We start from the raw sequence: 57671 nt of genomic DNA, 5'->3' as shown, positions 1-57671 counted from the left end.
CACATACCCGAGGGCCGTTCCAGCGCGACGGCGATCAGCATTCCGCGCGACACGCTGGTCACCCGGCCCGACTGCGTCAAGTCCGACGGCTCCACGCTGCCGTCCAAAGAGCGCGTGATGTTCAACTCCGTCTACTCGCTGGCCGGTCCCGCGTGCGTGGTGAAGACCGTTGAGAAGATGTCCGGGGTCCGGATGGACCACTACATGGAGATCGACTTCTCCGGCTTCAAGGAACTGGTCGACGCGATAGGCGGGGTGACCGTCGACGTGAAGGAGCCCATCCACGACAAGGAGTCGGGCCTCGACCTCACGGCCGGCTCCCACAAGCTCGACGGCACGCAGTCACTGGCGTTCGTCAGGACCCGGCACGGCATCGGCGACGGCAGCGACCTCGGCCGCATCGGCCTCCAGCAGCAGTTCATGATGGCGCTCCTCAGCGAGGTCAAGTCGCAGGACCTGCTGGGCAGTCCGGCCAAGTCGTTCAAGATCGCCGACTCGCTGACCCAGTCGCTGACGACCGACTCCGAGCTCGACTCCCTCACGAAACTCGCCGACTTCGCCCGCAGCATGGACGGTGTCGACCCCGCCTCGATGGAGACGATCATGCTGCCCGTCGCCTACGACAAGGTGGACCCGAACCGGGTGGTGGCCGCCGAACCCCAGGCGACCGAGCTGTGGAAGGCGATCCGCGAGGACTCCGAGATCCCGGAATCCGCGAAGAAGTCGCCCGCCACGGGCGGCTGACAGACCGCCGACACGGAAGCCACGGCCGCGCCTCGCGCGCCGTGGCTTCCTGCGTACCGCGTCCTGCGGACATCGACCCGGGTACCGGCGGATCAGCGGCCCCTCACTGTCGCCTCCTCCCCGCCCGTGAGCCGGTCGCGGGGCGGAGTGGCGGACAGCGGCAGCCTCACCGCAGGGGCTTCCAGCTCCCCAGCGCGAACCCGCCCGCCTCGGTCTTCTGCCTGCTGACGATCGGCTCGCCCGTGCTCGAGAGAGCCATGGCGATCAGCCCGCTCCCGTCGCGCTTCTGGAGGGCCAGCGGCGTCCGGCCGGCGCCCGTCTGCGTGTGGGTCCACCATCCGCCGGCCTCCTCGTCCTCGGCCGGATAGGCGGCGAAGGAGACCTGCCCCTGGTCCGCCTCCTGGGCAAGGACGGTGCAGTCGTGGCCGTCGATCGTCAGACGGGACAGTGCCAGGGGGCCGTCGCCCGCGGCCTTCATCAGCGGACGGGGAGCCATGCCCCGGCTCGGCGCCCATACCTGGATGACGCCGTCCTCGTCCGTGAAGAACAGGGACACGGTGCCGGAGGTCGTGGCGATCGCGGAGAAGGCTCCGGGCGCGGCGGCCCTCGTCTCCAGCCGCTCAGCCAGCTTGAAGGGCGCGCCCGGCTTCTCCTGGGTGAACCAGCGGATCGCCTTCCCGTTCGGGACGAAGAGCTCCACGCGTCCGTCGGCATCGGTGGCAGCCGCCAGGTGGGTCGTTCCGGTATCGCCGAGGTCCTGCCAGTTGCCCCAGCCGCCGGTGGCCCCCTGGATGCGCAGGCTCACACCCGTGCCTCCGTTGCGCGTGAACACGCAGAGCCGGCCTTCGCCGTCGACGGCGGTCGCCGGATCGCCGGTCCAGGGCCCGATCTTGTTGGAGTGCCCGAGCGAGCGCCAGCCGAGCAGCGGCCGGCCCGTCTGGAACTGCACGGCATGCACCAGTTCCACGTGCTGCTTGTCGGTGCCGGTGTCGGTCCGGCGCAGGCCGATCAGATGGACGTATCCGTCGGCGCCCTGTGCGACGCTCAGCACGGGGAGCAGCCCGGGCGCGTCGATCCGCTCCACGGCGCCCCATCCGGACGGTGTCTCGGTCCAGCGCAGTACCGCACCGTCGGCAGGTGCGTAGGCCGTGAGCAGGCCTTCCGTTCCAAGGGTCAGCCAGTTGCCCGAGAGCCGTGCGGCCGCGGCACGGTCTTGGTCTCGGAGTGGGGTCGCAGGCGCAGTTGCCATCGGAAGTCCAGTGCGTCGGAAGGGGAGTCGGGCTGTTCAGTCCTTCATTCTTTCAGCCCGTGGACCCGGGATCTCCGCGGGTCCCCCGTGCCCGCGATCCTGCTCACCTGCGACCCTGACGTCATGGACACGCTCCCCGTACTTCTGGTCGTCGACGGCGCCAACGTCGTCGGCTCCGGCCTGGGGCCCGCCCACGCCGAAGGCTGTGGGGGAGGATGGTGGCGTGACCGGCGCGGGGCCGCGGAGCGGTTGCGCGACCGGCTCGTCGCGTACGCGCCGGCCGGGATCGCCGGTCTGCCCGGGCCCGTCGAGATCGTGCTCGTCGTCGAGGGTGCCGCCCGGGGGCTCGGATCCGTGCCGGGCGTCCGGGTGGAGCCGGCCGCCGGGAGCGGTGACGACCTGATCGTGGAGACCGTGGCAGCGGCGGCCGGGCGGCTGTGTGTCGTCGTCACCGCCGACCGGGAGCTCCGGCGGCGGGTCGAGGCGCACGGCGCGCGGTGCGTGGGGCCGCGTGCCGTACGGCCGGCGGCCCCGGACCGGTCCCAGGGATGACGGACCGGTCCGGGGCCGCACGGGCCCGTGCGTTCGCTACGCCTTGAGGTCGGTACCGCTGCGGCCGAGACGGCTGTTCCGGCGGCCGTACAGGGCGTACACGACGATCCCGATCGCCATCCAGACGGCGAACCGGAACCATGTCTCACCCGGCAGGTTGAGCATCAGCCACACCGAGGCCGCAACCGACAGGATCGGGACCAGGGGCACCAGGGGGGTACGGAAGGCGCGGTGCAGATCGGGCCGGGTGCGGCGGAGGATGATCACGCCGAGTGCGACGACGACGAACGCGAAGAGCGTGCCGATGTTCACCAGGGTGGCCAGCTCGTTGATGCTGGTGAAGCCGGCGACGATGGCGATGATCACGCCGAGGAGGATGGTCGGACGGTACGGGGTGCGGAACCGCGGGTGGGTCTTGGAGAAGAACCGCGGCAGCAGGCCGTCGCGGCTCATGGCGAAGAACACACGGGTCTGCCCCAGCAGCAGGATCATGCATACCGTCGTCAGACCGACCGCCGCGCCGAAGCTGATGATGCCCGCGAAGAACGGATGGCCGGTCGCCTTGAAGGCGTCCGCCAGCGGGGCACTGATCGACAGTTCGCTGTAGTGCTGCATGCCGGTCACCACGAGGGACACGGCGACGTAGAGCACGGTGCAGATGAACAGCGACCCCAGGATGCCGCGCGGCATGTCGCGCTGCGGCAGCTTGGTCTCCTCGGCCGCCGTGGCCACGACGTCGAAGCCGATGAAGGCGAAGAAGACGATGGACGCGGCGGTGAAGATGCCCATCACGCCGAAGTTCGTGGGCTCGTAGCCGAACAGCAGCTGCACCAGGGGCGCGTCCCAGCCGCTGCCCTCGATCTGGCCCTGCTTCGGGGGGATGAAGGGGTCGTAGTTGGCGGCCTTGACGAAGAACAGGCCCGCGATGATGACGATCAGCACCACGCCGACCTTGATGGCCACGACCACGGCGGTGATGCGTGCGGAGAGCTTCATGCCGACGACGAGGATCGCCGTCAGCACCAGGATGAGAACGAAGGCCAGCAGATCGAAGGTGCCGCCCTCCACATCAGGGCCTTGCAGCCCGGCGGGCAGGTTCCACCCGACGTTGTCCATCAGCGAACGCACATAGCCCGACCAGCCGACGGCCACCACCGCCGTGCCGAGCGCGAACTCCAGCACCAGGTCCCAGCCGATGATCCAGGCCGGCAGTTCGCCGAGCGAGGCGTACGCGAAGGTGTAGGCGGAGCCGGCCACAGGGACGGTGGAGGCGAACTCGGCGTAGCACAGCGCGGCCAGGGCACAGACGATGCCGGAGGCGACGAAAGCGAGTGCGGTCGCCGGGCCGGCGTTGTTCTTGGCGACGGTGCCGGTGAGGACGAAGATGCCGGTGCCGATGATGACACCCACGCCGAAGACGGTGAGGTCCAGGGCGGAGAGGGACTTCTTGAGTGCGTGCTCCGGCTCTTCGGTGTCCTGGATCGACTGTTCGACGGGCTTGGTCCGGAAGATGCCTCGCCTGCCGCCGGACGGGTCAGTATCTGTGCTCACCCCTGCTACCTCCACACTTGTCGTCCTCGCCATGATCGGGACGGTGCGTGGTCCACAGAGAGCCGGAACGGGTGGATTTCAGCCGAATGGGCCGAAGGGACCACCCTTTCAGGGTTACCCTCCGGCCCCGGGTCGGCACGTCGTGCACACGATCCGTCCCGTTCGTCCACGGATCTGTCGCATGGTGCCGCGGCGGCTCAGTCGCGGGCGGGCTGGACCGCCTCGCTGTCGATGCGGCCGTCGAGCTTGGAGACCAGACCGGTGACCTGACGGGCGATGTCCGGTGCGGTCAGGCCGATCTCCGCCATGACCTCGTTGCGGGAGGCGTGGTCGAGGAAGCGGGGCGGGATGCCGAAGTCGCGCAGCGGCACGTCCACGCCCGCGTCGCGCAGCGCCTGGGCGATGGCGGAGCCGACGCCGCCGACCCTGCTGTTGTCCTCGACGGTGACGACGACCCGGTGCTGCTCGGCGAGCGGCGCGAGCGCCTCGTCGACGGGCTTGACCCAACGGGGGTCGACGACGGTGGTCGAGATGCCCTGGGCGTCGAGCAGGTCGGCGATCTCCAGGCACATCGGGGCGAGGGCGCCGACGGAGACCAGCAGGACGTCGGGCCGGTCGGCCTCCGCCCGGCGCAGCACGTCCATGCCGCCGGCCCTGCCCACGGCCTTGACGGCCGGCCCGACCGCGCCCTTGGAGAAGCGGACCACGGTCGGCGCGTCGTCGACCTCGACGGCCTCGCGCAGCTGGGCGCGGACCTGATCGGCGTCGCGCGGGGCGGCGATCCGCAGGCCGGGGACGACCTGAAGGATCGACATGTCCCACATGCCGTTGTGCGAGGCGCCGTCGGTGCCGGTGACGCCGGCCCGGTCCAGTACGAAGGTCACGCCGCACTTGTGCAGGGCGACGTCCATCAGGACCTGGTCGAAGGCGCGGTTGAGGAAGGTGGCGTAGACGGCGAAGACGGGGTGCAGGCCGCCGGTCGCGAGGCCCGCGGCGGAGACCGCACCGTGCTGCTCGGCGATGCCGACGTCGTAGACCCGCTCGGGGAACGCCTTGGCGAACCGGTCGAGGCCGACCGGCTGGAGCATCGCGGCCGTGATGGCGACGATGTCCTCGCGCTCCTTGCCGAGCTTGACCATCTCCTCGCCGAACACCGAGGTCCAGTCGAGGCCGGAGCTCGAGATGGGCAGCCCCGTGTCGGGGTGGATCTTGCCGACGGCGTGGAAGCGGTCCGCCTCGTCCGCCAGGGCGGGCTGGTAGCCGCGGCCCTTCTCGGTGAGGCAGTGCACGATGACGGGGCCGCCGAAGCGCTTGGCGCGGGCGAGGGCCGACTCGAGCGCTTCGATGTCGTGGCCGTCGATGGGACCGACGTACTTGAGGCCGAGGTCCTCGAACATGCCCTGCGGGGCGATGAAGTCCTTGAGGCCCTTCTTGGCGCCGTGCAGCGTGCCGTACAGCGGCTTGCCGACGACGGGGGTGCGCTCCAGGAGGTCCTTGCCACGGGCGAGGAAGCGCTCGTAGCCGTCGGTGGTGCGCAGGGTGGCCAGGTGGTTGGCGAGGCCGCCGATGGTCGGCGCGTACGAGCGCTCGTTGTCGTTGACGACGATGACCAGCGGGCGGTCCTTGGCGGCTGCGATGTTGTTCAGCGCCTCCCAGGCCATACCGCCGGTCAGCGCGCCGTCACCGATGACGGCGACGACGTGGTCGTCCTTCTTCAGGACCTCGTTGGCCTTGGCGAGGCCGTCCGCCCAGCCGAGCACGGTGGAGGCGTGCGAATTCTCGATGACGTCGTGCTCGGACTCGCCCTGGGAGGGGTAGCCGGACAGTCCGCCCTTCATCTTGAGCCTGGAGAAGTCCTGGCGGCCGGTCAGCAGCTTGTGGACATAGCTCTGGTGCCCGGTGTCCCAGAGGACCTTGTCCTTGGGGGACTCGAAGACACGGTGGAGGGCGATGGTCAGCTCGACCACGCCGAGGTTGGGTCCGAGGTGCCCACCGGTCTTGGAGACGGCGTCCACCAGGAAGGTGCGGATCTCTGCAGCCAGCTGCTCCAACTGCTCCGGGCCGAGCCGGTCCAGGTCGCGCGGTCCCCTGATACGGGAAAGCAGTGCCACCCGTGCCTCCTTGCATTCGAGCTGCATCCGAGCCGATCGACTCCGGCTGATCGACCTTGCCGATTGCCCGAGTCTAATGTTCCGTGCACGCGCTCGGTCATCGGGCGGTGCGTTCTGTGTCACGCCTATGACGTGACACAGCAGTGCCCGGCACCGCCGCGCGGCACCGGGCACTGTGCGGTCGTACTAGGCGCGACCTGCGGTCTTCTGCGTCCTCCGGGTGACGGAGTCGATCACGACCGTCGCCAGCAGGACACCACCGGTGATCATGTACTGGATCGGCGTCGCGATGCCCTCCAGAGCGAGTCCGTACTGGATCGAGACGATGACCATGACGCCCAGCAGGGCGTTCCAGGTGCGGCCCCGGCCACCGAAGAGGCTGGTGCCGCCGATGACGGCCGCGGCGATGACGTTCATCAGCAGGTCGCCGGCGCCGGCGCTCTGGTTCGCTGCCGCGATCTTGGAGGCCCAGAACAGGCCGCCGACGGCCGCGAACAGCCCGGCCAGCGCGAAGACCGAGATACGCACCGCGGTGACGTTGATACCGGCGCGACGCGAGGCCTCGACGCTGCCGCCGAGCGCGAAGATCTTGCGGCCGTAGGCGGTCCGGCGGAGCACGAAGTCCGTGATCACGAGGACGGCGAGGAACAGCACCAGCGCCAGGGGCAGGCCCTTGTACTGGTTGAACATGATGGCCGCGGCGAAAGCGATGATCGCGAGGATCACCGTGCGCATCACGATGTCGGACAGCGGCCGGGACGGGACGCCGGCCGCGGCGCGGCGGCGGTTGTCGAAGAAGGACGACAGGAAGAAGCCGGCCACGGCGACGGCGGCGAGCCCGTAGGCGGCCGCGATGTCGGAGAAGTAGTACGTGGTCAGCTGTCCGACGACACCTTCGCCGTCCAGGTTGATCGTGCCGTTCTCACCGAGCAGCTGCAGCATGAAGCCGAGCCAGAACAGCAGGCCGGCCAGCGTCACGGCGAACGCCGGGGCGCCGATCTTGGCGAAGAAGAAGCCGTGCAGGGCGCCGATGGCGGCGCCGCTGGCCAGGGCGACGACCAGCGCCAGCCATTCGTTCATCCCGTGCGTCACGCTCAGCACGGCGACGATCGCACCGGAGACACCGCTGACGGAGCCGACCGACAGGTCGATCTCACCGAGCAGCAGCACGAAGATGATGCCGACGGCCATCATGCCGGTGGCGACCATCGTGACGGCGATGTTGCTCAGGTTCTCCGCCGAGAGGAACTGCGAGTTCATGGTCTGGAAGATCACCGCGATGACGATCAGACCGATGACGACCGGGATGGACCCGAGGTCGCCGGCGTGCACCTTGCGCTTGAACTCGGAGAAGTAGCCCTTGAGCCCCTGCTCGCGCACCAGCAGACGAGGGTCGACCGCGGTCAGCGCGTCGTGCGCGGCGTCCGGGTTGACCACCTTCGTGCCGGTGGCCGTGGGGGTCTTTTCCGTGGTCACTTCGTAACCTCCGCGTTGCGCGCCGCACGGCGGGTCACGGCGTTGTCCGTGGCACCGGTGATGGCGGAGATGATCTCTTCCTGCGAGGTCGACTTGACCTCGAAGACACCGTTGTTCCTGCCCAGCCGGAGCACGGCGACCTTGTCGGCGACCGCCTTGACGTCGGCCATGTTGTGGCTGATGAGGACGACGGCGTGGCCGCGCTCCCGCAGCCGCTCCACGAGGTCGAGCACCTGTGCGGTCTGCTCGACACCGAGAGCGGCGGTGGGCTCGTCGAGGATGACGAGCTTGGGCTCGCCGAGCATCGAACGGGCGATGGCCACGGTCTGGCGCTGACCGCCGGAGAGCGAGGCGATCGGGATACGGACGCTGGGGATACGGATCGACAGCGTCTTCAGCAGTTCGAGGGCGCGTCGCTCCATCTCGACCTCGTCGAGCACGCCGCGCTTGCGCAGCTCCCGGCCGAGGTAGAGGTTGCCGACGACGTCGATGTTGTCGCACAGCGCGAGGTCCTGGTAGACGGTCGCGATGCCGAGGTTCTGGGCGTCGTGCGGCCGGTTGATCGAGACCCGCTTGCCCTCCCACTCGATGGCGCCTTCATCGATGGGGTGCACACCGGCGATCGTCTTGACCAGCGTGGACTTTCCGGCGCCGTTGTCGCCCACCAGGGCGACCACCTCGCCGGCGTGGACCTCAAGCTCTACGTCGGTGAGCGCCTGGACGGCACCGAACCGCTTGGAGACCCCGCGCAACGCCAACACGGGCGTAGCGGACACGTGAACCATCTCCTTCGCCGCCTGACCGGCGGGGATGCCGCGCCGGGGGAAATGCGGCGCGGAGGTTGAGCAGACTGGAAATGCAGCGAGTGTTCCGACCGGTGCCCCGACCGGCAGCGGGGGCTGATGGCGGGGCGGGGCACCGGAAGGTTTCTGCGGGACGCGTGCGCCCGGGCAGAGGCCGAAGCACCGGGGGGACCGGGCTCCGGCGTGCGGCCTTACTTCAGGCCGAGCTGGTCACACGCGGCCTTGAACTTCGGGGTGCAGATCTCGTTCACCGTGTAGACGCCGTCCTTGACGACGGTGTCCTTGATGTTGTCCTTGGTCAGCGACACGACCGGGACGAGGACCGACGGGATGCCCTTCTGGGAGGGGCTGTCGACCTTCTCCTTGGCGATCGCGTCGAGCGACTCGCCCTTGGCGAGCGCCACGGCCATCTCGGCGGCGGCGGAGGCCTCCGGCGCGTACGGCTTGTAGACGCTCATGAACTGCTCACCGGCGACGATGCGCTGGACACCGGCAAGCTCGGCGTCCTGACCGGTGACCGGCGGGAGCTTGGTGAAGCCGCCGGACTTGAGGGCGGTGATGATGCCGCCCGCCATGCCGTCGTTCGCGGAGTAGACGCCGATGATCTTGTCCTTGCCGAGGGACGAGATCGCGGCCTCCATGTTGGCGTTGGCGTTCTCCGGCTTCCACTCCTTGGTGTCGTACTCCTTGCCGACGTTCACCTTGCCGTCGAGCTCGGCGTGGGCACCCTTCTTGAACAGCGCGGCGTTCGGGTCGGTGACGGAGCCGTTCATCATGACGATCTGGCCGTCCTTGGCCTTGTCGCCCAGGGCCTCCAGCAGCGCCTTGCCCTGCACCCGGCCGACCTCTTCGTTGTCGAAGGAGGTGTAGGCGTCGATCGGGCCCTCGGCGAGACGGTCGAAGGCGACGACGGGGATACCGGCGTCCTTGGCCTTCTTCACGCCGCCGGCGATGGCCTTGGAGTCCACCGCGTCCACGATGAGCGCGTCGACCTTGTTGGTGATCATGGTGTCCACCTGCTGCGTCTGCAGCGTGGCGTCCTGCTTGGCGTTGGCGTAGACGACCTTCGCCTTGCCGTTCGTCAGCTCGCTGATCTTCTTCTCGATGAGCGGCTTGTCGAACTTCTCGTAGCGAGCGGTCTGGTTCTCCGGAAGGAGCAGGCCGATCGTGATGTCGTCGCCCTTCTTGGCGCGCGACTCTTCGGCGCTCTCGCCCGAGTCACCGGCCTGGCCACAGGCGGCGAGCGATACGGCCATCGCAGAGGCAGCGACAGCAACGGCGGCACGACGCAGATGTGCGTTCACGATAAGAAACCTCCCTGACGAGGCCGCGTCGCTGCGGCCGAGGTGGCTGGAAGTCAACTCGGCCCCGTGGTCAGCGTCAAGGAGTAAATCCTTAACGAGATGACAACGGTGCCATTCGTTATCTAAGTGAAGGCGGGTGCCCCGACCGGCAACGCACTGTCCAGAAGGGTCGAATCACCCATTTCGCTGAGCACGAGGGCAAGCGCGCCCAGCACTTCGGCACGCCCGCCCAAGGCCCCGGGAGCCACCGAGAGCTGCCTCGCCGCACTCGGAATGGCGTAGCGGGAGACGGACTCACGAATGGGTCCCAGTACCAACTCTCCAGCCTCCGCCAAATCCCCTCCCAGCACCACCCGGCTCGGATTTAGGAGGTTGCACAGGTTGGCGACACCACTGCCGATGTGGCGGCCCACGTCCCCCACCACACGACGGCAGCCCGGATCACCCTCCCGCGCCAGCTGAACGACGCGCTCCATGGTCAGCTCCGCCCCGTGACTCGACTGGAGCAGCGGCAGAACGTACCGGGCCGCCGTGAAGGTCTCCAGGCAACCGCGGTTGCCGCAACGGCACACCGGGCCCGACTCGTCCAGCGTGATGTGCCCGATCTCGCCGGCGGTACCGCCCGGACCCCTGTAGATCTGGCCGTCTATCACCAGGCCCGCGCCGACACCGCTCGCCACCTTGATGTACGCGAGGTCCTTCACGCCCCGGCCGCTGCCCCACACCATCTCGCCGAGCGCGCCCAGGTTCGCGTCGTTGTCGACGTACACCGGCACACCCAGCCGGGCCGAGAGCTCGTCACTCGGATTGATGCCGGTCCAGCCCGGCAGGATCGCCGTCGAACCCAGCGTGCCCGACTCCACGTCGATGGGACCCGGCACGCCGAGCCCCACGCCGATCACCTTGCCGAGACCGATCCCGGTGGCCTCCACCAACCGGTTGACCAGCGCCTCCGCCCTGTCGAAGCCCTCCGCGGACGAGGCGTCCACATCGAGCGGCTCCGCCTCTTCCGCCAGAACCTGATGAGCGAGGTTGCCGATGGCCACGCGCAGATGCGTATGGCCGAAGTCCACGCCGATCACGATGCCGGCGTCGCCGCTGAGGGAGACGCTGCGGGCCCTGCGGCCGCCGGCCGAGGTCGGCGTCACCTCTACCGTGCCGCCGTCCTTGAGCTCACGGACGATGTTGGAGACGGTGGCCGCGGAGAGGCCGGTGCTCCTCGCGATCTCCGCCTGCGTCAGCGAACCCGCCATGCGTACGGCACGCACGACACGCTCGAGGTTGGCCCGGTGCAGAGATGTCTGCGATCCCGGAGTCTCCATTGACTCATCCACTCCTGCCCCCGGTGGGCGGCGCGACGACCGCCCCCGGCCGGGGGCGTGTGTCGCGACCCCGGCGTCTCTCCAACTTATGAACCCTAAGCTCAACCTTTTGGGGCTTATCCCGTCAAGACCTTGAGCGGGGGCAACCTCTGATGAGCACGGGCGGGGCGGGACTGCGTTGGGTGAGGGCACTTCCACGCAACGTGACGGTCCGCCGCCGATGGGGCGGGCGCGGCCGGTCGCGGGCGCGGCGGTCCCGGTACGGCCGGGGCCCGACCGGTCGCGGGCGCGGCCGGTCGCCCACGCAGCGGTGTCGCTGAGGCAGGTCCGGACCCGACCAGGCGCCGCCCCGGCGGTCTCGGCGGGGGCCGGTCCGCGATGCGAGCGTGGCCCGGTCTGTGGCGGCGGTCCTGGAGCTCGCCCCGGGCCGGCCCGGGGGTGCGGCGACCGCGGTCGTGGCGTTGGCGTCGGTGGGGGTGCGAACTGCCAGGTGCAGGTGCGGGCCATCGAGGTGGAGGCGGAAGTCGCAGAACGGGCAGCGCTGCTGCTCTGCGGCCGCCGGCTCGGGGATTTACGCGGCCCGGGACGGACAGGGTCGACCGCAGGCCCTCGGGCACTGCGACCCGGGTGGCGCTGTCGCCCGGCAGGACGTTCGCCCGCCTGACACTTCGTCGGACAGGCGGCACACGAGCCGCGCCTCCAGCGGAACGCGAGGAAGTCTCGGCCGGTGTTCCAGAAGTCCTGTCTAGCTTCTTGAACGCGGAAAGGGAAGCCGTCGAGGAAGCCGGGGACCCGATCCGCGTCCCGCAATCCGGTTCGCATCTCACGACAGGGGAAACGCATGGCATCCGACCAGAACACCCACGAGTCGAACTCCCCCCAGCTGCCCGGCGCGGCTGCCTCCACGGGCGCGAAGAACGTCACCCCCGTCACGCACCTCACGCGGCGCCTGGACCACTCCGTCCCGGACGTCACCCGCCTCACGCGGCGCCTGGACCACTCCGTCCCGGACGTCACCCGCCTCACGCGGCGCCTGGACCACTCCGTCCCTGACCCGCGGTAAGACGGGCCGTGTCGGCGCCTCCACGGGCGCCGGCACGGCGGTCAACAAGGCGTGCGCACGGGGCCCGCCGAGCGCGGACCCCACGCATTGCGTTTCCACGACATCGTTCGACGGTCCCCGGAAAGGAACGCCATGGGCATCGGGCCGATTCACCTGGATCTCGTCTACGATCCGCTTCTGCCGGACGACGACAACGAGCGCGTCAACCCGTTCAAGGACGAGGACTACCGGGTGGCGTTCGGGGACGACTTCCTGGACGTCGTCAAGGAGCTGACCGACCTGTCGGTCCGTCTGCTCACCTTGATGCCCGACCCGTCGCTCAGCCCCAACGAGCGGCTGGAGCGCCTCGCCCGGGTCGTGCCGAACTCTCAGCTGATCACCGCCCACCGCCGTTCGGCCAGGTCGAAGCTGTACGAGATTCGCCGCCGCCTGGACGAGCTGGTGCCCGGCGACGAACTTACATACCGCGAGAAGCTGGAGGCACTGGTCACGCGCCTCGACGAGCTGGTCCCCGGAGCGCTCCGCCCGATCCAGAAGCTCGAGCGGCTCGGCGACTACCGCTCCACCGATGTGGGCGTCTCACCGAGGAGCTGGCAATGACGCACACGGTGATGGAGACCCGCGGCACCCGAACGGGTCACGTCTCCCTCTTCGACCCGGGGGTACGCGCCGGGGACCGGGCCGGTGTCGCCCGCACCATGGCCGGGGATCCGGCTCTCGCCGCCGACGAGGGGGCGCTCCCGCTCCTGCTGCACGACGTCCTCCTCGGTCGGCCCCCCGGCACCACCCCCGCCTTCGGCCGCACGGAACGGTTCAGGGCCGCCGGACGGGACTTCTGGTGGCTCACCCCGAGCGACGCCTCCGGAGACCTCGACGAACAGGTAGGCCTCTCCGGACATCGCATCGCGCGGCCCGACGAAGCGCTGAGGAGCGGCATCGTCTCCGCACTCGAGCACATCGCGAGCCGGCCATGGGCCCTCGAGCTCGTCACCACCTACGTCACCACTTTCGCGCTCGCCGAGACACGCGACCCGGGCGGGCGCCGGCTGCTCACCTCCTGCTCGCTGCCCGACTTCCCGCTTTGCGTCTTCTTGTCGCCGAGGGTCTTCGTGCACATTCCCCCGGTGAGCATCCACCCCGAGCCCTCGGCCCGTCTGGCGGCCGAGAACCTCTATCACGAGGCCGTCCATCAGGCGGTGAACCACCAACTGCTGGTCCACGGCATCATGACTCCGGACTACAGCTCCGACACGAGCCCGAAGATTCCCATCTACTGGCGTCGGACGGCGTCGGAGGACAGGAATCGCGCCTGGGAGATCGACCGCGTCCTGCACGCGGCCGCCGTCTACTGCCACCTGCTGCAGTGGCGCTACCACGAGCTGACCGACCCGTCCCTGACCGAGGCGGAGCGCACGACCGTCGCCGCCGCGTCCGCCGAATCCGTCGGCGCGCTGGACAGCCTGTGCCAGGCGCTGGCCGAGAACATCGTGCATTTCACCAGTGAGGGGGCGCTGTTCGTGGGCCGGCTCGTCGCGGCGGCGGAGATCCGGAGCCAGGTGATGAGCTCGCTGCTCGCGACGTACGCCGGCACGAGAGCTCTGGAGTCATGACCTCTTCCTCGCCTGCGACACATGGCCCCGGAGCGGGGAACGGAGTCTTCGCCATGCTGTGGGGCGGGCAGCTGATCTCCCTGCTCGGGTCCAGCGCGGCCTCTTTCGCGCTGTCCCTCACCATCTACTCCACGACGGGGAGCGCCTCGGCGCTCGCGATGGTGACCGCTGCCACCCTGGTCGGCGGCATCTACCTGGCGCCTCTCGCGGGAGCCGTCTCCGACCATTTTCCGCGCCGCACGGTCGTGGTGTTCTGCGACGTCGCCCTGGCGATCACCTCTCTGGCCCTCGCGTGGGTCGCGCACCTGGGCGCCGCGGGCGCGCTTCCCCTCGTCGTGGCCCTGGTGTTCGTCGCCGGGACGCTGAACTCCGCGCTGTCCGTCACCATGGCGGCGTCAGTCAGACAGCTGAGGGCGGAGACCGACCTCACCCGGGTCAACGGCGTGACCTCGTTCCTCGAGAACATCCCCACCCTCGTCGGCCCACTGGTCGGCGCCGCCGTCTACGCGCTCGCGGAGCCCGCCGTCGTCTTCGCCGTCGACGCCGGCACCTTCGTCATCAGCGCCGTCCTCGCCTGCTCGGTGCGGTGGAACGGCCGCCCGGCCGGCGGCAAGCAGCCGCTGCGGCCCTTCAAGGGCGCGGCGGCCGGCCTGCGCATCATCTGGAAGAGCCCGGACCTGCGCTTTCTGCAACTGAGCTTCGCGGGCGTCAACTTCTTCAACGCCATGGGCGCGGCGACGGCCACGGCATACGTCGTGGCCGCCTCCTCCAGCGATGCGGGCCACTGGAACCTCGCCCTGTACAGCGTCGCCGGATCGGCGGGGCTGCTGGTCGGCTCCTCGCTGGTCGCCGTCCTCGGCCACCGGTTCGACCGGCGGCGGCTGATCGGAGGCTCGGTGGTGGCCGGCGCCGTGGTCGGCCGGATCGGACTCGTCCTGACCGCTCTGCCGGCGCTCTGGGCGGTGGCGGCGGTCGTCCGCAACGCCGCCAACCAGCTCACCAACGCGCCACTCACCGCGATCTGGCAGGAACGCGTCCGCCCCGAGATCCAGGCCTCGGTCTTCGGAGCCCGGCGGCTGCTCGGCCAGGGCCCCTACCCGCTGGCAGTCTTCCTCGGGGGCTTCCTCGGCGACCAGGCGTTCGCCGGCGACGCCGGGGCGAGCGTCACCGGGCTGGGTGTGTTGCTCTTCGTGGCCGCGTGCGGGGAGGCGGCCGCCGGACTCGTCCTGCTCCTCACCTCGCCCCTGCGTCGGCTCGCGGAGCCGGCCGGCACCGCCGCGGCAATGGCGGGACGGTGAAAACGCGCTCCGACGGAAGAACCTGGCGGTTCTTCCGTCGGAGCGCGTTGAAGGTAAACAGGACGGGCCCGCCCCGGCGGCGTATCGGCACCGCGATCGGGCCCGACCGCACACGCTCTCGGGCGCGTGCGCCCATGTGGATGGCGTTACTTCAGCGCGCCCGCCGTCAGGCCCGACTGGACCTGGCGTTGGAAGATCGCGTAGACCACCAGCACCGGGAGCATCGCGATCATCATGCCGGCCATCAGCGCGCCCCAGTCGTTCTCGTAGCCCTGCTGGAGCGCGATCATCGCCAGGCCCTGGGTGAGGACGTACTTGTCCTCCTGCTGGTTGAGGACCATCGGCAGCAGGTACTGGTTCCACTGGCCCAGGAAGTTGAAGATGCCGATGCTGATCAGGCCGGGCTTGGCCATGGGGAGCATCACCTGGAAGAACGTCCGGCTGTGCGACGCGCCGTCGATCAGCGCCGCCTCGCCCACCGACGCCGGGAGCGTGCGGAAGAACGCCGTCATGAAGAAGACGGTGAACGGCAGCGAGTAGGCGATGTAGACCAGGATCAGCCCGTGGTAGGTGGCCAGCAGCGAGCTGCCGGGGAAGTCCCGCATGACGAAGAACAGCGGGATCACCAGCATGAAGACCGGGAAGGACATGCCGGCCACGAACAGGTAGTAGATGAACCGGTTCCCGGGGAACTCGAAGCGGGCCAGCACGTACGCGGCCATGGATCCGAGGACCATCGTGCCGATCACCGAACCGCCCACGATGATGGCGGTGTTGATGAAGTACTGGCCCATGTTCGCGTCCTCCCACGCGTTGGACCAGTTCTCCCAGTGGAGGACCGTCGGCAGGCCCCACGGGTCGGTGAGGATCCCGTTGCTGTCCTTGAAGGCGCTCCAGGCCACCCAGAGCAGCGGCACGCCCACCATCAGGCCCCACACGATGAGGATGCCGTGGGAGAAGACGTTGAGGATCCCGCCCTCGGAGGACTTCCGTTTCGCCGGTTCGGGGGTGCGGTCGGCCGTGGCAGGGGCGTCCTGCTTGGCCACCGTTTCGATCTCTTCGGTCGTCATCCGCCCTACCCCTAGTACTCGATCCGCTCACGCCGCGCGAAGCGCATGGTGAGCACTGCGAAGGTCATCGTGACAATGAGCATCGCGACGCCCATGGCGGAGGCATAGCCGAACTGGCTGTCGCGGAAGGCCGTCAGATACAGCCGGAGCGGCATGACGTCCGTCGCGCCGTCCGGTCCGCCCATGTTCACCGACATGATCTGGACCAGGGCGAAGGCGTCCAGCGCGATGATGCCCATGTACACCCAGCCGGTCTGGACGGTGTCCCACAGCAGCGGGAGCGTGATCCGGAAGAAGGTGTGGAAGCGGCTGGCGCCGTCCAGCAGTGCCGCTTCGTAGATGTCCCGGGGGATGGAGGCCATCGCCGCGGAGAACAGGACCACGTAGAAGCCGACGTGTCCCCAGACCATGACGGCGCTGATGCACCAGAGCGCGAGGCTCTTCTCGCCGAGCCAGGAATTCTGCAGACCGTCGAGGCCGACGGCTCCCAGGAAGGAGTTCAGCATTCCGTCGTCGGGGTCGGGGTTGTAGATGTTGAACCAGATGACCGCGATGATGGTGACGGAGATGACCTGCGGGAAGAAGAAGACGAATTTGTACATCTTCGATCCGCCGACGCCGGTGATGACTTCGTTCTTCCGGCGTTTGCCGCCGACGTTCAGCATGAAGGCGAAGAAGAGGCCGAGGCCGAGTGTGACCACCGGGACGAGCGCCAGCATGTAGACGTTGTGGCGCAGCGCGTTCCAGAAGTCGCTGCTCTCCCAGAGCCGCTGGAAGTTCTCCAGGCCGATGAATTCGGCGGTTCCCACCAGGCCGGACCAGTTCGTCATGGAGATCTGGAAGGCCTGGACGAACGGCGAGATGACGAAGATCGCATAAACGATCAGAGGCAGGGCCAGGAAGCCCACGATGAATCGGTATTTGCCGTGTTGCACTGTTTGCTTCCCGGCCCTTCCCTCGAAAGCCGAACTGATCGGTCAGGCGCTGCGCTTGAACTTGGTCACCGAGTCGTCCTTGGCGACCTTGTCGGCCTCCGCCTGGGTCTTCTTGATCCAGTCGGCGGCCTTCAGCTCGCCGGTGAGCAGCTGCCCCGTGAGGCCGCCGATCTTCTCATCGGTCAGCGCCGGGTACCACTCCTGCAGCTGGAGGCTGATCAGGTTGTCGCCGGCCTCCTTGAAGACCTTGCTGGCCGAGGCCAGGCCCGGAGAGAGGCTCATGCCCTCGGTGGCGTCCATGACGCAGGTCAGGGACTTGACCTTGGTGGCGAAGTTCTGCGCGTGCTTCTTGGAGAGCATGATGCGCAGCAGCTCCATGCCGCCGGCCGGGTTCTTGCCCTTGGAGGCGACGATGTACGGCTCGCTCGGCTCGCCGCGCAGGGTGCCGTGCGGCATCTTGTCGCCCGTGCCGTCGAACAGCGCGCCGACCGCCATGCCGAAGTCCTTCGGCGTGGTGGGGGCGGACTCGTTCTCGACCCAGGAGCCGTTCGGGAGGAAGACGGCCTTGCCCTTGTTCCAGGCGGTCTGCGACTGGATGTGGGTCAGGCCCTGGCTGCCCTCGAGGAAGTACTTCTTGGCCGCGAGCTCCTCGTAGTGCTCGACGACCTCCTTGACCGCGTCGTTGGAGGTCCAGGCGTTCGGCTCCAGGTTGTCGATCTCGATCCACTTCTCCATGCCGCCGATCTTGGCGATCTGGGCGAAGAGGTTGAAGTGGACGTAGTACGGATACTTGCCCGGGTACGTCCAGGGGGCGATGCCGGCCTTCTTGATCTCGCCGCAGAGCGTGACCATCTCGTCGAGGGACTTGGGGTAGGCCCAGCCCTTGTCGTCGAGCAGCTTCTGGGAGTACCAGGTGCCGTAGATGGTGAAGGCGTAGTAGAGCACGTCGAACTTGTCGCCGTGCTTGCCCTTCTCGATGGTGCTCGGGTGGATGGTGTCCCTGACCTTCTTGGCCGGGTCGTCCATCGAGGCGGCGTCCAGCAGCACGGTCAGGTCCTGGAGCTGGCCCTGGGTGGAGAGCTGGTTCATGTTGAGGTGGTCGGCGCCGGAGTTGTCGATGACGTCCGGCGGGTTGCCGCCCGCGAAGCGCGGGGTGAGCTTGGGGCCGACCTGCTGGGTGCCGGTGTGCTTGATCTCGGCGCCGTAGGTGGCCTTGTAGTCGGCCTCCGCGTCCTTGGCGTACTGGTCGCCGAGACCGCCCTTGAAGATGAAGGCCTCGAGCGGGGTGCCCTGCTTCACACCGAGCGGGTTCTTCTCGGACTTCTCGCCCCCGGGGGCCTTGGTCTCCTTGTCGGTGCCGCCACCGCCGGTGGCGCAGGCGGACAGGAAGCTCATCGTCGGAATCGTGAGCAGGCCGAGCGCGGCCGAACGCTTGATCAGGTTGCGACGGCCGACGCCCTCGTTGTGGGCGGAGGTGGATCCCATGCTCAAGTCCTCGCCTTCTCCAGGACTCAGGCGGTGTACCGGTCGCCCGTCCTTCTCGCCTCAGGCGAAGGGCCCCGCCACCGCGGTCAGTTGCTGTGTTTTCCCGAAGGGAAACTCAGTGAAGCTCGGATCGTGCGGCTGACAGCGGGAACGGAGTAGCTGCCGCCGGCGGTCGCGTGCTCCGCACGTGTCCGCCGCCCCCGTCCCCCCTGGTCCGCTGCCGTACGAAACGGCTGTGCGGACGCCGACAGGTATAGTCCACTTCCCGCCGAGTGAGCAAGATCAAATGCAAGGTTGGGCGCCCATCTTTCCCGAGTTGAGACCTCGCGGACACATGGGACCCGAAAACACCCTTACGACCGCAGCATTCTTAACGGATCGTCCGATTCCGACCGGCACGTCCCGCCAACACCCTTGACACCGTAGGACACTTGCCTCCCTACTGGAGCCTGCGCCTCGCGCCTGACAACGTTGTCCAAACGCGACTTCCTCTGGAGGAAGACCCGGGATGCAGCCCAGAAACAGACCCCGGCCCAGAAAGATCAATCCGGTCACCCTCGTGGTGACCGCTTCCATGCTGGTGTTGACGGCTCCTTCCGCCGCCATCGCCCTGCCCACGGAACCCGGGCAATCCACCTCCCCGGGCCGGGAATTCAGATCGTCCTTCGAATCGGACGAAGCCCAGCCGGACTGGCGTAATACCGTTGAAGTGGGCACCGACGGAAAGAAGCGGTCATCGGGTGTCGACGGCGGCTTCTCCAGCGGAATACCGGGCAATGTCACCGACAAGGTGATCGAGCTGCGGGCCAGCGCCGAGAACACCGGCGGCGGCGAGACCAAGGAGAATCTGGTCGACCTGCTGCCGAGCAGCAAGTGGCTGGCGTTCGAGCCGACCGCCTGGATCGAGTTCGACACGGAAGAGCCGGTCAAGCTCTCCACCTACGCCCTGACGTCCGCCAACGACTTCGCCGCACGCGACCCCAGGGACTGGACGCTGAAGGGGTCCGCCGACGGGGAGAACTGGACGGTCCTGGACAGCCGCTCCGGTGAGACGTTCGCCGAGCGCTTCCAGACCAGGACCTTCGACATCGGCGCCCCCTCCGAGGTGACGGCCTACGCCCACTACCGCCTGGAGATCACCAAGAACAACGGCGCGTCCGACATCACCCAGCTGGCGGACGTGCAGTTCTCCAACGGCGACACCAGCGCCCCCGTCCCCGACGACATGCGCAGCCAGGTCGACCGCGGCCCCAGCGGCTCCCCCACCGCGAAGGCCGGCGCCGGCTTCACCGGCAAGCGCGCCCTGAAGTACGCCGGCACCCACAAGCCGGACGGCAGGGCCTACTCGTACAACAAGGTCTTCGACGTCGATGTCGCCGTGCGCCGCGACACCGAGCTGTCGTACAAGGTCTTCCCCGCCATGGCGGAGACGGACCTGAACTACCCCGCCACGAACGTGTCGGTGGATCTCGCCTTCACCGACGGCACCTACCTGAGCGATCTGGGCGCCACGGACTCGCACGGCGGGCTCCTCACGCCCGCGGGCCAGGGCGCCGCGAAGCGCCTGTACGTCAACCAGTGGAACGCCGTCGCCTCCGGCATCGGCACCGTCGCGGCCGGCAAGACCGTCGACCGGATCCTGGTGGCCTACGACTCCCCCAAGGGCCCGGCGAAGTTCCAGGGCTGGATCGACGACGTGGCCCTCGTGCCCAAGGCGCCCGAGAAGCGGCTCGAGCATCTCTCGGACTACGCATCCACCACCCGCGGCACCAACTCCAGCGGCTCCTTCTCCCGGGGCAACACCTTCCCCGCCACCGCCGTCCCCCACGGCTTCAACTTCTGGACCCCGGTCACCAACTCGGAGTCGAAGAGCTGGCTGTACGAGTACGCCCGCGGCAACAACGCGGACAACCTGCCCACCGTCCAGGCCTTCAGCACCAGCCACGAGCCCAGCCCCTGGATGGGCGACCGGCAGACCTTCCAGGTGATGCCGTCGGCGGCCGAGGGCGCCCCCGACACCTCGCGCACGGCCAGGGCTCTGCCCTTCCGGCACGAGAAGGAGACCGCAAGGCCGCACTACTACGGTGTCACCTTCGAGAACGGCCTCAAGGCCGAGATGGCGCCGACCGACCACGCGGCGATGATGCGCTTCACCTACCCCGGTGACGACGCGAGCGTCATATTCGACAACGTCACCAAGGAGGGCGGCCTCACTCTCGACGCCGCGAACCGCTCCTTCACCGGCTTCTCGGACGTCAAGAGCGGCCTCTCCACGGGCGCCACACGGCTGTTCGTGTACGGCGTCTTCGACGCGCCGGTCACCGACTCGGCCTCCGAGGGCGTCACCGGCCGGCTCCGCTTCGACGCCGGCGACGACCGCACCGTCAACCTGCGGATCGCGACCTCGCTGATCAGCGTGGACCAGGCGAAGAAGAACCTCGCCGACGAGATCCCGGCCGGTACCCGGTTCGAGCGGGTGAAGGACCGGGCGCAGGACGCCTGGGACGACATCCTCGGCAAGGTCGAGGTCGAGGGCGCCACCCGCGACCAGCTGGTCACGCTCTACTCCAGCCTGTACCGGCTCTACCTCTACCCGAACTCGGGCTTCGAGAACACCGGCACCAAGAAGCGCCCGGAGTACCGGTACGCGAGCCCGTTCTCGCCGATGACCGGCCCCGACACCCCGACCCGCACCGGCGCGAAGATCGTCGACGGGAAGGTCTACGTCAACAACGGCTTCTGGGACACCTACCGCACGACCTGGCCGGCCTACTCCTTCCTCACCCCGAAGAAGGCGGGAGAGCTGGTCGACGGCTTCGTCCAGCAGTACAAGGACGGCGGCTGGATCTCCCGCTGGTCCTCCCCCGGATACGCGGACCTGATGACCGGCACCAGCTCCGACGTGGCGTTCGCCGACGCGTACGTCAAGGGTGTCGACTTCGACGCCGAGGCCGCCTACGAAGCGGCGCTGAAGAACGCGACCGTCGTCCCGCCGGCCTCCGGCGTGGGCCGCAAGGGCATGGAGACCTCGCCGTTCCTCGGCTACGCCTCCACCTCCACCCACGAGGGCCTGTCCTGGTCGCTGGAGGGCTACCTCAACGACTACGGCATCGCCGAGATGGGCGAGGCCCTCTACAAGAAGACGAAGAAGGCCCGCTACAAGGAGGAGTCGGAGTACTTCCGGAACCGGGCCCGCAACTACGTCACCCTCTTCGACTCCGAGGCCGGCTTCTTCCAGGGCCGGAACCTGAAGGGCGACTGGCGGGTGGAGAGCTCCAAGTACGACCCGCGCGTGTGGGGCTACGACTACACGGAGACCAACGGCTGGGGCTACGCATTCACCGCTCCGCAGGACTCGCGCGGCCTGGCGAACCTGTACGGCGGCCGCTCGGGCCTCGGTGAGAAGCTCGACGCCTACTTCGCCACGCCGGAGACGGCGTCGCCCGAGTTCGTCGGGTCGTACGGTTCCGTCATCCACGAGATGACCGAGGCGCGCGATGTGCGGATGGGCATGTACGGCCACTCCAACCAGGTCGCCCACCACGCCACGTACATGTACAACGCGGCCTCCCAGCCGTGGAAGACCCAGGAGAAGGTCCGTGAGGTCCTCTCCCGCCTCTACACCGGCAGCGAGATCGGGCAGGGCTACCACGGTGACGAGGACAACGGCGAGCAGTCGGCCTGGTACCTCTTCTCCGCGCTCGGCTTCTACCCGCTGGTGATGGGATCCGGGGAGTACGCCATCGGTTCGCCGCTGTTCACCAAGGCGACCGTGCACCTGGAGAACGGCCGCGAACTGGTCGTGAAGGCCCCGAAGAACAGCGCGAAGAACATCTACGTGCAGGGCCTGAAGGTCAACGGCAAGAAGTGGAACTCCACGGCCCTGCCGCACGAGGCGATCGCCGAGGGCGGCGAGATCGAGTTCGCGATGGGCCCGAAGCCGTCCGCGTGGGGCACCGGGAAGGACGCGGCCCCCGTCTCCATCACGCAGGACGACGACAGGCCCGCGCCGCGGCACGACGTGATCCCGGCCGGCGGCCCACTGTTCGACAACACCTCGGCGACCACGTCCGCGTTCACCTCGGTGGACCTCCCGGTGACGTCCGGGACCCGCGCGGTGCAGTACACGCTCACCTCCGCGGCGAAGGACAAGGCGCCGACGGGCTGGGTGCTGCAGGGTTCGGCCGACGGGCAGTCGTGGACGGATCTCGACAAGCGGTCGGGCGAGTCCTTCGGCTGGGACAGGCAGACCCGCGTCTTCGGCGTGGCCGAACCGGGCTCGTACGAGCACTACCGACTGGTCTCCGACAGCGAGGCGACGCTCGCGGAGGTGGAACTCCTCGAGTGACGAAACGGGGCAAATCCTGGTACCCAAGTCGACTCAGATGCAATCGAGTTGACATGTAAAGATCGTGTGCAACGATCCTGTGGAAACAGTGACCTGCCGTGCCTCTTGAGGCGCGGCAGGTCATGACCACTTCGATCGGGGAGCAACTACGTGGCCAAATTCTCTGGCCTCAAGAGCACGGGGCTCGTCTCCCGCGCCACCGTTGCGGCGATAACCGCCGCCCTCGTCGGCACGACCACCAGCGCGGTGGCGGCCGACGGCCCGCAGGACGCTGCCAAGGCGGCGACCGGCATCCAGCAGTCCGCGCCGAAGGCCGGGGCCTTCGGCGCCCAGGCCGCGGCCGACGCCCCCGTCAATGCGCTGTACGGCATCGACAGCGGCGGCGACATGTACGGCTACCCGCCGAACGGCGCGGGCGGTCTCGAGAGCCGGGAGCTCGTCGGCTACGGCTGGCAGGCCAGCAAGCACATCACCCAGGCCGACCGTGACGCCGACGGCAGCGCCGACGGCATCTGGGACATCACCAACGGTCAGATGCACTGGACCGAGTTCGGCTCGGACCCGGTTCTCCTGGGCAGCGGCTGGGGCATCTACAACAAGATGCTCTCGCCGAGCAACCTCGGCGGCGCCGCGGCCGACGACGTGATCGCGCGGGACAGCTCCGGCGTCCTGTGGATCTACCTCGGCTACGGCGACGGCAAGCTCACCAGCCGCACCAAGGTCGGCTCCGGCTGGAACATCTACAACCAGATCACCGGCAAGGGCGACCTGACCGGTGACGGCAGGGCCGACATCGTCGCGCGCGACGGCTCGGGCGTGCTGTGGCTCTACAAGGGCACGGGCAACTACAAGGCGCCCTTCCAGGCCCGCACCAAGATCGGCGCCGGCTGGAACATGTTCAACAACATCGTTTCCGTCGGCGACATCGATCTGGACGGCCTCACCGACCTGATCGCCCGCGACACCACGGGCAAGCTGTACCGCTACTCGGGCACCGGCAGCGCCGCTGCCCCGTACCAGGGGCGCGTCACGATCGGCACCGGCGGGTGGAACACCTACCGCCTGCTGTTCTGATCCGCGGCGACACGCCACAGCACAACCGGGCCGCGCCCCTCTCGGGGGGCGCGGCCCGTCCTGCGTTCCGGCTCAGCCGAGCCGGCAGGTGAGGCCCGTGGCCGTGTCGGCCCCCGGTCCCGAGGCCACGTACCCGAAGGTCGTGGACTCCCCGGGGTCGAGACCGCCGTTGTGGCCGGCGTTGTGGACCATGACGGCCTGGCCCTGTGCGGTCATGGCGCCGTTCCACAGACTGTCGATCCGGTGCCCGGCGGGCAGGTTCCAGTCGACCATCCAGCCCAGCATCGGCACGGTGCCCGTGTTCTTGACGGTCACCTCGGACTGGTAGCCGCCGCCCCAACTGCCCGTGGTCTTCCGGGTCGCGGAGCAGTCACCGGGCTGCGGCGGGTCGGTCGGGTCCGGCGGGTCGGTCGGGTCCGGCGGGTCGGTCGGGTCCGGTCCGCTGCCGTCACCCGGGTCCTTGACCCCGGTCACTTCGCCGTTGCCGCCGTCGAAGACGACGTCCGAGCAGGAGTAGAAGGTCTCCTGGCTGTCGGAGCGCTGCCACACCATGTAGATGATGTGCCGGCCCGACTTGTTCGCGGGCAGGGCGCCGCGCCAGGAGTAGTTCGCCTCCACGGTGCCCGGGCTGCCGTTCAGCGGCGGGTGGTCGACGGTCAGGAACGGCTGGTCCTCGACGTCGTTCCAGGTGAGCGTCGACTTCGGGTCGAAGCCGTCCTTGGTGATGTACACCTTGAACCAACCCGGGTGGGCGGCCCAGGCGTTGTACGAGAAGTCGATGGTGGCGCCCGAGGTCAGATGGGTGAGCGGCCAGTCGTCACGGGCGGCGTTGAAGCCCGTGAAGTTGGTGTTGCCGCCACTGCACAGCTGCCCGTCCGGTACGAAGCCACGGGTGCGGCCGGCGCCGTCGGAGCGCAGTACGGAGAACCAGTTGTAGAAGGGCGTGGTGCCGCTCTGCTGGGCCGCCGCGCCGCAGGCGGGGTTGACCGGCTTGATCTCCCCGGTCTCGGTGAGCCCGTCCTGCCAGCACAGGAAGGTGCGGCTGGCCGGTTTCATGGGTGTGCCGTGTGCCTCGGCATCGCCGCCGGCGGTGACGACGAGTCCGAGGGCGGGGATGGCGGTGAGCAGTGCGAGCAGAGTGAGCAGTACGGCCCGGGGGCGGCTCTGCGCCAGTAATCGGCGGGTCATCCGGACGTCCCTTCCATGGGGGTGGGTGAGGGGGCGGACAGAGTCATGGGAGCGCTCCCATGACTTCATCAAGTGAAGCTAGCGCGGCGGACGTTCGCTGTAAACGCTTCGCGCAACGCCAAGGGCCCGTCCTCCGCCGGTGCGGAGGACGGGCCCTTGGACCGGGCGACTAGCCGCGGCTGTACCTATCCACGAATGAGGTTCCGCAGGACGTACTGCATGATGCCGCCGTTGCGGTAGTAGTCCGCCTCACCCGGGGTGTCGATGCGGACGACCGCGTCGAACTCCACGCCCGAGTCGGTGGTCACCTTGACCGTGCGCGGCGTGGTGCCGTCGTTCAGCGCGGTGACGCCGGAGATCGAGAAGGTCTCCTCACCGGTCAGGCCGAGGGAGTCGGCGGAGCCGCCCTCCGGGAACTGCAGCGGCAGGACGCCCATGCCGATGAGGTTCGAGCGGTGGATGCGCTCGTACGACTCGGCGATGACGGCCTTGACGCCGAGCAGCGCGGTGCCCTTGGCGGCCCAGTCGCGGGACGAACCGGAGCCGTACTCCTTGCCGGCCAGGATCACCAGCGGGGTGCCGGCGGCCTGGTAGTTCTGCGAGGCGTCGTAGATGAACGACACCGGACCGCCGTCCTGGGTGAAGTCGCGGGTGTAGCCGCCCTCGGTGCCCGGCGCGATCTGGTTGCGCAGACGGATGTTGGCGAAGGTGCCGCGGATCATGACCTCGTGGTTGCCGCGGCGCGAGCCGTAGCTGTTGAAGTCACGGCGCTCGACGCCGTGCTCCGTGAGGTACTTGCCGGCCGGAGTGTCGGCCTTGATGGCACCGGCCGGGGAGATGTGGTCGGTGGTGACCGAGTCGCCCAGCTTCGCCAGCACACGGGCGCCGGAGATGTCGGCGACCGGGGTCGTCTCCATCGTCATGCCCTCGAAGTACGGGGGCTTGCGCACGTAGGTGGACTGCGGGTCCCACTCGAAGGTGTTGCCGGTCGGGATCGACAGAGCCTGCCACTGGGCGTCGCCCGCGAAGACGTCGGCGTAGGACTTGTTGAACATGTCCTCGCCGATGGCGTTGGCGACGACGTCGTTGACCTCGGCCTCGGTCGGCCAGATGTCCTTCAGGTAGACCGGCTTGCCGTCCTGGTCGATGCCCAGGGCGTCCTTGGTGATGTCCACCTTCATGGAGCCGGCGAGGGCGTACGCGACGACCAGCGGCGGGGACGCCAGGTAGTTCATCTTGACGTCGGGGTTGATCCGGCCCTCGAAGTTGCGGTTGCCGGAGAGCACCGACGTGACGGCCAGGTCGTGGTCGTTGACGGCCTTGGAGACCTCGTCCGGCAGCGGGCCGGAGTTGCCGATGCAGGTGGTGCAGCCGTAACCGACCAGGTTGAAGCCGACCTTGTCGAGGTAGGGGGTCAGGCCCGCCTTGTCGAAGTAGTCGGTGACGACCTTGGAGCCCGGGGCGAGGGTGGTCTTGACCCACGGCTTGCGGGTCAGGCCCTTCTCGACCGCCTTCTTCGCCACCAGCGCGGCGGCGACCATGACGTACGGGTTCGAGGTGTTGGTGCAGGAGGTGATCGCGGCGACGGTGACGGCGCCGTGGTCGATCTCGTAGGTCGAACCGTCGGGGGCGGTGACGGTGACCGGCTTCGACGGTCCGCCGTTCGGCGTGTTCGCCGGGGCGTCGGAGGCCGGGAAGGACTCCTTGCTCGCCTCCATGTCGTCGTCCACGTAGTTGCGGACGTCCTGGACGAACTGCTGGGCGGCCTCGGCCAGGACGATGCGGTCCTGCGGACGCTTCGGGCCGGCGATGGAGGGGACGACCGTGGAGAGGTCGAGCTCCAGCTTCTCGGAGAAGTCGGGCTCGGCGGCCGGGTCGAGCCAGAGGCCCTGCTCCTTGGCGTACGCCTCGACAAGCGCGACCTGCTGCTCGGAGCGGCCGGTCAGCTTGAGGTAGCTCAGGGTCTCGTCGTCGATCGGGAAGATCGCGGCGGTGGAGCCGAACTCCGGCGACATGTTGCCGATGGTGGCGCGGTTGGCCAGCGACGTGGCGGCGACGCCCTCGCCGTAGAACTCGACGAACTTGCCGACGACACCGTGCTTGCGCAGCATCTCGGTGATCGTGAGCACCAGGTCGGTGGCGGTGGTGCCGGGCTTGAGCTCACCGGTCAGCTTGAAGCCCACGACGCGCGGGATGAGCATGGAGACCGGCTGGCCGAGCATCGCGGCCTCGGCCTCGATGCCGCCGACGCCCCAGCCGAGCACACCGAGGCCGTTGACCATGGTGGTGTGCGAGTCGGTGCCGACGAGGGTGTCGGGGTACGCCTGGCCGTTCCGGACCATGACGGTACGGGCCAGGTGCTCGATGTTCACCTGGTGGACGATGCCGGTGCCGGGCGGGACGACCTTGAACTCGTCGAACGCGGTCTGGCCCCAGCGCAGGAACTGGTAACGCTCCTTGTTGCGGCCGTACTCGAGCTCCACGTTCTGGCCGAAGGCGTCCGCCGTGCCGAACTTGTCGGCGATGACCGAGTGGTCGATGACCAGCTCGGCCGGGGCCAGCGGGTTGATCTTGGCCGGGTCGCCGCCGAGCTCCTTGACGGCCTCACGCATGGTGGCGAGGTCGACGACACAGGGAACACCGGTGAAGTCCTGCATGATCACGCGGGCCGGCGTGAACTGGATCTCCTGGCTGGGCTGCGCCTGGGAGTCCCAGGTGCCGAGCGCCCGGATGTGGTCGGCGGTGATGTTCGCGCCGTCCTCGGTGCGGAGCAGGTTCTCCAGCAGGACCTTGAGGCTGTAGGGAAGGCGCGCGGCGCCCTCGACCTTGTCCAGCCTGAAGATCTCGTACGACTCGTCGCCCACCTGCAGCGTGCTGCGGGCGTCGAAGCTGTTCGCCGACACGACAGTCTCCTTCATCAATATGCGCGTACTACCTCAATGCTGCCGCCACGGCTCCTCGCCGATCCGCTAAGGTAAGGCTTAGTTAGGTAACCCTTACCGACTGGCGGCTTGCGGTACGCCTTCGGCAGATATCTCGATGTCGAGATAACTCTAGTACATGACCGCTGCGGGGTCATGCGGGACACCCCCTGACCGCCCTCGTCCCCGTCGAGGCGTCCGCCCCGCGGAGCCGGTCGCCCGGCATTCCGCGGGCGGGCACGCGCCGGATGGTGGAACCCGGCGATTCCCTCGACCGTGGAACGTATGAGGCGCGACGCATCGCCGGACATCGCACCCGAGACACCTGCACCGGCCGGGCCGCCTTACACGTCCTCGACAGGACGGCTGGTCGGCCTGGATCTGGCCCGGGGGCTGGCGATCCTGGGCATGTACTCCGCGCACCTCGGACCTGATCCGTCGGTGGGCGGCGCCGTGGGCTGGGCGATGGAGGCAGTCCGAGGGCGTTCGGCGAGCTTGTTCGCCGTGCTGGCCGGCTTCACGCTGGTCATCCTCACCGGCCGGCCGGAGCCGAGAACCGGGCGGGCGGGGCGGCAAGCGGTGGGCAAGGTCCTGATCCGCTCCTTCTTCCTGATCGCTCTGGGCTACGTCCTCACCGCCCTCGACACCCACGTCCTGGTGATCCTGTCCTACTACGGCGTCCTCTTCGTCCTCGCCCTTCCGCTGTACCGGCTCAGGGCTGCCACTCTGGGCGCGATCGCCGCGGCATCGGCACTCGTCCTGCCCCACGTCCTCTATCTGCTGCGGGCGGCGGTCGACGAAGGAAGCTGGGCGGACACGCTCGTCGCCCACGACCCGCTGGCCCGCGCCACCGATTCGGACGGACTCCTCGAGCTGTCCGTCACGGGCGCCTACCCCGTCCTGACCTGGCTGCCGCTCATCGTCGCGGGGATGGCGGTGGCCCGACTGGACCTTCGGCGGCCGGGCGTCGTGGGCAGGGTGGGACTGCTCGGTGGCGTGCTGGCCGTCGTCGGGTACGGCGGATCATGGCTGGCCCTGCACCTTGTTCCGGGGGCACTGGAGGGGGTGCGGGAAGCCTCCGGCACCGGGGCCGCGGCATCGGCCTGGTGGTCCGGCGCCGTGGGCGCGGACCCCGCCCCCGGCATGCCGGCATGGCTTGTGGTGGCCTCCCCGCACAGCCAGACGACGCTGTCCGTCCTGGCCAACACCGGCGTGGCCCTGGCGGTGGTGGCCGCCTGCCTCATCGGCACGGGCCGGTCGGCGCGTCTGCGATGGGTCGCCACGCCCGTCAGCGCGGTCGGATCGATCGCGCTGACCGTGTACGTCGGCCATATCGTCGCCATCGAAGTGCTCAGCCCCCGTGACCCGCCGGACTCCGCCGCCTTGCCGGTCCTCCTCTGCTTCGCCGCGGCAGCCATGCTCTTCGCCCTCGTGTGGACCCGCTTCTTCAGGCGCGGGCCTCTGGAGTACCTGATGCACGCGCTCACGCTGCCCGCCCGCCTGATCCCGTGACGCAGGTCCGGGCGAGCCGGTGTCAAGCGCGCAGGTACGTGAGGACGGCGAGCACCCGGCGGTGCGTCTCCTCCGCCGGCGGCAGGTCGAGTTTGGCCAGGATGGAGCCGATGTGCTTGCCCACGGCCGCCTCGGAGACGACCAGTTGGCGGGCGATCGCGTTGTTGGACTTCCCCTCGGCGACCAGGCCGAGCACCTCCCGCTCGCGCGGGGTCAGCCGCTCCAGCGGGTCGCGGCGGCGGCGGATCAGCTGACGTACCACCTCCGGGTCGACGACCGTCCCGCCGGAGGCGACCTCCTGGAGCGCGGCGTGGAACTCCTCGACCTGGCCCACCCGGTCCTTCAGGAGATAGCCGACACCGGAGCCGTCCCCCGAGTCGAGCAGCTCGGAGGCGTACTCGCGCTGGACGTACTGGCTGAGCACGAGCACGGGCAGGGACGGACGCTCGGTCCGCAGCCGCACCGCCGCCTTCATCCCCTCGTCCTGGAAGCCGGGCGGCATCCGGACATCGGTGACGACGACGTCCGGCGTGTGTTCCGTGACCGCGGTCAGCAGTGCGCCGGCGTCGCCCACCGCGGCGACGACCTCGTGTCCGAAGCGGGCCAGCAGGGCGATGAGCCCCTCCCTGAGCAGCACGCTGTCCTCGGCCAGCACTACGCGCAGTGCTCGGTCCTCCACTCGCAAGGGATCTCCACACGCAGCAGGGTCGGTCCACCGGGCGGGCTGGACAGGGAGATTGTGCCATCGAGCACGGACACCCGGTCCGCGAGTCCGGTCAGGCCGCTGCCCCGCCCCGCGTCGGCTCCTCCCCTGCCGTCGTCGCGCACTTCGAGAGCCAGCAGGCCGCCGTCGTGGCGGCCGGTGACCTCGGCGCGGCTCGCCCCGCTGTGTCTGCCGATGTTCGCGAGGGCCTCGCAGACCACGAAGTACGCGGCGGCCTCGACGGCCTCCGGCAGCCGGTCCGGCAGGTCGAGGGTGACGTCCACCGGGACGGCGGACCGGTCGGCGGCGTCGGCGACGGCCGCCCCGAGGCCGTGGTCGGCGAGGACCTTGGGGTGGATGCCATGGATCAGGTCGCGCAGTTCGGCCAGCGCCCTGCCCGCCTCGTCGTGCGCCTTGGCGAGCTGGTCGGCGAGCGGACCGGGCGGCGCGTCGAGACGCGCGAGTCCGAGGGTCATGGAGAGAGCCACCAGGCGCTGCTGGGCGCCGTCGTGGAGGTCGCGCTCGATCCGGCGCCGCTCCGCCTCGAAGGCGTCCACCAACCGGACCCTGGAGCGGACCAGTTCGGCGACCCGCTCCTGCCGCTCGGGGTCCGCGGGCACGAGGAGGACCCGGGTCAGCTCGGCGCGCCCGGCGGCGAAGGCGCCGAGGACGTAGCCGCTCACCGCGAGCAGCAGCAGTCCCACGGCCGCGGCGGCGAACGCCTGCGGCCACGAGGTCGCCAGCCACAGCTTGAGCACCCGCACCTCCTCGCCCCCGCCCACCGTGGCCATCAGCAGCGGTGCGCCCAGCAGTCCCAGCGGCACGCCGAGCACGACCACGGCCACCAGCAGGTCCAGCGGCCACAGCACGGTCGCGAGGACCAGCGCGAAGCCCAGCTCCCGCCAGGTCGCCGGCTCACGGAAACGGGTACGCGCCCACACCACCGGCCCGGGCCCGTCCGGCGCCCGGTGGGGGCTGCGGACCGGTCTGCTGTCGACGAGCCGGAGCCTGCGCCGTTCGAGAGCCGCCACCGGCAGCCCGGAGAGCGCCAGCACGACGAGCAGCGGCAGCCCGACGAGAACCACCGCGAGCACCCCGCCGACGGCGATGCCCACGAGCAGCACCACGAGCACGGCGAGGCCGACCGGCGCACTGCTGAGCAGATAACCGGCCGCCCGCCAGGGCCATGCGGAGAGCAGGTAACGAGGGTGCGCGAGAGCCTGCCGCACGCTGAGGAGACGCATGCGGATCACCGTAGAAGCCGGGGCCCGGCCGCAGCCATCCGCCCAGGCGGACAACGGAGGTAGGGCCTGCCCTACCTTCCATTTGTCCTGATTCATCGGGTATTTCCTCCTATTCCTCTCACGCGTGCGACCGTCTTCCGGTTGCCGACGACCGGCGAGGGGCTCACCATCGAGACGGACTCTGCGCTTGACAGGGTGTCACCCGAACAGCGGACCCCGATGCGACGTCATCTCATATGTGAGATAGCCTCACCGACATGTCAGACGACTACCTCGTACGTATCGGCAAGCTCATCCGTGACGCCCGACAGCATCGTGGCTGGACACAGACGCAGCTCGCCGAAGCACTCGGCACCAGCCAGAGCGCGGTGAACCGCATCGAGCGCGGCAATCAGAACATCAGCCTTGAGATGATCGCTCGCATCGGCGAAGCGCTCGACAGTGAAATCGTCTCTCTCGGTTACGCCGGCCCGATGCATCTGCGCGTGGTCGGCGGGCGCCGGCTCTCCGGCTCCATCGACGTCAAGACGAGCAAGAACGCCTGCGTGGCACTTCTCTGCGGTTCGCTGCTGAACAGCGGCCGCACGGTGCTGCGCCGCGTCGCCCGGATCGAAGAGGTCTACCGGCTGCTGGAGGTCCTCAACTCCATCGGCGTACGGACCCGTTGGATCAACGACGGACACGACCTGGAGATCGTCCCGCCGGCCGGCTTCGACATGGACGCGATGGACGTGGAGGCCGCCCGCCGGACCCGGTCCATCATCATGTTCCTCGGCCCCCTGCTGCACCGGATGGACAACTTCCGCCTGCCGTACGCCGGCGGCTGCGACCTCGGGACGCGGACCATCGAGCCGCACATGATCGCCCTGCGCCGCTTCGGCCTGGACATCACGGCGACGGAGGGCATCTACCACGCGGTGGTGGACCGCTCCGTCTCCCCCAGCCGCCCCATCGTGCTGACCGAGCGCGGCGACACCGTGACCGAGAACGCGCTGCTGGCCGCCGCCAGGTACGACGGCGTCACCGTCATCCGCAACGCCTCCTCCAACTACATGGTCCAGGACCTGTGCTTCTTCCTGGAGGCGCTCGGCGTCAAGGTCGAGGGCGTCGGCTCGACGACACTGACCGTGCACGGCGTCCCGAACATCGACGTCGACGTCGACTACTCCCCCTCGGAGGACCCGGTCGAGGCGATGAGCCTGCTGGCCGCCGCCGTCGTCACCGAGTCAGAGCTGACGATCCGCCGGGTGCCGATCGAGTTCCTCGAGATCGAACTCTCGGTACTCGAGGAGATGGGCCTCGACCACGACCGCACCCCGGAGTACGCCGCGGACAACGGGCGGACTCGGCTGGTGGACCTGACGGTGCGGCCCTCCAAGCTCGAGGCGCCCATCGACAAGATCCACCCCATGCCGTTCCCCGGCCTGAACATCGACAACGTGCCGTTCTTCGCGGCGATCGCGGCCGTCGCCCAGGGCCAGACCCTGATCCACGACTGGGTCTACGACAACCGGGCCATCTACCTGACGGACCTCAACCGCCTCGGCGGCCGCCTCCAACTCCTCGACCCGCACCGCGTCCTGGTGGAGGGCCCGACGCGCTGGCGCGCCGCCGAGATGATGTGCCCGCCCGCGCTGCGCCCGGCGGTGGTCGTCCTGCTGGCGATGATGGCCGCCGAGGGCACGTCGGTACTGCGCAACGTCTACGTGATCAACCGCGGCTACGAGGACCTGGCCGAGCGGCTCAACTCCGTGGGCGCGCAGATCGAGATCTTCCGGGACATCTGACGATCTTCAGAGCGCCGTCACTCTCCTGCTGACCTGCATGAATGCCAGACGAGCGGGAGGGTGGCGGCGCCTCTGGGACTCTTCCGGGAACGCCGGGACCGACGGCTTCCGGTCGCTGCGCAGTCGACATGCTGCAGCATCGGAGCGGTGTCGTATGGGCGGGCCACTGAAAAGGCCGGGTCAGGACCTGCTCTCGCCAGGCGCGCCGTGCGCGGGCACCCACAGCGTCAACGAGAGTCACCGACAGTCCTCGCCTCGCGCTCAGGGCGAACGCTGCCACAACCAGATCACCCATCACGGGTCCGTGCTGCTTCACTCCGGACGCCGACTCCCACATCGTGGCCCGCACGACTCCCAGGCCGCCGTAATGGAGCCATGTCCTCCCGCCCACAGCACCTCGCACGCGCGTCGATGGAGCTCCCTGACGCTGACGCCGAGGACCTCGCGCTGTACCGCGAGAAATTTCGGCAGCGTCTGCCGGAGGCGCTGGACGAGTTGCACGGCCCGACCCAGGGGGTCGTGGAGCTGCCGCTGCACATGGCCTGGTCGGGGATGACCTCGTACGACATGAGCAAGCCTCGCCAGCGCACGGGCCTGTACCGCACCGTCCTGCACGAGGGCCTGCGCGACGATCTGCCCCAATACCTCAACCGGGATCTGCTCCTCCAGATGTGGCCGGTGCTGCGCACGCTCGTCGGTCGCACCGTGCGTGCCGTGTGGGAAGACGCCTTCCCCCAACTCACCTCACGAACCCGGGCAGTCGCGTGACGGACATTCCGGAGCTGCACACGCTCTTCGAGGAGGCGGGCCGCGAGGTCGTCGGCCCGCTGCGGGTAGCGAGTTGGGCTCCACGTCCGACATCGCCCGCCGAAGGCCATTGACCCGGCTCGGTAACCTGCAAGCGCCCATCACCGCAGCTCACCAGGGCGTCCGCTCCTTCCGTGACATCTGACGGACGCCGTCCGGGCGCCCGCACCCTCTTCCGGCTGCAGGAACGCGGAGTGGAAGGGGGTGCGGACGGCATGCCTGCGACTCCTGGACCGTTCGCCACTCCATCACCAGAAGACCTCGTCCTCCGGTGTCAGTCATGGAGTTGGCCCGGCACCCGGCACGGGTCAGGTCGAGATGGCCTCGAGCAGGTCGCCGACCTTGGGGTCGGGCAGGGCCCGTGCGACGTCGGCCTGGGCGACGATGCCGACCAGCGTGTGGCCGTCGATGACCGGAAGCCGGCGTACCTTGTGCCGGCTCATCGTCCGCAGGATCTCTTCCGCTTCGTCGTCGGCGCCGATGGTCACCACTTCTCCCTGGGCGAGGTCGCCGGCCTTCACCCGGGCGGGATCATTACCGGCACCCAGAACCTTCACGACGATGTCGCGGTCGGTGAGCATGCCCTTGAGCTTGTCGTCGGTGCCGCAGATGGGCAGGGCTCCGATGCCGAGTTCGGTCATCTTCTTCGCCGCGTCCAGGGCGGTCTCCTCGGCGCCGATACAGGTGGCGTCCGGGGTCATGATCTCGCGTGCGGTCGTCATCGTGGACTTCTCCTCCTTGTTCCCGGCGGACTCGGTGGGTGCGCCTGCGGTGGTGGCCGGCGGGGTGGCGAGAACGCCGTCGCCGTCGCCCCGGCGCAGCACGGCGTAACCGACCCCGATCCCCAGGGCGACGGGCCATTCCAGTACGTCAGCGGCCCCGAGGACGCCCAGGCCGAGGTAGAGCGGGAGGCCCTTCTTGGCGGGCAGGACCTGGCGGGCCACGGCGACGGGGAGCATGGCGGCGTTCAGTGCGCCGCTTGCCACCTGGCCGGGCGAGGGCATGGTCAGGGAGGCCGTGCGCTGCTTCGCCGCCGACGGGGGTGGGGCGGTCTCGGAAGGGGGCCCGGCAAGGCGCTCGCCGGGGGCGGCGGTTCCGGTGCCGGACGGGAAGTGAGTTCGGGGTGTGGAGGTCACTGGTATCGCCTCGACTGTTCGATCAGGACTTCTGGAACCCTTATCAATAGGTCTATCCCGTATCGCCCCTTTCATGAGCTTCAATGAGACTGCCTCTGAAGGTTCATCCGCACCGACCGCTCTGATGCGAGGAGGCACGCCTCATGCCGCCGGAGCATGCCTCGGCCCTCGGAACGCCGCCGTTCCTGCGTTCGATCGTCTCCGGCGTCGCTTCTCGCGCGGCGTCCGGTGCCCGGGCCGCCTGGGGAATGGCGGAAGGTCTTCTGGCCGGGCCCGGCCGTGAGGTGTGGTGGTCGTCCGAGCGCTGTTACATCGCCGTCTGCGGGGTCCACGGTGAGGGAGGCGAGGCCGTCGCCCGTCGTGTGGAGCGAGCCGTGGAGGGGCATCCGGGGGTGCTGTGGGCGCGGGTGAACGCGCCCATGGAGCGGGTGATCATCGCGGTCGCGTCGCCCGCTCCGCCCGAGAGTGAGCTCGTCGCGCTGGTCGAGCAGGCCGAAGGCGACCATGCCGCGGACGCGGAGGCGTTCGACGAGTGGCAGCCGGAGCCGCACCACCCCGCGGAGGGTCCGCCTTCCCCGGCGGTGCCGGCCCTGGTGGCCGACACGCTGGGCCTGGCCCTGGTGACGTTCCGGCGGCTCGCTCCCTGGCTCGGCCTGCCGCCGGAGGTCGCCGGTGTCATCGACGCCGTTCGCCAGCATCCCCGGCTTCGGCACCTGGTCGAGGGCATCGGCCCGAGTGAGCAGGTCGATTCGCTGCTTCCGGTGATCGGCGCACTGGTGCAGGGTGTCGCCACGGGTGGTGGAGGGCTCGCCCTGGACGTGCTGCAACGTCTGGCGGTGTGGCGGGAGGCGGACGCCGAACGCACGGCGTGGCGCGAGCGCGAGGCCCTGCTGGTCCGTGGGCCGGAAGAAGCCGCCGCCGACGCGTTCACGGCCGGCCGGGCGGGCCCGGCGCCGCAGGACGGCGCCGACCGGTACGCCGAGCGGTCGATGGCGGCGGGCCTCGCAGCCGGTACGGCCGCCTTGCCGTTCGCCGGCCTCCGCAAGGCGATCGCGGTAGGCCTGGCCTCGGTACCGAAGGCGCCCGGCGCGGGACGTGAGGGCTTCGCCACGGCTCTGGGCCGGTACCTGGCCCTGCGCGGTGTGGTGACGATGGACCGCACCGCGCTGCGACGCCTGGGCCAGGTGGACACCATCGTCCTGGAGGAAAACGCTCTTCGGGGGGACCGGTACGAGCCGGTGGACCTGGAGCTGCTGGAGGGCGCTGATCCCGAGCAGGTCTCCGAGCGGCTGTTCGCGCTCTTCGACTCCGATACGCCGCTGGCCGTCAGTCGCGCGGGCGACTGGGTGCTGGGGCCGCTGGACGAGCTGGACCTCGAAGGGCGGAGCGGTGGCAAGGCGGCGAAACGGCTGCGGCGGCGGGGCAGCGAGAAGACCCTCGGGCTGGCTCAGGGCCGTCGGCTCCGGGCGGTGGCGGGACTGGGCACCGAGTCGGCGCCCGGAGCCGAGGCCGTCGCCGCGGCGGCGCGACGGGCCGGGGCCCGGGTCGTGGTCGCTTCCGACCAGGAAAGCCCCGGCCTGACGTTCGCCGACGCCGTGGTGCCGGCGGGCGACCGCCTGGCGGCCTCGGTCCGTGACCTCCAGGCAGAGGGCGCGGTCGTTCTGCTGATTTCCGGTGACCGCCGCGCGCTCGCCGCGGCCGACTGTGCGATCGGCGTGCAACGCGAGGACGCGCACACCCCGTGGGGCGCCCACGTTCTGGTCGGGGCGGACCTCGAGGCGGCAGGCTTGATCGTCGACGCGGTAGGGGTGGCCGCCGTGGTCGACCGCGACAGCCACTACCTGGCCGCCGGAGGGAGCGGGGTCGGCGCCGTCGCCGCCCTCCAGGGACCGGCCTGGCGGGCGACCTCGCGGGCACTCGCCGTGAGCAACACGGCCGGGGCCGTGGCCTTCTGCCTCGGCACCTGGCGCGCCCGGCAGTTGCTGAGCCGTCCCTTCACGCCGCCGGTGACCCACGTCCCCTGGCACCTCATGCCCGCGGAGCGCGTCATGGAGCGGCTGGGAACGCGCGCGGAGGGCCTCTCCGTGCAGGAGGCGGCCGCTCGCAGCCCCGAGGCGCACGCGGGAGAGCCGACGAAGCTGACCTTGCCGTACGCGTTCGTCGAAGAGCTCTCCAATCCGCTCACCCCGATCCTCGCCGCCGGCGCCGCTCTCGCGGCGGCCGTGGGGTCCCGGACCGACGCCGCTCTGGTCGCCGCCATCACCAGCGTCTCCGCACTGGTCGGCGGCGTCCAGCGCGTGCGGACGGATCACGCGCTCGCCGAGCTCTTCGCCCGGTCGGCCATCGGGGCGCGTGTGCGACGCGAGGGGCGGGAGCGTCTGATCGCCTCGGGGGATCTCGTCCCCGGCGACATCGTCGCTCTGAGGCCCGACTTCGTGGTGCCCGCGGACTGCCGGCTGCTGGAGGCGGAAGGCCTCGAGGTCGACGAGTCCTCGCTCACCGGGGAATCCCTGGCCGTGAGCAAAGATCCCGCGCCGGTGGTCGCAGCGCACATCACCGGACGCCGCTCGATGCTCTACGAGGGCACAACCGTCTCCGCCGGACGAGCCGTCGCCGTCGTCGTGGCGACCGGCTCGGCGACGGAAGCGGGACGCAGTCTCGCCACCGCCCGCCAGGCCGCACCGGAAACGGGCGTGGAGGCCCGGCTCTCCTCGCTCACCCGCGCCAGCATGCCCATCGCCCTGGGGTCCGCCGCCGCCGTCGCCCTCTCCGGCCTCCTCCACGGCCGCCCCCTGACCGACAATCTCGCCTCCGCCGTCAACCTGGCCGTCGCCTCCGTCCCCGAAGGTCTGCCCTTCCTCGTCAACGCCGCTCAGCTCGCCGCCGCGCGCCGCCTGGCCGACAGGGGCGCCCTCGTGCGCAATCCCCGCACGATCGAGGCGCTGGGCCGGGCCGACGTCCTCTGCTTCGACAAGACCGGGACGCTGACCGAGGGAACCCTGGAGCTCTCCGGCGTCAGTCACGGCGAAGACGCCGCCGCCCTCGACCGGCTCGACAACCGCCACAAGGACGTGCTCGCCGCGGCGCTGCGTGCCACGCCGCCCGCCCGTCAGGCCGAACCGATGGCCCATCGGACCGACCGGGCCATCGTGGACGGCGCTCGCCGGGCGAACGTCACCACCCGCACCGGCGCGCCCCGTTGGCGGCGCACGGACACCCTTCCCTTCGAGCCGGCCAGGGCGTACCACGCCACCGTCGGCCACGCCGGCGGCGGTGTCCTGCTCAGCGTGAAGGGAGCGCCGGAGAACGTCGTCGACCGATGCACCCGGCGTCGGCAGCCGCACGGTGCCGTGGCCCTCGACGACGCGGCCAGGAGCGCCCTCGCCGGAGCGGCCGAGGACCTCGCCGCGGCGGGCCGAAGGGTCCTGGCCGTGGCGGAACGCCGCATGGAGACCGGTGAGGAGCTCACGGACGAAGCCGTGCAGGAGCTGGTCTTCCTCGGCTTCGTCACACTCGCCGATCCGGTGCGCGACAGCGCGGCACCCGCGACGGCCCGGCTGCGCGAGGCCGGCGTGCACACCGTCATGCTCACCGGCGACCACCCGGCCACCGCGGACGCCATCGCCTCCACCATCAGTGACGACGTCACGCAGCCGAAGGTCTGCACGGGCCCGGAGATCGACGAACTGGACGACGCCACCCTGGACGAGCTGCTGCCCACCGTCGACGTCATCGCGCGCTGCAGCCCCGGTCACAAGGTGAGGATCGTCCAGGCCTACCAGCGCATCGGCAGAGTCGTGGCCATGACCGGCGACGGGGCCAACGACGCTCCCGCCATCCGCCTCGCCGACGTCGGCATCGCGCTCGGGCGCCGCGGCACCCCGGCGGCGACCGCGGCCGCGGACCTCGTCGTGACCGACGACCGGCTGGAGACAATCGTCTCCGCGCTCATGGAGGGCCGCGCGATGTGGACCTCCGTCCGTGCGGCGCTCGCCATCCTCATCGGCGGGAACCTCGGCGAGGTCACCTTCAGCGTCCTCACCTCCGCGATCACCGGCGCCACGCCGCTGAACGCACGTCAGATCATGCTGGTGAACCTGCTCACCGACCTCGCCCCGTCCCTCGCCATCGCGGTGCGTGAGCCGTCCGGCCAGTCCGGCGAGCGTCTCCTCGCCGAGGGCCCCCACCGCTCACTGGGCACCGCCCTCACCCACGAGATGCTGGCCCGCGGCATCGTCACGGCCCTCGGCGCCGGCCTCGCGTGGACGGCGGCCCGCCTCACGGGCCGCGGGCGGCGCGCGGCCACCGTGGCCCTCGCCGCCGTCGTCGGCACCCAGCTCGCTCAGACCCTCACCACCGGCGGCACCGACCGGAACGTGCTGGTCGCCGGGCTCGGCTCCGCGGCCGTCCTCGTCGCCATCATCCAGGTCCCCGGCGTCAGCCAGTTCTTCGGCTGCACCCCGCTCGGGCCCGTCGCCTGGGGCATCACCGCCGGCGCCATCACCGGTGCCACTCTCCTCGGCCACTTCCTCGCGCCGTGGGTCACCTCCCGTCTCGCACCGGGCGACAACGGGTGATCCGCCGGCACAGGCGGGGAAGGTGCCGTGCCGGGCCTTCACGCGTCCGACGCGGTCAGCCACTCCCTGATCCCCGCCAGCGCGCCCGGGCCGTAGTCGGAGCCGACGCCCTGGACGAGATCGGCGATCGACACGGCGCGCAACGCCGCTCTCCATGCCGCGTCCGCCCCGGCCATCGCGCGGGCGATCGCGCAGGGCACGGTGCACGACTCGGCCGGGGTGGCCAGCGGACCCCTCTGGCGGATCTCGGTGCACGTGAAGGCCTGGCCGGGACCGTCGACCGCCTCGACCACGTCGAGCACGGTGATCGACGCGGGTTCCCGGGTGAGTACGTAGCCGCCCGCCTTGCCCTGCACCGAACGCACGAGCCCGGCGCGGGACAGGGCTTGCAGCTGCTTGGCCAGATAGCTCGCCGAGACGTCGTGCAGCTCCGCCAGCCGGGTCGCGGGGACGGGCTCCTCGACGGAGGTGAGCACGACGCAGCAATGCAGGGCCCACTCGACTCCGCCGGACATCTTCACTCGGTCACTCTAACGACGCGCTTGACTCGGACAACACATGTCCAAGTATAGTCTCGGACAGAACGTGTCCGGGTTTGACGTACACGGCGCCTGCATGAGGTCGTATGCCATATTGCGGACATATCCCCCGACGAAGGGCATGTCATGAAGTTCGCGGTCATCGGCGGTACCGGGCTCATCGGGTCACAGGTCGTCGACCAGCTGAACGCCGCCGGTCATGAGGCGGTACCGCACGCACTGTCCACCGGGGTGGACGTCATCAGCGGCCAGGGACTGGACGAGGCGGTGGCGGGGGCCGACGTCGTCGTCAACCTCACCAACTCCCCTACCTTCGACGAAGCCTCCCCCGCCTTCTTCCGGACCTCTATGAACAACCTGCTGGCCGCGGCCGAGAAGGGCGGCGTCCGACACTTCGTGATCCTGTCGATCGTCGGCGTGGACCAGGTGCCGGAGCTGGACTACTACCGGGCCAAGGTCCTCCAGGAGGACATCCTCAAGGCCGGACCGGTCCCTTACTCGATCGTCCGCGCCACGCAGTTCATGGAGTTCATCGACGCGGTCCTGTCCTGGACCGCCGACGGCGACACCGTCCGGCTGCCCGCCACCCCGATCCAGCCGATCGCCTCCAAGGATGTGGCCCGCGCGGTGGCGGAAGTCGCCACGGGCGCACCGCTGGGCGGCGTTCACAACATCGCCGGCCCCGAGATCTTCCCCCTGGACGAACTCGGCCGGATCACGCTGGCCCACCACTCCGACGGCCGTACCGTCGTCACCGACCCCGCCGCCGGCATGTTCGGCGCCGTCAAGGGTGACGTCCTCACCGACAAGGACGCCCACCTCGCCCCCACCCGCTACGCCGACTGGCTCTCCTGAACCCCGTGGGCGGCCGTCGGGGCGGCCGCCCACGGGTCAGCCGGTGCGGACCGCCGTGACCGTGAAGCGTTCGACCTCCGCGATGTGGCCGCCCGTGGACGCGACGACCGTCAGCACCGGGTCCACGGCGCCGGTGAAGGAGACGGACGACCTCCACGGTTGGCTGTTGCCGCCCGCCGACATGCAGCACGAGGTGCCCAGCAGATCCCGCGACGACGGCTGACGCACGTCCACGCGGACGCTCTCGTCCACGCCGGTGATCCGGCCGCCGACCGTCATCGGGGAACGGGCGACGGAGCCGTAGGCGGGCACGGTCATCGAGAACGTCGTGTCGTCGGTGCCCACCACCTCCCAGGGGGCGTCGGGTCCGGTGCCGAAGCGCACGAGGTGGATGACGGCCGCGGTCCCCGTGCTCTCCGTACCGCTCAGGCCGACGCCGATCCGGGCCTCCCTGCCGTCGACGGACCGTGAGGTGACCCGGTCGACCTCCTCGAAGCCCAGGTAGTGCCGGGTGAAGGAGAGTGCGGTCTGTTCCGGGTCGAGGTGCCAGGGCTGGTGGCCGCCGGAACGGAACTCACGCTCCCACTCGCGGGCCTGGTCGACTGTCGTGAAGGGCCACAGCGGCTGGAGGTCCGAGAACCCGGGCAGCGGCGAGCTGCTCCCCGGCGCGGACGCGGTCGCCGAGGGCGTGCCCGGCGCGGTGGTGGCCGTCGGGTCGGGCGCGGGAGCGGACTGCGGCGGCGAGGACGTCGCGGGGCGGGACGACGGTGATTCCGACGCGCTGGCCGACCCGCCGGAGCCGGTGCAGCCGACGAGTGCCAGGACGGTCAGGGCCGTCGCGGCGACGAGCCGGTACGGGAGACGGAACGGAAGCGGGAGCCTGGTGTTCATCGATCCCCCAGGAAACGAGTGACGGCCGCGCCTTGTGCGTGCGGCCATGGTGCCACCCCTGCCGACCGCGTCACAGAGCGCGCGCCCCGGCGCCCGTGTATTCCGGCCCGTTTGTTCGGGGAAATCGCGCCCGGGAGCGGCCGAAAACGGCTCGTATTCCGGTGTGCGGAACGATGACGGCGGAGAATCCACCCTTTGATCTTCACCCGTTCGGCCATGCCCGTCGGAGACCGGTCCGACGTGTCGGAGTGTCGGAATGATGTCGTGGAAAACGTTCGCACTCATCGCCGTCGTGCGGCGGACCTCATGTGCAGAGGGACGGCGGTCGGGCAATCCGCCTGTTCAGCGAAGGGACGTCGCTCCGATGCCGAGGATCGAACTGAACACCGGGAAAGACGCCGGTGTCGAACTCCACTACGAGGACTTCGGAAACGGAAGACCGGTCGTGCTCGTCCACGGCCGGCCGCTGAGCGGCCGGTCCTGGGAGAAACAGATCGCGCCGCTGGTGGAGTCCGGATATCGCGTCATCACCTATGACCGCCGCGGATTCGGGCAGTCGTCCCGGCCGTGGGGCGGCTATGAATACGACACCCTCGCCGATGACCTCGGCGCCCTGCTCGTCCATCTCGACCTCACCGATGTGACGCTGGTCGGCTTTTCCATGGGCGGCGGGGAGGTGGTCCGCTACATCAGCATCCACGGGACCGGGCGGGTCAGGCAGGCCGTGCCGGCGGCCGCCGTGCCGCCGTATCTCTGCCGGTCCGCGAACAACCCCGACGGCGGCCTGGACGACGCCACGATCAGCCGCTTCGAGGTGGGTGTCCTCGAGGACCGGCCGGCGTTCGTGGACGGGTTCGTCACCGACTTCTTCCGGGTCGGCGAGCGCACCGATCTCGTCAGCGCCGCGCAGCACGCCTACAACGTCGGTATCGCCACTCTGGCGTCCCCCAAGGCCACGCTCGACTGCATCGCGGCCTTCGCGCGCACCGACTTCCGCGACGATCGCCGCGGTGGACGTGCCGACCCTGGTCGTCCACGGCGACTCGGATGCCATCGTCCCGTTCGAAGTCAGCGGCAGGCGGACGCATGAGAGCCTCGCCGACAGCAGCCTGGTCCTGATCGAGGGCGCGCCCCACGGGCTGAACGTGACGCACGCGGACCGGTTCAACCAGGCGCTGCTGGAATTCCTGGCCCGCTGAGCCCTTACGGGCCCGTGCCGTACGGGAACGCCGATTGTCGGACCCGGGGTCTAGGTTGGCCGCCATGACGGATTTCGTACTCGTGGCGGGCGCGTGGCTGGGTTCCTCGGCGTGGGAGGAGGTGGTTCCGCGGCTGCGGGCGGCGGGGCACGGCGCTCATGCCGTGACGCTGTCGGGCCTCGGCGAGAGGCGGGGCGAGCCGGCTGGCCGGCAGACCCACGTCCAGGACGTCGTCGGCGAGGTCGAGCGGCGCGACCTGCGGGACGTCGTCCTCGTCGGCCACAGCTACGCGGGCATCCCGGTCGGGCAGGCCGCGGAGCGGATCGGCGACCGGCTGACCCGGGTCGTCTTCGTCGACTCGGAGGTTCCGACCGACGGCGCGTCCTTCGCGGACGGCTGGTGGGAGGGCCGGGCGGCCATGGAGGCCGCACTCGCGGAGAACGACGGCTTCTGGGCGCCCCTGACCGCGGCCGACTACGCGGATGCCGGGCAGGGTCTCACCGACGAGCAGATCGGCCGCATCGTGGCGGGCTCGACGCCGCACCCGGGCGCCTCGCTGACCGACCCGGCCGTGCTGGCGCGCCCGCTCGGCGAGCTTCCGGCGACGTACGTCAAGTGCCTGCTCGACGGCCCGGAGCCGAACCCGACGGTGGCCGCTCTGCTGGCCTCCGAGCCCTGGCGGCTGGTCGAGATGGACACAGGTCACTGGCCGATGTTCTCCCGGCCTCACGAGCTGGCGGAGCTCCTGCTGCGGGCGGCCGACGGGTCCTGAGCCCGCGTGGGGCGGCGCCGTGCGGCCCGCGGCAGGGCGAAGGGCCCCGGTTCCTTGCCGCCGGAGCCCTTCGCCGTGAACCGAAGCGGTGGCTGTCAGCCGGGGCCGCGCCTGCGACCGCCGCCGCCGCCCCGTCCGCCGGCCGCAGCGGCCATGGCCAGGCCGCAGAGCAGGGCGACCGCACCGACGATGACGTTGCTGACGACACTGCGGGTCGTGTCCATCGCACCGGCTACGACCCAGGGAGCGACGATCGTCCATGCGCCGATGGCGCATGCCGCCCACGCCATGGCGTGGGTGCGCTCGTAGGCGGAGCTGAAGCCGCCCATGCACAGGGCAAAGGCGATACCGGTGATCAGGTTGGACACGGCCAGGTTGGTCAGTCCGCTGAAGCCGACGATCCATGGGGATGCCGCCAGGAAGATACCGGTGACAAGGCCCAGTGTCTCCACGGCCTGGGCGCGTGGAGTGCTGGTCGCCCGCTCGAAGCGGGAACGCATCTCGGCCAGGTCCGGGTGTTGCTCTATGTCTGCGTGGGTGGTCATGGTGGACGCCGCCTCCTACCAGCAGCCTTATGTGTCCTTTATGTCCATGGAACGCCTATAACGCCCAGGGGTCAATGGGTAATTTCTCCCGGTACAGGCGGACTTCCGTCCGAGGTGCCGGGGTTCAGGCGCCCGCACCCGGCGTGACCCCGCCCTTGAGCCGCTCGAGGTCGGACGGGCGGACCTGGATGACCAGCAGCGCGATCAGGGCCGCCAGCACCGCGAAGATCGCCGCCATGATGAACGCCGCGGACACGCCCGAGGTCAGCACCTGGTCCGCCCAGGGCGGCGGGAGTTCGCCGGTGCGCTGGAAGGCGAGCCGCTCCGCCGGGGTCGCCTCCGCCATGAACCGCGGAATCAGGTCCCTCGCCTCGTTGGTGCTCGCCGTGCCGAAGACCGTGACCAGGATCGACAGGCCCAGCGAACCGCCCACCTGCTGAGTGGCGTTCAGCAGACCGGACGCCGCGCCGGACTCGTGCACCGGCACGTTGGAGAGCGCCATCAGCGTCAGCGAGACGAACTGCATGCCCATTCCGAGGCTGAAGACCAGCATCGGCCCGAGGATGCTCCCCGCGTAGGTGGAGTGGATGTCGGTCAGCGTCAGCCACGCCAGTCCCGCGGCGGCCAGTACGGCGCCGGTCACCATGAACGGCTTCGGACCGTACTTCGGCAGCAGTTGCGAGGCCAGGCCCGCGCCGATGGTGATGACCACGCTGACCGGCAGGAAGGCCAGGCCGGCGCGCAGAGGCCCGAAGCCCAGCACGTTCTGGACGAACAGGGTCAGGAAGAAGAACATGCCGAACATGGCGGCGGCGAGCGCCAGCATCATGCCGTAGGTGCCCGCCCTGTTGCGGTCGGCGAACATGTGCAGCGGCGTGATCGGCTGCTTCGAGCGCCTCTCGACGGCGAGGAACACGCCGAGCAGCACCAGGGCGGCGGCGAACGACGCCAGTGTCCAGCCATCGCGCCAACCCTCCTGCGCGGCGCGGATGAAGCCGTAGACCAGTGCCACCATGCCGAGCGTGGAGGTCAGGGCACCGGCGAAGTCGAAGTGGCCGGGGTGGCGCTCCGACTCCTTTATCCAGCGGGGCGTGGCGATCGCGATGAGCAGACCGATCGGCACGTTGACGAACAGCACCCAGCGCCAGTCGAGCCATTCGACGAGCATGCCGCCGGCGAGCAGACCGATGGCGCCGCCTCCCGCGGACACGGCAGCGAACACCCCGAACGCCCGGTTGCGGGCCGGGCCCTCGGTGAACGTCGTGGTGATCAGCGCGAGCGACGTCGGCGAGGCGATCGCGCCACCGACGCCCTGGAGGGCCCGGGCGGCGAGCAGTTGGCCGGAGTTCTGGGCGAGTCCGCCGAGCAGGGACGCCAGCACGAAGAGCAGCACGCCGAAGATGAACACGCGCCGCCGGCCGAGGATGTCACCGACCCGGCCACCGAGGAGCAGCAGACCGCCGAAGGTGAGCGTGTAGGCGTTGACCACCCAGGACAGGCTGGTGGTGGAGAAGTCCAGGGAGCTCTGGATGTGCGGCAGCGCGATGTTCACGATGGTGATGTCGAGGACCACCATCAGCTGGCAGGACGCGATGACGAACAGTGCCATTCCGTTTCCGCCACCGCGATCGGGGGCGGCGGTCCGGACGGAGGAGGTCGGCTGCGGAGTCGTCATGGCGCATCGTGCCTCGTGAGGGGTCCCCGTGGCGCGGGGGGTGAACAAGGCCGTCCACTGTTCGACGTTAAGCCTGTCGGGTGAAACGCCACCAGTCGATCAAGGGGTGCCGGAGGGCCCGGCTCAGGGCAGGACCGCCACCCCGTCCACCTCAACGAGGCACTGCTCGTCCCACAGCCGTACGACCCCGACGACGGCCATGGCCGGGTAGTCGCGGCCCGCCAGGCGCCGCCAGACGCGGCCCAGTTCACGGGCGTGGACCCGGTAGTCGGCGACGTCGGTCGCATAGACGGTGACCCGGGCCAGGTCGTGCGGGGTGCCGCCGGCCGCTGCGAGCGCGGTGAGGAGGTTGGACAGGGCGGTCTCGAACTGCGCGGGGAGCGTGTCGCCGACGACCTTGCCGTCCGTGTCCAGCGCGGTCTGGCCGGCCAGGAAGACCAGCCGGCTGCCGGAGGCGGTGACGGCGTGGGAGAAGCCGGTGGGCGGGGAGAGCTCTGCCGGGTTGTGGCGGGACAGGGTCATGCGCGGGCCTCCTCGGCGTAGAGCTCCTTGGCGATGATGGTGCGCTGCACCTCGGTGGCGCCCTCGTAGATCCGGGGGGCGCGGACCTCGCGGTAGAGGTGCTCGAGGAGATGGCCCCGCTGGAGGGCGCGGGCGCCGTGCAACTGGACCGCGGAGTCGACGACGAACTGGGCGGTCTCCGTCGCGTGCAGCTTGGCCATCGCCGCCCGTTTCGGCACGTCGGCGGCCCCGGCGTCGTACGCGGAGGCGGCGGCGTGGACGAGCAGCCGGGCGGCCTCGGTGCGCGTGGCCATCTCGGCGACGGTGTGGGCGACGGACTGGAGTTCGCTCAGCGGGCCGCCGAAGGCACGGCGGGCGGCGGTGTGGGCGAGGGTCGCGTCGAGGGCCGCCTGTGCCATGCCGACGGCGAACGCGCCGACGCTGGGGCGGAAGAGGTTGAGGGTGCTCATGGCGACGCGGAAGCCGCGGTCCGGCTCGCCGAGCAGGTCGTCGGCGGTGACCGGCACGTCGTCGAAGGTGAGCGCACCGATCGGGTGCGGGGAGAGCATCTCCAGCGCGCTGCCGGCGAGGCCGGGACGGTCGGCGGGGACGAGGAAAGCGGTGACGCCGCGGGCTCCCGCGCCTTCGGTGGTACGGGCGAAGACGGTGTAGAAGTCGGCCTCAGGGGCGTTGGAGATCCACCGCTTCTCGCCGCTCAGCCGCCAGCCGCGGCCGTCGGGCACCGCTTTCAGGGCGAGCGCGGCGGCGTCGGAGCCCGCTTCCGGCTCACTGAGCGCGAAGGCGGCGACAGCCCGGCCCGCGACCACCTCGGGGAGCCAGCGGTCGCGCTGCGCGTCGGTACCCGCCTGGACGAGCGGCGAGGTGCCGAGTCCCTGGAGTGCGAGTGCGGTCTCCGCCTCCGTGCAGCCGTACGCCAGGGACTCGCGCAGCAGGCACAGTTCGAGCGCACCGGCCGTGAACAGGCGTTCCAGCAGCCCCAGTTCCCCGAGCGCCAGGATCAACGGGCGGTTGACACGGCCCGGTTCGCCCTTCTCCGCGAGGGGCTGGAGACGTTCCTCCGTCAGGGTGCGCAGCCGCGCGCACCAGGCGGTCTGTACCGGATCGAGCGAGAATACGGACATTCGTGCTCCCACTGAGTACGGCCTGGACGGTCCGCGGACGGCCCGGGACGGCCCTCGCGGGCGCCCTCGAAAAGCACGGTATCGCGAACTGTTGACTGTCGTCACTGTCACGATACGCTCGTTTGGCGACGCCGACCCGACAGGGGGCGAACCATGGAGCTGACACCCTCGGCCCACCTCGACACCTTCGCGCGCGACCATCTGCCGCCCGCCGGCCAGTGGCCGGAACTCCTCTTCGAGCTGCCCGGGCTGCGGTACCCGCAGCGGCTCAACTGCGGCGAGGAGCTGCTCGACCGCACGATCGAGCGCTTCGGCGCGGACCGTCCCGTCTTCCGTTCGGGCGCGGGAGAGGTCTGGTCGTACGGGCATCTGCGCGAGCGGGTGGACCGGATCGCGCACGTCCTGACCGCGGAGCTCGGGGTCGTCCCCGGCAACCGGGTGCTGCTGCGCGGGCCGACCACGCCGCATCTCGCCGCGTGCTGGCTCGCCGTGATGAAGGCGGGCGCGGTGGCGGTGACCGTCCTCGCGCAGCACCGGGCCGGGGAACTGGCCACGGTGTGCGAGATCGCCTCGGTGAGCCACGCCCTGTGCGACGTGCGGACGGTCGACGACCTGGTCAAGGCGGAGGTGCCGGGGCTGAGGATCACCGCCTACGGCGGCGACGCCCCCGACGATCTGCTGCGCCTGGCCGCCGCGGCCGGGGCGGAGCCCTACGAGCCGGTGCGGACGGCGGCCGACGACGTGGCGCTGATCGCCTTCACGTCGGGCACCACCGGCCGCCCCAAGGGGTGCATGCACTTCCATCGGGACGTGCTGGCGATCGCCGACACGTTCTCCGCCCATGTGCTGCGGCCCGAGCCCGACGACGTGTTCGCCGGCAGCCCGCCGCTCGGCTTCACCTTCGGGCTCGGCGGGCTCGTCGTCTTCCCCATGCGGGCCGGGGCGTCGGCGCTGCTGCTGGAGCAGGCGGGCCCCGGGCAGTTGCTGCCCGCGATCGCGGAGCACCGGGTGTCGGTGCTGTTCACCGCGCCGACCGCCTACCGCGTGATGCTGGACCAGCTCGACTCCCACGACACGCGGTCGCTGCGCCGCTGCGTGTCGGCCGGGGAGAACCTGCCCGCCGCGACCTGGCAGGCATGGCTGGAGCGGACCGGGCTGCGGATCATCAACGGCATCGGGGCGACCGAGCTGCTGCACATCTTCATCTCCGCCGCGGACGGGTCCATCAGGCCGGGCACCACCGGGGTCCCGGTCCCCGGGTGGCAGGCGCGTGTGGTGGACGGCGAGGGCCTGCCGGTGCCGGACGGTGAGCCGGGACTGCTGGCCGTACGCGGCCCGGTGGGCTGCCGCTATCTGTCCGATCCGCGGCAGACCCAGTACGTACGGGACGGCTGGAACCTCACCGGTGACACCTACGTCCGCGAACCCGACGGCTGGTTCCGCTACGTCGCCCGCGCCGACGACATGATCATCTCGGCCGGGTACAACATCGCCGGACCCGAGGTGGAGGACGCGCTGCTGCACCACCCGGACGTCGCGGAGGCAGCGGTCGTCGGGCGGCCCGACGAGCTGCGGGGCCAGATCGCCGTCGCCTATGTCGTGCTGCGGGACGGCGCCGCGAACGGTGGGGCGACGGCCGATGCCCTGCGGGACTTCGTCAAGGGGCGGCTGACGCCGTTCAAGTGCCCGCGGGAGATCGTCTTCCTCGACGCTCTGCCGCGTACACCGACCGGCAAGCTGCAGCGCTACCGGCTGCGAGCTCTAGAGTGATCGCGTGGCCGAGCAGCACACCCCCAGATCTCTGATCGTCACCCTGTACGGCGCGTACGGACGCGAACGGCCGGGTCCCCTCGCCGTGGCCGAACTGATCCGGCTGCTGGGCGTCCTGGGCGTCGACGCCCCGTCCGTGCGCTCCTCGGTCTCCCGGCTCAAACGGCGCGGGCTGCTCGTGCCCGAGCGCACCCCCGAGGGCGCGGCCGGTTACGCGCTGTCCGAGGACGCCCGGCAGCTGCTCGACGACGGGGACCGGCGCATCTACGCGCCCTCCTCCGCCGAACTGTCCGACGGCTGGGTCATCGCCGTGTTCTCCGTGCCCGAGGCCGAGCGGCACAAGCGTCACCTGCTGCGCTCGCGGCTGGTCAGACTCGGCTTCGGCGCCGCCGCGCCCGGGGTGTGGATCGCCCCCGCCCGGCTCTGCGAGGAGACCCGGCACACGCTGCGGCGGCTGCGGCTCGACACGTATGTCGACCTGTTCCGCGGTGAGCACCTCGGTTTCGCGGCGACGGCGGAGGCGGTCTCCCGCTGGTGGGACCTGGCGGCGATCGCCAAGCAGCACGAGGACTTCCTCGACCGGCACGAGCCCGTGCTGCGTGCGTGGGACGCCCGCGAGGACACGCCCGCGCAGGACGCCTACCGGGACTATCTGCCGGCGCTGGACTCGTGGCGGCGGCTGCCCTACGCCGACCCCGGCCTGCCGGCCGAGCTGCTGCCCCAGGGCTGGCCGGGCGGGCGGTCCGCCGAGGTCTTCGGACGGCTCCACGCGCGGCTGCGGGACGCGGGGGCGCCGTTCGTGACCGGGGAGTCACAGCCGTGACGGAGGAGCCTCGGCGGTGACCGGGGAACCGCATGAGGGGAGCGACGAGCCCGGACCCGTGTGGATGGTGGCCGCGAACGTCGTGCTGTGGCGGCGGTACGGCGACCTCGGGCAGGAGCTGCGGCCCGGCACCAAGGCGTACCGGGGCGGGGCGAAAGTGTTCGTCGCGTCCGCGTACCCCGGCACGGGGCACGAGCAGCTGACCACCATAGGGCGCGGCCGGCACACCGGCCGCTGGATCACCATCGACACCGCCACCCGCCATCTGCACGGCTTCCGCGCGGAGTTGGTGTACACGCCGGCCGTGCTGCGACGTTACGCCCGGGTCACCTGGTGGCCGGTGGGGACCGAGGAGGAGGCCGTCGCGTACGCGGAGCGGCTCGGGCGGATCGCCGTCGAGCAGCGCGCCTCGTACCACGGCGGCCCGCATCCCGATCCGTGCCGGTGCCACGAGTGCCTCAGCCGAGCGTGAGCCTCGGCTTCGGGGCGTCGGTGCGGCCGGTGGGCGGCTTGCGGCTGCCCGCCCGGTACGGCAGGGGCCAGGGCGCCCCGTCACCGGTGTAGTTCTGGTCGGCCGCCGCGTGGAGCGTCCAGTTCGGGTCGTAGAGGTGCGGTCTGGCCAGGGCGCAGAGGTCGGCGCGGCCGGCCAGCAGGATCGAGTTGACGTCGTCCCAGGAGGAGATCGCGCCGACGGCGATCACCGGGATGTGGGCCTCGTTGCGGATCCGGTCGGCGTAGGGGGTCTGGTAGGAGCGGCCGTACTCGGGGTGTTCGTCGGCGACGACCTGGCCGGTGGAGACGTCGATGGCGTCGGCGCCGTGGGCGGCGAAGGCGCGGGCGACGACGACGGCGTCCTCGGCCGTGGTCCCGCCGTCGGCCCAGTCGGTGGCCGAGATCCGGACCGTCATGGGCCGGTCCTGCGGCCACTGCTCGCGCACGGCGTCGAACACCTCGAGCGGGAAGCGGAGCCGGTTCTCGAGGGAACCCCCGTACGCGTCGTGACGCCGGTTGGTCAGCGGCGAGAGGAAACCCGAGAGCAGATAGCCGTGGGCGCAGTGGAGTTCGAGGAGGTCGAAGCCGCTGCCGGCGGCGCGCCGGGCGGCCTCGGCGAACTGCTGCCGGATCCCGTCGAGCCCCGTGCGGTCGAGGGCGTGCGGGACCTGGTTGATCCCCGGCCGGTACGGGAGCGGGGAGGCGGCGGACACCGGCCAGTTGCCGCTGTCGAGCGGCTGGTCGATGCCTTCCCACATGACCCGGGTGGAGCCCTTGCGGCCGGAATGGCCGAGCTGGACGCCGATCGCGGTGCCGGGCGCGTGGTGGTGGACGAAGTCGGTGACGCGGCGCCAGGCGGCCGCCTGCTCTGCCGTGTAGAGGCCGGTGCAGCCGGGGGTGATCCGGCCCTCGGGGCTGACGCACACCATCTCGGTCATGACCAGGCCCGCCCCGCCGAGGGCGCGGGCGCCGAGGTGGACGAGGTGGAAGTCGCCGGGCATGCCGTCCCGGCCGACGTACATGTCCATCGGTGAGACGACGACACGGTTGCGCAGGGTCAGCCCGCGCAGCCGGAACGGGGTGAACATCGGCGGCGTGCCCGGCGGGCAGCCGAAGTCCCGCTCGACCGCGCCGGTGAAGGCGGGGTCCCGCAGCCGCAGGTTGTCGTGGGTGACGCGGCGGCTGCGGGTGAGGAGGTTGAAGGCGAAGAGGCGCGGCGGCTGGTCGGTGTGGAATGCCAGTTCCTCGAACCAGCGCAGGCTGGCGGCGGCGGCGCGCTGGGTCGACTCGACGACCGGGCGGCGTTCGCTCTCGTAGGCGGCGAGGGCCGTGGCGAGGTCGGGCTGCTCCTCGACGCAGGCCGCGAGGGCGAGGGCGTCCTCGACGGCGAGCTTGGTGCCGGAGCCGATGGAGAAGTGGGCGGTGTGCGCGGCGTCGCCGAGCAGCACGATGTTGCCGTGCGACCAGCGCTCGTTGACGACGGTGCGGAAGGCGGTCCAGGCGGAGGAGTTGCCGCGCAGGGGCCGGCCGCCGAGGACCTCGGCGAAGACCTTGGCGCAGCGCTCGGTCGACTGCTGCTCGTCGCAGGTGTCGAAGCCCGCGGCACGCCAGACCTCCTCGCGCATCTCGACGATGACGGTGGAGGCGTCGGCCGCGAAGGGGTAGCCGTGCAGTTGCATCACGCCGTGCTCGGTCTCGGCGATCTCGAACCGGAACGAGTCGAACGCGAAGTCGGCGGCCAGCCAGATGTAGCGGCAGCGGTGGGTGGTGACGTGCGGCGCGAAGACGTCGGCGTGCGCCTCGCGGGTGGCGCTGTGGACACCGTCGGCGGCGATGACGAGGTCGTGGTTCGCGGCGAGTTCGGCGGCGGGCGGTGCGGGGGTGCGGAAGCGCAGGCGTACGCCGAGGGAGGCGCAGCGTTCGTGGAGGATCTCCAGGAGCCTGCGCCGGCCGAGGGCGGCGAAGCCGTGTCCGCCGGAGGTCAGGGTCTGTCCGCGGTGGCCGATGTCGATGTCGTCCCAGCGCACGAACTCGCGCTGGAGGCAGCCGTGGACGGTGGGGTCGGCGTGTTCGATCCCACCGAGGGTCTCGTCGGAGAGCACGACGCCGAAGCCGAACGTGTCGTCGGGTGCGTTGCGTTCCCAGACGGTGATCTCGCGGGCGGGGTCGAGCCGCTTGAGCAGCACGGCCGCGTACAGACCGCCGGGCCCGCCGCCGATGACGGCGATCCGCAGAGGCCGGGCCTTCCGCGCCGGCCGGGCCCCAGTGTCCGGGGCCGCGGGCCGGTCCTGGCCGGCCGCGTGGTGCGGGCCCGCGGGCCCGGCCGGGGGTGGCGTCAGGGAGGCCATGTCAGCGGCCCTGCCACTTGGGCGGCCGCTTCTCGGTGAAGGCCGCGTGGAACTCGGCGTAGTCGTCGCCGTTCATCAGCAGCGCCTGCGTCGCCGCGTCCAGCTCGACCGACGCCGCGAGCGGCATGTCGAGCTCGGCCGTCAGCAGCGCCTTCGTCTGGGCGTACGCCAGGGCCGGGCCGTCCGCGAGGTGGCGGGCGAGTTCGGCGGCCCGGGCGTCCGCCTGCCCTTCGTCGGTCAGTTCGCTGATCAGGCCGATGCGTTCCGCCTCCGGGGCGCGGACCGGCTCGCCCAGCATGAGCAGACGGGTCGCATGGCCGAGACCGACGACGCGGGGCAGCAGATAGGCCGCGCCCATGTCACCGCCGGAGAGCCCCACCTTGGTGAAGAGGAAGGCGAAGCGCGCGGACGGGTCCGCGACCCGGAAGTCCGCGGCCAGCGCCAGCACTGCGCCCGCGCCCGCCGCCACGCCGTGCACCGCGGCGATCACGGGGAAGGGGCACTCCCGCACCGCCCGGACGACCTGGCCCGTCATCCGGTTGAAGTCGAGGAGCTGGGCGGTGTCCATGGACAGGGTCGCGCCGATGATCTCGTCGACGTCCCCGCCGGAGCAGAAGCCGCGTCCTTCGCCGCCGAGCACGAGGGCGCGCACCGAGCGCTCCCGTGACAGCTCGGCGAGCAGGTCGCGCAGGTCGGCGTAGGCGCCGAAGGTGAGGGCGTTGAGCTTCTCCGGGCGGGCGAGGGTGACGGTCGCGACGCCGTCCTTCCTCGTCAGCCGCAGATGACGCCACTCCTGCGTACGTGGCACGGAACCGGTAAAGGGGCTCATGGAGTGGGGCCTCCCTCGGCACGGGCGGTCTGCTGCACTGCCTCTGACATCGAAGCTATCACTCATTCGTGACTTCCGTCATGAGTGCGCGATACGAGTGTTGCGACTCCGCGAAAGTCCCGTACCGGTTGTGGCACAGGTACCGGCCCGGCCGGGTACTCGCCCCCGTTCCGGCGTCCTGCACTTCGTAGGGTCGTGATCAGCAACCGCCACCGAACGGAAAGCCGCCTTGTCCCTAGCCACCGACTCCGCCTCATGGCGTGTCCCGCTGCCGCACACCACGGCGGCCGTGCCCATCGCCCGCGCGCTCGTGCGTGCGGCGCTGGCGGGCGGCGACCACCCGGCGCCCCCGGACCGCGACACCGCCGAGCTGCTCACGGCCGAACTGGTCGCGAACGCCGTGGAGCACACCCCCGGCGGATCACCCATAGAGCTCGTGGTGGAACTGCTGCCGACGGGCTGCCAGGTCGAGGTCCACGACCACGACCCGACGCCGCCCCACGGGCTGTCACCGTCCGCCCCGATGCCGCAGCCCGACCCCTGGCAGGAGCACGGCCGGGGGCTGCTCCTGATCCGGACGCTGAGCACCGCGTGCGGTCATCGGCCCACGGCACGCGGCAAGGCGGTCTGGTTCACCCTCCCGGGACCGGCCTGATCCGGGCCCGATGCCGCGGCGCTAGGCGTCGACGAGCGGCTTCGTTCCGGTCCCGGCCTGCTGGGCGCCGGCCGCGAGACGGGAGTTCCGACGGCCGTAGAGCGCGTAGACGACCGCTCCGACCAGCAGGAACACCGCGAACTGGAGCCAGGTCGCCCGGCCGGTCCCCCACATCAGATACAGGCAGCAGGCGACGCCGAGCACCGGCGTGACCGGGTGGAACGGCACCCGGAACCGCGTCTCGGCGTCCGGGTAGCGGCGGCGCAGCGCGATGACGGCCACGTTCACGACGGCCATGACGGCAAGCGTGCCGATGGTCGTCAGGTTCATCACCACGTCGAGCGGTACGACGGCGGCGGGGACGGCGAAGGTCGCGGCGACGATCCAGGTGCCCGCGACCGGGGTGGACGTCTTCGGGGAGACGCGTTCGAAGACCCGCGGGACGAGACCGTCGCGGGACATGGACAGCAGGATCCGGGTCTGCCCGTACATCACGGCCAGGACGACGGAGGCGATGGCTACCAGCGCGCCGAAGGCGATCACGCCGCCGCCCACCGTGGAGCCGGTGACGTCGTTCACGATCAGCGACAGGGCGGCCGGCCTGTCGGCGACGTCGTCCGCGGACATGGCGCCGATGGCGGCGAGAGCGACGGCGCAGTAGAGCAGCGTGACGACGCCTATGCAGATCATGATCGCGAGCGGGATGTTGCGCCGGGGGTTCTTGACCTCCTCGCCCGCCGTGGTGATCGCGTCGAAGCCGATGTACGAGAAGAAGGCGAGGGACGCGCCCGACGTGACGCCCGCCAGGTGGTGCGGCGAGAACGGCGAGAGGTTGTCCGAGGTGTACGCGGTGAAGGCGATGGCGCAGAAGAGCACCAGGATCGCGATCTTGACCACGGCCATGACGGCGGTGGCGCGGGCGCTCTCGCGCACGCCGCGGGCGAGGAGCAGCGCCGCGAGGACCATCACCACGACGGCGGGGACGTTGACGACACCGCCGTCGCCCGGCGGACTGGAGAGCGCCTCCGGCAGCGCGAGTCCGGTGAGGCTGTGGAGCAGTTCATTGAGGTACTGGCCCCAGCCGACGGCGACCGCGGAGGCGGAGACGCCGTACTCCAGGAGCAGGCACCAGCCGACGAGGAACGCGGTGCGCTCGCCGAGGGTCGCGTAGGCGAACGAGTACGAGCTGCCGGACACCGGGATCGTGCTGCCCAGCTCCGCGAAGGAGAAGGCGGTGAAGACGCAGGTGATCGCGGCGAGCACGAAGGAGACGACGACCGCGGGCCCGGCCTGGGAGACGGAGTCGGACAGGCCGACGAAGATGCCTGTGCCGACGATGGCACCGACGCCGAAGCACACGAGCTGGAACAGCCCCATGGTCCGCCGGAGGCCGTGGCCCTCGAGGTCGGCGCCGGAATCGGCGACAAGCTGGGCCGGGCTCTTGATACGCATGGGGCGGTTCTCTTCTTCGGTGGTTCGGTGGTTCGGCGGTACGGAGACGTACGAGTGGGGTCCGGGCGTGCGAGCCCGGACCCCACTGATGGCGGACATACTAGCCCGCTGTTCGCATGATCACCCAATTCGGCGCATGACTATACGGATGCCGTGCTCCCGCCGGCCGTGACGCCCGTCAGCGTGGCCACCATGACGGCCTTGATGGTGTGCATACGGTTCTCCGCCTCGTCGAAGACCACCGAGTGCTCCGACTCGAAGACCTCGTCGCTGACCTCCAGCTCCGTCAGGCCGTGCCGCTCGTGGATCTCCCGGGCGACCTTGGTGCCCAGGTCGTGGAAGGCGGGCAGGCAGTGGAGGAACTTCACCTGGGGATTGCCGGTGGCCCGCAGCACGTCCATGGTGACGGAGTAGGGAGCAAGTGCCTTGATCCGCTCGTCCCAGACCTCCTTGGGCTCGCCCATCGACACCCAGACGTCCGTGGCGACGAAGTCGGCGCCCCGCACGCCCTCCGCGACGTCCTCGGTGAGCGTGATCCTCGCGCCGCTCACGGCCGCGGCCCGGTGCGCCTGCGCGACGACCTCCTCGGCGGGCCAGTAGGCCTTCGGCGCGACGATCCGGACGTCCATGCCCAGCAGAGCGCCGGTCACCAGGTAGGAGTTGCCCATGTTGAAGCGGGCGTCGCCGAGGTAGGCGAAGGAGAGCTCCTCCAGCGGCTTGTCGCTGTGCTCCTTCATGGTGAGGACGTCGGCGAGCATCTGGGTGGGGTGCCAGTCGTCGGTGAGTCCGTTGTAGACGGGCACCCCCGCGTGGGCGGCGAGTTCCTCCACGACCTGCTGGCCGTCGCCGCGGAATTCGATGGCATCGAACATCCGGCCGAGCACCCGGGCGGTGTCCTTGGCGGACTCCTTGCTGCCGATGTGGGAGCCCGACGGGTCCAGGTAGGTCGTCGAGGCGCCCTGGTCGGCCGCCGCCACCTCGAAGGAGCAGCGGGTGCGGGTCGACGACTTCTCGAAGATCAGCACGATGTTGCGGCCGCGCAGCCGCTGCACCTCGGTGCCCGCTCGCTTGGCCGCCTTGAGCTCGGCGGCCAGGTCGATCAGACCGCGGAACTCCTCGGCGGTGAAATCGAGCTCCTTGAGGAAGTGGCGGCCTTCGAGATGTATCGCCATGATGGCTGCTCCTGCGTGACGGACGAGGTGACAGTGGAACTCTATACGATCCCCTGCATTGCTATACAGCGTCCCGCTCGACGGGGCAGCTCATGCAGCGCGGACCGCCACGGCCTCTGCCCAGTTCACTGCCGGGGATCT

General features: G+C 70.2%; 46 protein-coding genes (2 of these 46 running past the window's edge). 20 read left to right on the top strand and 26 right to left on the bottom strand.

What is annotated here, in order from left to right; all coding sequences use genetic code 11:
* Nucleotides 1–744 carry the 3' portion of an LCP family protein gene (locus tag ACTMTU_RS20165; RefSeq protein WP_441264882.1) on the top strand. The gene continues 348 nt to the left of window position 1, outside the view, so 744 of the gene's 1092 nt are visible here — the last part of the coding sequence; the start codon falls outside the window, past its left edge; the stop codon is at nt 742–744.
* Between the two features lie 166 nt (nt 745–910).
* Here ACTMTU_RS20165 and ACTMTU_RS20160 read toward each other — a convergent pair whose 3' ends face one another.
* Entirely contained in the window at nt 911–1993 is a 1083-nt protein-coding gene (locus ACTMTU_RS20160) for a hypothetical protein (protein ID WP_441264881.1), read from the bottom strand.
* Nucleotides 1994–2116: 123 nt separating this feature from the next.
* On the opposite strand from ACTMTU_RS20160, the gene ACTMTU_RS20155 reads away from it, so the two are divergent.
* Nucleotides 2117–2545 (top strand): NTP pyrophosphohydrolase, encoded by a 429-nt coding sequence (locus ACTMTU_RS20155; RefSeq protein WP_441264880.1) that lies wholly within the window; start codon nt 2117–2119, stop codon nt 2543–2545.
* Nucleotides 2546–2581: 36 nt separating this feature from the next.
* Here ACTMTU_RS20155 and ACTMTU_RS20150 read toward each other — a convergent pair whose 3' ends face one another.
* The 6 genes from ACTMTU_RS20150 to ACTMTU_RS20125 form a co-directional block, all read right to left on the bottom strand.
* On the bottom strand, nt 2582–4057 hold the full coding sequence (locus tag ACTMTU_RS20150) for an amino acid permease (RefSeq protein WP_441264955.1): 1476 nt from the start codon (nt 4055–4057) through the stop codon (nt 2582–2584).
* 236 nt (nt 4058–4293) lie between these two features.
* Nucleotides 4294–6207, bottom strand: a complete 1914-nt coding sequence (gene dxs / locus ACTMTU_RS20145) for a 1-deoxy-D-xylulose-5-phosphate synthase (protein ID WP_441264879.1) — start codon at nt 6205–6207, stop codon at nt 4294–4296.
* Nucleotides 6208–6393: 186 nt separating this feature from the next.
* On the bottom strand, nt 6394–7683 hold the full coding sequence (locus tag ACTMTU_RS20140; RefSeq protein ID WP_441264878.1) for a sugar ABC transporter permease: 1290 nt from the start codon (nt 7681–7683) through the stop codon (nt 6394–6396).
* Nucleotides 7680–8468, bottom strand: a complete 789-nt coding sequence (locus ACTMTU_RS20135) for an ATP-binding cassette domain-containing protein (protein ID WP_005310530.1) — start codon at nt 8466–8468, stop codon at nt 7680–7682. Before ACTMTU_RS20135 ends, ACTMTU_RS20140 begins: the two co-directional genes overlap by 4 nt.
* Before the next feature lie 209 nt (nt 8469–8677).
* Complete coding sequence (locus ACTMTU_RS20130) at nt 8678–9790, bottom strand: substrate-binding domain-containing protein (RefSeq protein WP_441264877.1); 1113 nt, start codon at nt 9788–9790, stop codon at nt 8678–8680.
* Between the two features lie 122 nt (nt 9791–9912).
* Nucleotides 9913–11112, bottom strand: a complete 1200-nt coding sequence (locus ACTMTU_RS20125; protein ID WP_441264876.1) for an ROK family transcriptional regulator — start codon at nt 11110–11112, stop codon at nt 9913–9915.
* Between the two features lie 841 nt (nt 11113–11953).
* Between ACTMTU_RS20125 and ACTMTU_RS20120 the strand changes: the two genes are divergently transcribed.
* From ACTMTU_RS20120 to ACTMTU_RS20105, 4 genes are all read left to right on the top strand, one after another.
* The gene (locus ACTMTU_RS20120) at nt 11954–12175 is read left to right on the top strand and encodes a hypothetical protein (RefSeq protein WP_441264875.1); all 222 of its coding nucleotides are present in this window, start codon (nt 11954–11956) and stop codon (nt 12173–12175) included.
* 132 nt (nt 12176–12307) lie between these two features.
* Nucleotides 12308–12775 (top strand): hypothetical protein, encoded by a 468-nt coding sequence (locus ACTMTU_RS20115; protein ID WP_441264874.1) that lies wholly within the window; start codon nt 12308–12310, stop codon nt 12773–12775.
* The gene (locus ACTMTU_RS20110) at nt 12772–13785 is read left to right on the top strand and encodes a hypothetical protein (RefSeq protein WP_441264873.1); all 1014 of its coding nucleotides are present in this window, start codon (nt 12772–12774) and stop codon (nt 13783–13785) included. The genes ACTMTU_RS20115 and ACTMTU_RS20110 overlap by 4 nt, the downstream gene beginning before the upstream one ends.
* On the top strand, nt 13782–15083 hold the full coding sequence (locus ACTMTU_RS20105; RefSeq protein WP_441264872.1) for an MFS transporter: 1302 nt from the start codon (nt 13782–13784) through the stop codon (nt 15081–15083). The genes ACTMTU_RS20110 and ACTMTU_RS20105 overlap by 4 nt, the downstream gene beginning before the upstream one ends.
* A gap of 146 nt (nt 15084–15229) precedes the next feature.
* Here the strand turns inward: ACTMTU_RS20105 and ACTMTU_RS20100 are convergent, their stop codons facing one another.
* Genes ACTMTU_RS20100 through ngcE form a run of 3 tightly spaced genes read right to left on the bottom strand, consistent with a single transcriptional unit; the run spans nt 15230 to nt 18573 of the window.
* A complete protein-coding gene (locus tag ACTMTU_RS20100; protein WP_441264871.1) occupies nt 15230–16153 on the bottom strand; it encodes a carbohydrate ABC transporter permease in 924 nt (307 codons plus the stop codon).
* 11 nt (nt 16154–16164) lie between these two features.
* Nucleotides 16165–17088 (bottom strand): carbohydrate ABC transporter permease, encoded by a 924-nt coding sequence (locus tag ACTMTU_RS20095; RefSeq protein WP_441264870.1) that lies wholly within the window; start codon nt 17086–17088, stop codon nt 16165–16167.
* 42 nt (nt 17089–17130) lie between these two features.
* Nucleotides 17131–18573, bottom strand: coding sequence for an N-acetylglucosamine/diacetylchitobiose ABC transporter substrate-binding protein (gene ngcE / locus ACTMTU_RS20090; protein WP_441264869.1), 1443 nt, complete (start codon nt 18571–18573; stop codon nt 17131–17133).
* 574 nt (nt 18574–19147) lie between these two features.
* Between ngcE and ACTMTU_RS20085 the strand changes: the two genes are divergently transcribed.
* Together ACTMTU_RS20085 and ACTMTU_RS20080 are read left to right on the top strand one after the other, a co-directional pair.
* Nucleotides 19148–22921, top strand: coding sequence for a GH92 family glycosyl hydrolase (locus tag ACTMTU_RS20085; RefSeq protein WP_441264954.1), 3774 nt, complete (start codon nt 19148–19150; stop codon nt 22919–22921).
* Between the two features lie 150 nt (nt 22922–23071).
* Nucleotides 23072–23995: an FG-GAP repeat domain-containing protein gene (locus ACTMTU_RS20080; RefSeq protein WP_441264868.1), complete on the top strand. Its 924-nt coding sequence runs from the start codon at nt 23072–23074 to the stop codon at nt 23993–23995.
* Nucleotides 23996–24067: 72 nt separating this feature from the next.
* On the opposite strand, the gene ACTMTU_RS20075 is transcribed toward ACTMTU_RS20080, so the two are convergent.
* Together ACTMTU_RS20075 and acnA are read right to left on the bottom strand one after the other, a co-directional pair.
* The gene (locus ACTMTU_RS20075) at nt 24068–25183 is read right to left on the bottom strand and encodes a lytic polysaccharide monooxygenase auxiliary activity family 9 protein (RefSeq protein WP_441264867.1); all 1116 of its coding nucleotides are present in this window, start codon (nt 25181–25183) and stop codon (nt 24068–24070) included.
* 185 nt (nt 25184–25368) lie between these two features.
* Nucleotides 25369–28086 carry an aconitate hydratase AcnA gene (gene acnA / locus ACTMTU_RS20070; RefSeq protein ID WP_441264866.1) on the bottom strand — a complete coding sequence of 906 codons (2718 nt, stop codon included), beginning with the start codon at nt 28084–28086 and terminating at the stop codon, nt 25369–25371.
* A gap of 303 nt (nt 28087–28389) precedes the next feature.
* On the opposite strand from acnA, the gene ACTMTU_RS20065 reads away from it, so the two are divergent.
* Nucleotides 28390–29616 (top strand): DUF418 domain-containing protein, encoded by a 1227-nt coding sequence (locus tag ACTMTU_RS20065; protein WP_441264865.1) that lies wholly within the window; start codon nt 28390–28392, stop codon nt 29614–29616.
* 22 nt (nt 29617–29638) lie between these two features.
* Here ACTMTU_RS20065 and ACTMTU_RS20060 read toward each other — a convergent pair whose 3' ends face one another.
* A complete protein-coding gene (locus ACTMTU_RS20060) occupies nt 29639–30271 on the bottom strand; it encodes a response regulator (protein WP_441264953.1) in 633 nt (210 codons plus the stop codon).
* Nucleotides 30271–31563, bottom strand: a complete 1293-nt coding sequence (locus ACTMTU_RS20055; RefSeq protein ID WP_441264864.1) for a sensor histidine kinase — start codon at nt 31561–31563, stop codon at nt 30271–30273. The genes ACTMTU_RS20060 and ACTMTU_RS20055 overlap by 1 nt, the downstream gene beginning before the upstream one ends.
* A 257-nt stretch (nt 31564–31820) precedes the next feature.
* Here ACTMTU_RS20055 and ACTMTU_RS20050 point away from each other — a divergent pair, with 257 nt between their 5' ends.
* Nucleotides 31821–33350 (top strand): helix-turn-helix domain-containing protein, encoded by a 1530-nt coding sequence (locus tag ACTMTU_RS20050; RefSeq protein WP_441264863.1) that lies wholly within the window; start codon nt 31821–31823, stop codon nt 33348–33350.
* Between the two features lie 375 nt (nt 33351–33725).
* On the top strand, nt 33726–34118 hold the full coding sequence (locus ACTMTU_RS20045) for a hypothetical protein (protein ID WP_441264862.1): 393 nt from the start codon (nt 33726–33728) through the stop codon (nt 34116–34118).
* A gap of 347 nt (nt 34119–34465) precedes the next feature.
* Here ACTMTU_RS20045 and ACTMTU_RS20040 read toward each other — a convergent pair whose 3' ends face one another.
* Nucleotides 34466–34879 carry a CBS domain-containing protein gene (locus ACTMTU_RS20040; RefSeq protein ID WP_441264952.1) on the bottom strand — a complete coding sequence of 138 codons (414 nt, stop codon included), beginning with the start codon at nt 34877–34879 and terminating at the stop codon, nt 34466–34468.
* 557 nt (nt 34880–35436) lie between these two features.
* Here ACTMTU_RS20040 and ACTMTU_RS20035 point away from each other — a divergent pair.
* Nucleotides 35437–39870 (top strand): HAD-IC family P-type ATPase, encoded by a 4434-nt coding sequence (locus tag ACTMTU_RS20035; RefSeq protein ID WP_441264861.1) that lies wholly within the window; start codon nt 35437–35439, stop codon nt 39868–39870.
* Between the two features lie 38 nt (nt 39871–39908).
* Here ACTMTU_RS20035 and ACTMTU_RS20030 read toward each other — a convergent pair whose 3' ends face one another.
* Nucleotides 39909–40385, bottom strand: a complete 477-nt coding sequence (locus ACTMTU_RS20030) for an RrF2 family transcriptional regulator (protein ID WP_159694932.1) — start codon at nt 40383–40385, stop codon at nt 39909–39911.
* Between the two features lie 150 nt (nt 40386–40535).
* On the opposite strand from ACTMTU_RS20030, the gene ACTMTU_RS20025 reads away from it, so the two are divergent.
* The gene (locus ACTMTU_RS20025; RefSeq protein ID WP_441264860.1) at nt 40536–41264 is read left to right on the top strand and encodes an SDR family oxidoreductase; all 729 of its coding nucleotides are present in this window, start codon (nt 40536–40538) and stop codon (nt 41262–41264) included.
* Between the two features lie 36 nt (nt 41265–41300).
* Here ACTMTU_RS20025 and ACTMTU_RS20020 read toward each other — a convergent pair whose 3' ends face one another.
* Nucleotides 41301–42155, bottom strand: a complete 855-nt coding sequence (locus ACTMTU_RS20020; protein WP_441264859.1) for a hypothetical protein — start codon at nt 42153–42155, stop codon at nt 41301–41303.
* Nucleotides 42156–42519: 364 nt separating this feature from the next.
* On the opposite strand from ACTMTU_RS20020, the gene ACTMTU_RS20015 reads away from it, so the two are divergent.
* The 3 genes from ACTMTU_RS20015 (at nt 42520) to ACTMTU_RS20005 (ending at nt 44126) form a co-directional block, all read left to right on the top strand.
* Complete coding sequence (locus tag ACTMTU_RS20015; protein ID WP_441264858.1) at nt 42520–43245, top strand: alpha/beta fold hydrolase; 726 nt, start codon at nt 42520–42522, stop codon at nt 43243–43245.
* Nucleotides 43166–43354: an alpha/beta fold hydrolase gene (locus tag ACTMTU_RS20010; RefSeq protein WP_441264857.1), complete on the top strand. Its 189-nt coding sequence runs from the start codon at nt 43166–43168 to the stop codon at nt 43352–43354. Before ACTMTU_RS20015 ends, ACTMTU_RS20010 begins: the two co-directional genes overlap by 80 nt.
* Nucleotides 43355–43418: 64 nt before the next feature.
* On the top strand, nt 43419–44126 hold the full coding sequence (locus tag ACTMTU_RS20005) for an alpha/beta fold hydrolase (RefSeq protein WP_441264856.1): 708 nt from the start codon (nt 43419–43421) through the stop codon (nt 44124–44126).
* Nucleotides 44127–44221: 95 nt separating this feature from the next.
* Here the strand turns inward: ACTMTU_RS20005 and ACTMTU_RS20000 are convergent, their stop codons facing one another.
* The 4 genes from ACTMTU_RS20000 to ACTMTU_RS19985 all read right to left on the bottom strand — a co-directional run bounded on the left by ACTMTU_RS20000 (nt 44222) and on the right by ACTMTU_RS19985 (nt 47989).
* Nucleotides 44222–44671, bottom strand: a complete 450-nt coding sequence (locus tag ACTMTU_RS20000; RefSeq protein ID WP_441264855.1) for an SPW repeat protein — start codon at nt 44669–44671, stop codon at nt 44222–44224.
* A gap of 124 nt (nt 44672–44795) precedes the next feature.
* Complete coding sequence (locus tag ACTMTU_RS19995; RefSeq protein ID WP_441264854.1) at nt 44796–46280, bottom strand: MFS transporter; 1485 nt, start codon at nt 46278–46280, stop codon at nt 44796–44798.
* A gap of 189 nt (nt 46281–46469) precedes the next feature.
* On the bottom strand, nt 46470–46868 hold the full coding sequence (locus tag ACTMTU_RS19990; RefSeq protein WP_441264853.1) for a RidA family protein: 399 nt from the start codon (nt 46866–46868) through the stop codon (nt 46470–46472).
* Nucleotides 46865–47989, bottom strand: a complete 1125-nt coding sequence (locus tag ACTMTU_RS19985; protein ID WP_441264852.1) for an acyl-CoA dehydrogenase family protein — start codon at nt 47987–47989, stop codon at nt 46865–46867. The genes ACTMTU_RS19990 and ACTMTU_RS19985 overlap by 4 nt, the downstream gene beginning before the upstream one ends.
* A gap of 153 nt (nt 47990–48142) precedes the next feature.
* Here ACTMTU_RS19985 and ACTMTU_RS19980 point away from each other — a divergent pair, with 153 nt between their 5' ends.
* The 3 genes from ACTMTU_RS19980 to ACTMTU_RS19970 all read left to right on the top strand — a co-directional run bounded on the left by ACTMTU_RS19980 (nt 48143) and on the right by ACTMTU_RS19970 (nt 51054).
* Nucleotides 48143–49759, top strand: a complete 1617-nt coding sequence (locus ACTMTU_RS19980) for an AMP-binding protein (protein WP_441264851.1) — start codon at nt 48143–48145, stop codon at nt 49757–49759.
* 4 nt (nt 49760–49763) lie between these two features.
* Complete coding sequence (locus ACTMTU_RS19975) at nt 49764–50582, top strand: PaaX family transcriptional regulator (protein ID WP_441264850.1); 819 nt, start codon at nt 49764–49766, stop codon at nt 50580–50582.
* Nucleotides 50583–50646: 64 nt separating this feature from the next.
* A complete protein-coding gene (locus ACTMTU_RS19970) occupies nt 50647–51054 on the top strand; it encodes a hypothetical protein (protein WP_441264951.1) in 408 nt (135 codons plus the stop codon).
* On the opposite strand, the gene ACTMTU_RS19965 is transcribed toward ACTMTU_RS19970, so the two are convergent.
* Together ACTMTU_RS19965 and ACTMTU_RS19960 are read right to left on the bottom strand one after the other, a co-directional pair.
* On the bottom strand, nt 51041–53422 hold the full coding sequence (locus ACTMTU_RS19965; RefSeq protein WP_441264849.1) for a bifunctional salicylyl-CoA 5-hydroxylase/oxidoreductase: 2382 nt from the start codon (nt 53420–53422) through the stop codon (nt 51041–51043). The genes ACTMTU_RS19970 and ACTMTU_RS19965 overlap by 14 nt on opposite strands.
* A 1-nt stretch (nt 53423) precedes the next feature.
* Nucleotides 53424–54251 (bottom strand): enoyl-CoA hydratase family protein, encoded by an 828-nt coding sequence (locus ACTMTU_RS19960; RefSeq protein ID WP_159685532.1) that lies wholly within the window; start codon nt 54249–54251, stop codon nt 53424–53426.
* Between the two features lie 229 nt (nt 54252–54480).
* Between ACTMTU_RS19960 and ACTMTU_RS19955 the strand changes: the two genes are divergently transcribed.
* On the top strand, nt 54481–54906 hold the full coding sequence (locus tag ACTMTU_RS19955) for an ATP-binding protein (RefSeq protein WP_441264848.1): 426 nt from the start codon (nt 54481–54483) through the stop codon (nt 54904–54906).
* A 21-nt stretch (nt 54907–54927) separates the two neighbouring features.
* Here the strand turns inward: ACTMTU_RS19955 and ACTMTU_RS19950 are convergent, their stop codons facing one another.
* The 3 genes from ACTMTU_RS19950 to ACTMTU_RS19940 all read right to left on the bottom strand — a co-directional run.
* Nucleotides 54928–56358 carry an amino acid permease gene (locus ACTMTU_RS19950; protein ID WP_441264847.1) on the bottom strand — a complete coding sequence of 477 codons (1431 nt, stop codon included), beginning with the start codon at nt 56356–56358 and terminating at the stop codon, nt 54928–54930.
* Nucleotides 56359–56498: 140 nt separating this feature from the next.
* Nucleotides 56499–57530 (bottom strand): ornithine carbamoyltransferase, encoded by a 1032-nt coding sequence (gene argF / locus ACTMTU_RS19945; protein ID WP_441264846.1) that lies wholly within the window; start codon nt 57528–57530, stop codon nt 56499–56501.
* A gap of 61 nt (nt 57531–57591) precedes the next feature.
* A protein-coding gene (locus tag ACTMTU_RS19940; RefSeq protein ID WP_441264845.1) for an arginine deiminase crosses the window boundary here: on the bottom strand, nt 57592–57671 show its final stretch. Its footprint extends 1150 nt past the window's final position; 80 of the gene's 1230 nt are visible here — the last part of the coding sequence; its start codon lies beyond the right edge, outside the window; it ends in the stop codon at nt 57592–57594.

Source organism: Streptomyces sp. OZ13, assembly GCF_052068155.1.
Lineage (GTDB): Bacteria > Actinomycetota > Actinomycetes > Streptomycetales > Streptomycetaceae > Streptomyces.
Note: the sequence above shows the minus strand (reverse complement) of the source record. Positions and strands in the feature narration are given on the sequence as shown.

Bases quoted from the DNA above. Each gene is read 5' to 3' on its own strand.
- ACTMTU_RS20160 (WP_441264881.1), bottom strand. From the start codon at position 1,993: ATGGCAACTGCGCCTGCGACCCCACTCCGAGACCAAGACCGTGCCGCG.
- ACTMTU_RS20155 (WP_441264880.1), top strand. From the start codon at position 2,117: ATGGACACGCTCCCCGTACTTCTGGTCGTCGACGGCGCCAACGTCGTC.
- ACTMTU_RS20135 (WP_005310530.1), bottom strand. From the start codon at position 8,468: ATGGTTCACGTGTCCGCTACGCCCGTGTTGGCGTTGCGCGGGGTCTCC.
- ACTMTU_RS20125 (WP_441264876.1), bottom strand. From the start codon at position 11,112: ATGGAGACTCCGGGATCGCAGACATCTCTGCACCGGGCCAACCTCGAG.
- ACTMTU_RS20120 (WP_441264875.1), top strand. From the start codon at position 11,954: ATGGCATCCGACCAGAACACCCACGAGTCGAACTCCCCCCAGCTGCCC.
- ACTMTU_RS20115 (WP_441264874.1), top strand. From the start codon at position 12,308: ATGGGCATCGGGCCGATTCACCTGGATCTCGTCTACGATCCGCTTCTG.
- ACTMTU_RS20110 (WP_441264873.1), top strand. From the start codon at position 12,772: ATGACGCACACGGTGATGGAGACCCGCGGCACCCGAACGGGTCACGTC.
- ACTMTU_RS20105 (WP_441264872.1), top strand. From the start codon at position 13,782: ATGACCTCTTCCTCGCCTGCGACACATGGCCCCGGAGCGGGGAACGGA.
- ACTMTU_RS20100 (WP_441264871.1), bottom strand. From the start codon at position 16,153: ATGACGACCGAAGAGATCGAAACGGTGGCCAAGCAGGACGCCCCTGCC.
- ngcE (WP_441264869.1), bottom strand. From the start codon at position 18,573: ATGGGATCCACCTCCGCCCACAACGAGGGCGTCGGCCGTCGCAACCTG.
- ACTMTU_RS20085 (WP_441264954.1), top strand. From the start codon at position 19,148: ATGCTGGTGTTGACGGCTCCTTCCGCCGCCATCGCCCTGCCCACGGAA.
- ACTMTU_RS20075 (WP_441264867.1), bottom strand. From the start codon at position 25,183: ATGACCCGCCGATTACTGGCGCAGAGCCGCCCCCGGGCCGTACTGCTC.
- ACTMTU_RS20065 (WP_441264865.1), top strand. From the start codon at position 28,390: ATGAGGCGCGACGCATCGCCGGACATCGCACCCGAGACACCTGCACCG.
- ACTMTU_RS20055 (WP_441264864.1), bottom strand. From the start codon at position 31,563: ATGCGTCTCCTCAGCGTGCGGCAGGCTCTCGCGCACCCTCGTTACCTG.
- ACTMTU_RS20050 (WP_441264863.1), top strand. From the start codon at position 31,821: ATGTCAGACGACTACCTCGTACGTATCGGCAAGCTCATCCGTGACGCC.
- ACTMTU_RS20045 (WP_441264862.1), top strand. From the start codon at position 33,726: ATGTCCTCCCGCCCACAGCACCTCGCACGCGCGTCGATGGAGCTCCCT.
- ACTMTU_RS20040 (WP_441264952.1), bottom strand. From the start codon at position 34,879: ATGACGACCGCACGCGAGATCATGACCCCGGACGCCACCTGTATCGGC.
- ACTMTU_RS20035 (WP_441264861.1), top strand. From the start codon at position 35,437: ATGCCGCCGGAGCATGCCTCGGCCCTCGGAACGCCGCCGTTCCTGCGT.
- ACTMTU_RS20030 (WP_159694932.1), bottom strand. From the start codon at position 40,385: ATGTCCGGCGGAGTCGAGTGGGCCCTGCATTGCTGCGTCGTGCTCACC.
- ACTMTU_RS20025 (WP_441264860.1), top strand. From the start codon at position 40,536: ATGAAGTTCGCGGTCATCGGCGGTACCGGGCTCATCGGGTCACAGGTC.
- ACTMTU_RS20020 (WP_441264859.1), bottom strand. From the start codon at position 42,155: ATGAACACCAGGCTCCCGCTTCCGTTCCGTCTCCCGTACCGGCTCGTC.
- ACTMTU_RS20015 (WP_441264858.1), top strand. From the start codon at position 42,520: ATGCCGAGGATCGAACTGAACACCGGGAAAGACGCCGGTGTCGAACTC.
- ACTMTU_RS20005 (WP_441264856.1), top strand. From the start codon at position 43,419: ATGACGGATTTCGTACTCGTGGCGGGCGCGTGGCTGGGTTCCTCGGCG.
- ACTMTU_RS20000 (WP_441264855.1), bottom strand. From the start codon at position 44,671: ATGACCACCCACGCAGACATAGAGCAACACCCGGACCTGGCCGAGATG.
- ACTMTU_RS19995 (WP_441264854.1), bottom strand. From the start codon at position 46,280: ATGGCACTGTTCGTCATCGCGTCCTGCCAGCTGATGGTGGTCCTCGAC.
- ACTMTU_RS19990 (WP_441264853.1), bottom strand. From the start codon at position 46,868: ATGACCCTGTCCCGCCACAACCCGGCAGAGCTCTCCCCGCCCACCGGC.
- ACTMTU_RS19985 (WP_441264852.1), bottom strand. From the start codon at position 47,989: ATGTCCGTATTCTCGCTCGATCCGGTACAGACCGCCTGGTGCGCGCGG.
- ACTMTU_RS19980 (WP_441264851.1), top strand. From the start codon at position 48,143: ATGGAGCTGACACCCTCGGCCCACCTCGACACCTTCGCGCGCGACCAT.
- ACTMTU_RS19970 (WP_441264951.1), top strand. From the start codon at position 50,647: ATGGTGGCCGCGAACGTCGTGCTGTGGCGGCGGTACGGCGACCTCGGG.
- ACTMTU_RS19965 (WP_441264849.1), bottom strand. From the start codon at position 53,422: ATGGCCTCCCTGACGCCACCCCCGGCCGGGCCCGCGGGCCCGCACCAC.
- ACTMTU_RS19960 (WP_159685532.1), bottom strand. From the start codon at position 54,251: ATGAGCCCCTTTACCGGTTCCGTGCCACGTACGCAGGAGTGGCGTCAT.
- ACTMTU_RS19950 (WP_441264847.1), bottom strand. From the start codon at position 56,358: ATGCGTATCAAGAGCCCGGCCCAGCTTGTCGCCGATTCCGGCGCCGAC.
- argF (WP_441264846.1), bottom strand. From the start codon at position 57,530: ATGGCGATACATCTCGAAGGCCGCCACTTCCTCAAGGAGCTCGATTTC.